Below are 45,434 nucleotides of genomic sequence, written 5' to 3'. Positions count from 1 at the left end.
ATGAATATTGAAGAAATGAATATTAATGAAATATTAGATTATACAAAATTTTTTCTTTAAATTATATATTTATATTACCATAAAATACTAAAAAAGTTAAGTATTGTAGTTATATCAATAATAATGTATTAATTAATAGAGGTGATTTATTTTATGGAGAAAAAATTTATGACCGCACTTATATGTGCATTTTCAAGAGCATATCATTCTAAAGAGAATAAAGTAAAAATTTTTGATGACACTATTGCAGAATTATTATTATCAAAGGAAGAATATAATGAGATAGGAGAAAATATGTCCAATGGAATAAAATTCTTTAATCCTAACTTTGTTGGAAATAAAAATGAAGCTTTACGATGGATTGTAGATAACCAATTAGCATCATCACCACTTGGCAGGGCAGCATATACAGAAATAATGCTTAAAAATGCTGTATGTGTCAGTAAAGTGAAGCAATATCTGATTTTTGCTGCAGGATATGACAGTTTTGCGTATCGTCAACCTGAATGGGCAAAAGAAATAGAAATTTTTGAAATTGATCATCCAGTAACTGCAAATGATAAGATGGAACGACTAAAAAAAGCAAATATAGAGATACCAGACAATGTTAATTATGTAGATGCTGATTTTACACAAGAAAAATGGAGTGAAGCAGTAAGTAAAAATAAGAAATTTGATAGTACTAAGATTAGTTTTTGCAGTTTGCTTGGACTATCTTACTATCTTTCAAAGACAGATTTTGAAAGATTGATTGGAACAATAGGAGAAATTATACCAGAAGGTAGTTCACTTGTATTTGACTATCCTGATGATGTGACTTATACTGAGAAAGTAGCTGAAAAAACCAAAAAACAAGTAATGCTTGCAAATGAAGCAAAAGAAAAAATGCTTGCAGGTTATTCTTATGATGAAATAAAAAAATTACTTTCCAGATGTGGTTTTTCAACATATGAACATTTAACTCCAGATCAAATTACTAAACAATACTTTGAAGAATATAACAAAGCAAATCCCACGCACTATATGAGCGCATTTGATAATGTTAATTATTGTTTAGCTGTAAGACATTAATATTATTTTAATATAAGAAGTTTAAACAATGAGAAAGTGTAGTTTTTTCTATCTCCCTGTTATAGAACATAAGCACCACAGTAATTTATAAAAAACAGAAAAGATTATGTTTTTACTTTCACAAACATAATCTTTTCTTATATCTTTAAATTAACATTACATTTTTTCTAATATTTTTTCAACCTCTTCAATAGTCAATCCTGTTGCTTCTGCTATTTCATCATTTTCCTCAAATCCCATGAGATCTTTGGCAAGAGAAATCATCAATCTTTTCACATTTATTTCAACGCTTTCTGGAAGATCAGACATATCAGCTAAATTTTCTGTCAGATTAAAATATTCAGCATCTTCATTTTCATCATCTTCTTTAAATAATTTAATTTTCTTAGCCTTTTCTCTGTTGTATCCATTTAAATATACCAGCTTATTATCACTTTCATCTAAATCTTCATCTGAAATAACACTTATCCCTTCCTGTTCAAGAATATAAGCTGTTATTCCTTTTCCCTTGATTTTATTACCAGAAAAACTTCCATCATAAACAAAATTACAGCCACAAGAAGGACTTCCTTCTTTAAGTATAGCTTTATTTATACCTGCTTCCTTGGCTATCCTTAAAGTTTCATATGCTCCGTCTAGGAATTGTTTAGTAACATCATTTCCTAACTTATCAATTGCTTTTCCTTCATTTTCAATAACCTCTTTTGCGCATGAATCCAATTCAACGGGATTCCTTGGTGTTGGTAATCCTCCAAGTTGTTCAGGGCATACAAGTATTGCTTTTCCTTCTTGAAACATCTTCATACATTTTTCATTTAAATTATTTTTTCCGCTATATTTACAATTTACTCCACACAAACATGCACTGATAATAAATATTTTGACCTCCTCCTTATACATTCTAATTGACAATGGCCAATGGACAATTAAGGATGAAATCTTTTCAAGATTTCTTTAATTATTAGATAATTTTATCATCCTTATGCTTTAAGTTCTACAACTGTTACTCCATCTCCACCTTCACCGTAAACCCCAAGTCTGAATGATTTAACATGTGGATGCCTCTTAAGCATTGCTGTTATTGCATTTCTTAATACACCTGTTCCTTTACCATGAACTATAGTAACTTCTCCTAGGTTAGCTCTATATGCATCATCAAGATATTTATCTGTCTTATAGCATGCTTCTTCTGAATCCAATCCCCTTAAATCAACTCTTGATTCTATGTTGCTTAAATTAAGTTTTACTTCTCTCTTTCTTTTAGCTTTTTCTACTTTAGTAACCTTTGTCTTTCGTAAGTCTTTAAGTTTTACATTTATTTTCATAATTCCTGCTTCAACTTGAACATCACCTTTATTGTCTGGCATAGAAACTATCACTACTGTCTGATTTAATGATGGCAAAAATGCTTCCATTCCAAGACTTACATTTGTTATTGGCTCTCCTTCGCTTTCCTTCATTTTGTGAAGGCCTTTTTCTTTCTGTTCAAGACTATCTTTAAGCTTTTTACGCTCTTCTTCAAGCCTTGCTCTTCCTCCACCTTCAATCCCCATTTTTTCTAAAGCTCTCATAGCTTTTAATATTTCATCAGCTTCTTCCTTTGCATCAGCTATTATTTCTTTAGCTTCTTGTCTTGCATCCATATATGCCTTATCTCTTGCCTTTTCTAACTTTTGAAGTTTATCTTCATACTTTATCTTAAGCTCTTCTGCTTCTTTTTTCAGCATTGCAGCTTCCCTTGCTTCTTTCTTGGCAACTATACTTTTTTCTTGCAGATCCCTTATAAGATTTTCAAATTGAAGATTTTCTTCAGACATATACGTTTTAGCTCTCTTTATTACACCTTCAGCAAGACCAAGCCTTTTTGAAATTTCAAAAGCATTAGATTTACCTGGAACTCCAATAAGGAGTCTATATGTAGGTCTTAAAGTTTCTATATCAAATTCAACAGATGCATTTTCAACGCCATCAGTTTTTAATGCATATGCTTTTAATTCACTGTAGTGTGTTGTTGCTATTATTCTTGCATTTCTCTTTCTCAATGTTTCTATTACTGACATTGCAAGTGCAGCACCTTCAGCAGGATCTGTTCCAGAACCAATTTCATCAAATAATACTAAAGACTGATTATCTACATATCTCATTATTTCAACTATATTCGTCATATGTGATGAAAATGTTGACAAACTCTGTTCAATACTCTGTTCATCACCTATTTCAGCAAAAACTTCAGTGAAGAATGCTAAAGATGAATTATCTCTTGCAGGTATTAAAAGTCCGCTCAGCCCCATAATATGAAGAAGCCCTACCATCTTTATGGTTACAGTTTTACCACCAGTATTAGGTCCTGTAATCATCAGTGTATCAAATTCTTCTCCAATATATACATCTGATGGAACAACTTTATCTGATTCAATCATAGGATGTCTTCCACTATAAATATGAAATGTTCCATCTTCTTTTATAATTGGTCTTACTGCATTTAATCTTTCTCCATACTTAGCTTTTGCAAATATAAAATCAAATTCAGCAAGCATTTTAAAATTACTTAGACATTGATCAGAATTATCTTTTACCTTTAATGAAAGTTCAGTTAATATTCGTTCAATCTCTGCTTTTTCTTTCAACGCAAGTTCTCTTATTTCATTGTTCAGATTTACAATACTCATTGGCTCTATAAAGAATGTAGCACCAGTTGAACTCTGATCATGTACTATTCCTGGAACAGCACTCTTATACTCAGATTTAACAGGAATAACATATCTGTCACCTCTCATAGTATATAAATCATCTTGAAGATATTTTGAATTACTTCTTACTATTGAACTTACTTTTTCCCTTACTGAAGAATTTTTTTCTTTAAGGCTTCTTCTTATGTTATGTAATGTAGCACTTGCCTTATCACTTATTTCTTCTTCAGAAACTATAGCCCTGTCAATACTGTCTTCAAGGGTCTTTACAGGAGTCAGTATATATGCTAAATCTTCAAGTTTTTCATAAGATTTTTCAAATTCTTCTCTTTTAAAGAATTCCTTCATATTCCTTGCTGCTCTAAGTGTACTTCCTATTTTAAGAAGCTGTCCTGGAGTTAAAGTTCCGCCTTTTCTTGCTCTCTCTATTCCTTCATGTATATCAAATAATCCTTCTAATGGAGGATTTCCTTTATCGAGAAGAACTTCCAAAGCTTCATTCGTCTCATCAAGTTTGTTATTTATCTCATAAACATTGTCATAAGGCATAAGTTCAGCTATCTTTTGCTTTCCTGCATTTGTACGTGCATATTTCTGTATCTTTTCTTTTATTTTATTAAATTCTAATATTCTTAAACTCTTTTCATTCATAAAAACACCTCTGCTTATACAGTTAAAAGCCATCAGTTATTAACTTATGCTACTCCACACCTCTTTTATAATGGCCTTTTGTATACATCTTATTTTCATTTTTTCTGCCAGAACTTATCTGAAGTAAAACATCTTTAACCTCTTCATAAGTTTCATCTAAAAAATCCACTCTAAAATTCTCAATATTGAAATTCTTCATTTCTTCCGATTCTTCTATAAGATTTATAGGAAGTGAATTCAATATATGACTTCTACAATTATTATCACATAAAACTCTGAATTTTTCATTCATTCTGTCTATTAAAGTAAATTCATCCTTCATACATGGCATACTACATTCTTTTTTAGAACTTTTATTTCCAAATGTACTTCCCACTGGGCAATATTCACTTACCATAAGCTCTGCCTTTCCATATATATTTACTCCAACCTGACAAGTAATATTTTTCATTACTTCCTTGATTTCTTTTCTATTAAGTTCCAAACTTAAAAATGGTATATCAATATCTTTACTGTAGAATTGTGCTCCTTCACTGTTGAATATATTAAGCTTGTAATCACCTAATATAAACATAGAATCTTTATATTTTCTTATTATGCCTGCATTAGATGTTATAATACCTTTAATAAATGGCGCTAATTCATCAATTATTTTGGTAATCAAATCAAATTCCTGTTTTATTATTTCCGGAAGTCTTAAATATACATTTTTGTTTGAGTATCTTTCTTTTAATTCTTTTACATCTCCCTTATTTAAAGATCCTTTCATTCTACTGTAAAATATATTTAATGCAATATTTTCCACATTATCATCTTCAATAAGAGCCTTAAGCTGATCTTTTGTAATACAGCTATATATATATCCAATTTTTTTATCATATTTAGCTGGAATCAAATATTCTTCTTCCATATTTCTTTTTCTTCTATAAGATTTTATGGAGTCTTTAAGAATATTTTCAAATAATTCTCTCCTCAAATTATTCAGCGAAGCAATTCTTATAAATCCTTCATCAAAAACATTAAATATTATATTTTCAAATTTATACGGTACTTCTCCTGACTTCTTTAATGACTCTTCTACTCTTTCCCTGCTTAATGGCTTATTTGAAGCTTCTTCTATAACATCTCCATAAACCTTATATTCTTTTCCATTAAATATAGTTTTTAATATTATAGGTGCATTTACTTTAAATTCAACTTCTCCCGTAAGAAGAAGTTTTCTCTTATATGGCTTTATATAATCATGAAGTTCATCAAAAAGCTTTTTATCAGACATTTTAAATAATCTAAATCCTTTTTTATATCCACCACATGGAAAAAGTTTAACTCTTTCTCCCTTATTAGCTTCCTTTACTTCTTTTCCTTTTAATATTATTTTGCTTAAAGTAAATCCATCATCATCAAATCTTATTCCATCACCTAATGCCACATGAGATTCCAATATAATCTCACCGTTATCCTGTACCTTACCTATAAAAACTCCTGTATTTTTTGCATAGTTAAAGCTCATCATATCTTTCCCTGTATTTTTATAAAGATATGCTTTTGCAAATCCCTGTCTATTAAATAGCTGTGTAAGTTCATTTTTTCCTTTGTTTAAATCAAATTTAGTATTCTTTTCAATTTTATCTATTGCTTTTCTATAATTTCGTGTAACACCAGCAACATATTCAGGCTTTTTCATTCTTCCTTCAACTTTTAATGAAGAAGTTCCACTATCTATTATTGAATCTACATCATCAATGAGACATGTGTCTTTAGGACTTAGAAGATAACCTTTCCTTTCACCAGAATTTTCACCCTTTAATGTATACTGCATTCTGCAGCTCTGTGCACATCTTCCTCTGTTTCCACTTCTTCCTCCAATCATAGAACTCATAAGACATTGGCCTGAATAGCATACACACAATGCACCATGAACAAATATTTCAGTTTCTATTCCAAGATCTTTTGATATATACTTTATTTCATCTAAAGACAATTCTCTTGATAATACAATCCTTTTAAGTCCTTTTTCTGTAAAATATAAAGCCCCTTCACCATTATGAACTGTCATCTGAGTTGAAGCATGTAATTCAAAATCAGGATATACCTTCTGAATAAGATTTATCAATCCTGTATCTTGAATTATAAGAGCATCTACACCTATCTCATATAAATATCCTGAATATTTTAATGCCTCTCTCAATTCATTTTCTTTTAAGAGGGTATTCATTGTAACATAAACTTTTACGCCATAACTGTGAGCATAATCAACAGCTTTCATCATAGTTTCATTATCAAAATTTGAAGCATATGCTCTTGCTGAAAATTTACTGCCTCCAAGATATATAGCATCAGCTCCATTGTTTATTGCCGCCACAAGGCTTTCCATACTTCCAGCCGGAGCAAGTAATTCTATATTTTTCATACTTTTTGTATCCTCCTAAAATACTTTTAAATAAAGTATTTTTATTCATCCTTGTTTATAAACTTTTAATATATGTTGCAAAACTAAAATTTATCTAACACATATTTTATCTAACACATATAAAAATATAAAAGAAATCTTGAAAAGATTTCATCATTCACTCTCAATTGCAATATATACGCATATCCTAAAATTTTAGTATTCATTAGAATTAAACACTTTTCAATAATTCTTTACAATATATCAACATATATAATATACTAATTTCAAGAAAATGCAAACACCACATAAAAAGAAGACACTAATTCAAATCTAGTATCTTCTTTATTTAAACATATTAATTTAAATATATCTTATTTTTTATTTTTAACTACCGGTCCTATTTGTTCTTTTTTAGCCTTTGCAAGTTCTATTTCTGCATCAATAACTTTTGCCTGCAACTCAAACAATCTATGTTGAAATGATTTTGATTCTTCAACTAAAGTGTTATTTTCATTTACGACCTTATTTTTTTCTGATTCTATTACTGATATTCTGTTATTCAATTCCTCTATTGAATCTTTGCTGTTTGCCAATTCAACTTCATATTTATTTACATTTTCCAGACAATTATCATAATCTTCTTTCATTTCTTCTATCTGTTTATTGGCTTCTTTTATGGTATTTTCCTTTTCTTCAATTTCTCTTTTTAGCTTTAAGAAAATCCCTTGTTTATCATCAAGTTCCTTTTCAAGTCTTCCAATTGCTCTTATTTTGCTTGAAAAATCATCATTAAGTTTTTTCAATTGAGATTCTCTTGCTTCAAGACTTGAATTTAAATTTTCAATTTCATCATCTTTAAGTTTAATTTCATTACTTTTTTCTTCTTTAAGTTTTTCCATATCAATATTTAATTGCGCATTTTCTAATTTTGAATTTTCTAAATCTTTTTCTAACATATATTTGTTTTCTTTAATATTTTCCAATTCCTTAGATAATTCATCATTAGCATCTGTTATCTCATTAAATTCTATATTCATCTTTTCTTCTTTTTCTTTTAATGTACTCAACTGCAATTCAAGATTTATTTTTATGTCATTTAATTCAGATATTTTTGATTCTTTAGCTGTTTTATCATTATTTAAATAATCTATTTTTTCTTTATATTGATTTAATTCCTTTTCAGTTTCATCAGTCATTTGATTAATCTGTTTATTTAATTCAGAAATTTCCATTTTTCCATCGTCAATTATATTTTTTAATTCTGTACATTTATCTTCATATTCTTTCAATGAATTATTTAGATTTTCTTTTAATTGTTCTAATTGTTCAATTTTACTGCTTAATGTTTTGTTTTCAGCAGAAGATGTTTCTTTAAGATCTTCATATGATTTAATCTGTAAATCAAGTTTTTGTTTACAATCTTCCAGCATTTTATTATTTTCTTCATAATGATTATTTAATTCACTTAATTCAACTTTGCATTTACTATAATCTTGTGATAATACTTCATTCTTTTTCTTCTCTTCTTCAAGATTTAATTTCAATTTTTCAATTAAATCTTCCAAACTTATCTTCTCATTATCGAATTCTTCTTTAACACTTTTTATTTCCGATTCTAATGAAATATTTTTCTCTTTTAAATTTTTGTTTTCATCATCTAGATTTATTTTAGCAACATTTATTTCTTCAAGTGCTGCAGCTATTTCCAAATTAGAATTATTTAAATTGTTTAATTCAGATTGAAGTTTTCCTTTATTTTCACTTACTTCTTTCAATTCTTTCATCAAAGCATTTATTTTATCATTTGCACTCTGTAAATCTTTATTAAGTCGATGTTCTTTATTCTTTGCTTCATCAATTTTCTTATAATTAATTTTGCCTTTTTCTCTTACCTCGCTCAATTCTTTAGTAAGTGATTCTATTTTATTTTTTCGTTTTTTTGATTCGTCTAATGTTTCTTTATTGTATTTTGATAACTTTTCATTTTCTAGTTTTAATTGCGTAATTTCTTCACTCAATTTATTATAAGTGGCTTCCTGATTTTTATATCTCTCATGAAGTTCTGCTTCCTTAGCATTAAATTCTTCTTCAACATTGTTTTTTTCTTTTACAGCATTCTCAAATTTTTCTTTATATCCTTCAATAGTATTTTTCAATATATTTTTTTCATTTTCAATAGCTTCTTTTTCTTTAATAATTTTATCAAGTTGATCATCAGACTCATATAATTCATCAGCAATATTGACTGCTGCAAGTACTGTTGCTGCATTGGTACTCAATCCAGATTTTTTGGACAGTATTTCTTTGATTCTGCTGTCAACGTAACTTGCTACACCTAAAAGATATTTTTCATCTTTTTCCCCCTTTAAATTGTAGCTCATACCATTTATGTTAACTGTTACCTTAATCATACTAATATAACACCTCGTAAAATTCTTTATTTCTTTAATTATAGGATATAATCAATAATAAAACAATTACATACCTTAAATATTAAAAAATTATCTGTCACTATAATTCCATTTATTTTTTCTATGAAATATTGTCAATATTCGATTTCTTATTACTTTTCTTTTAATATACACGAGCATTATTTATAGACTTTATACCTAATATAAATCTCAAAATTTCAAATCATCTTAAAATAAATACTTTATATTATTGATACTATATTTTTTCATTTTCATTTTACTTATTAAGATAAATATATTAATATATATATATTCAAATTTTATCATTAGTTTATCCAAATATAAATGGATATAAATTATAGGTGGTGAGTACAATAAATATCAAAAGTATTTTAAGCATACTCTTATCTAAGTTAACTGCTTTTCTTGCAAAACATATTGTTAAGGGAGGAAGTAATTTCCCAGGTAAGATTGCTTTAAAAATTGATAGATCAATATTAAAAACTGTAAGCAAAGGATACAAAGTAATCCTAATTACAGGCACAAATGGAAAAACTACAACTACAAGCATGATTTATAATATCTTAAAAGAAAGCGGATTAAATGTAATAACAAACAATACAGGTGCTAATTTGTATCCTGGTATAGTAGCTTGTTTTATTTCAAATTACTCTTTCTTTAAAAAGAAAAAAGATGCCTATGCTGTAATTGAAGTCGATGAAGCAAATGTAAAATTTATAACTGAATATCTGACTCCTGAAATAATAACAGTTACTAATCTTTTTAGAGATCAACTGGACAGATACGGTGAAGTTTACACTACTCTTGTTAAGATTCTTGAAGGTATTTCAAAAGTTCCTGAATCTACTTTAGTTTTAAATGGTGATGAATCTCTTCTTGGCAAACTTAACATAAAAAATAAGTGTATATATTATGGATTCAATACTCCACTAAAAAAAGATAATTCATTAGACTTGAACGCCGATGCTAAATTCTGCAAATTCTGTAAAGCTCCTTATTCTTATAATTTTGTTACTTACAATCATTTAGGAGATTTTTATTGTCCTGAATGTGGCTATAAACGCCCTGAACTTTCTTACTGTGTAAACAAAATTTTAGATCTAAAACCTGAAAGTTCAACTGTTCTTATAAATGATTCTGAAATATTTATAAGTCAGTCTGGAGCTTATAACATTTATAATGGATTATGTGCATATTCTGTTGCAAAAGAACTTGGAATAAGTGATAGTATAATAAAATCATCTCTTCAAAATCAAAGTTCAAGTTTTGGAAGACAAGAACAGATTAAAATTGGTGATAAAAATATTCAAATAATTTTAGTAAAAAATCCTGCTGGATACAATCAAGCCTTGGATACTTTAAGTTTAAATAAAGATGCTTTTTCTGCACTATTTATGCTTAATGACAATTATGCTGATGGTCGTGATGTATCATGGATATGGGATGTTGATTTCGAAAAAATTTCAGCCCTTAGAATTGAAGATATATTCATATCTGGTATAAGAATGTACGATATGGCTGTCAGGTTAAAAGTTGCCGGCCTTGATGTTAACAAATTTATTCTTGAAGAAGACTATGAAAAACTTACTGAAAAACTTAAACAATCTTCCTCATCTAAAATTTATATTCTTGCAACATATACAGCTATGATAAATTATAGAAAATACCTTTACTCAAAAGGTTATATTAATAAATTATGGTAAAGGAGGATTTAATATTATGGAATTAACTATATGTCATCTATACCCTGATTTATTAAATGTTTATGGGGATGTAGGTAATGTACTAATATTAAAATACAGAGCTTCACTTAGAGGAATAGACATAAATGTTGTAAACTGTTCTATTGGCGATAAATTAGATATAGAAAATACAGATATTATTTTCTTTGGCGGCGGACAAGATTTTGAACAATCAATAGTTTCTGATGATTTAAACACTTTAAAAAAGCAGCCATTAAAAGAATATGTTGAATCTAATAAAGTCTTGCTAGCTATATGTGGAGGTTATCAACTTTTAGGAAAATACTATACTGCACCAAATGGTGAAAAGATAGATGGTCTTGGTATTCTTAACATATATACTGAAGGCGGAAATACACGATTTATTGGAAATACTGAAATAATAAATGAAGATTTTAATGAAACTTATGTAGGTTTTGAAAATCATTCAGGAAGAACTTATATAAATGATCACAAACCATTAGGAAAATGTATTCATGGATATGGAAACAATGGCTCTGATGGATATGAAGGATGTATTTATAAAAATACTTTTGGATCATATTTTCATGGTTCATTTCTTTCTAAAAATCCAGAATTCGCTGATAGACTTTTATCTCTTGCTTTAAAAAATAAATATGGCAAGGAAATAACATTAAGTCCTTTAAAAGATGATTTTGAATTAAAAGCAAAACAATCAATTATAGAAAGATTGAAAAATTAGAAATAAATTTTATAAGTCATTTTTCCACATATATTATTTTCATTAATACTATATGTGGAAATTTGTTCTTTATGGCATAAATACTTATTATTATCTATTAATTATTTTTTTATTTTCAAGATAATTAAATTCCCATGATTCCATTGCTTCAATTGTTTTGAATTCATATCCCAGTTTTTTATAATCATTAATTATATCCTGCAAAGCCTCTGTTGTTGTTTTCTTATTCTCTAAATCATGCATTAAAACTACTTCTACAACATTTTTTCCACATGAGTTTTCTACATTTCCTTTTATTGTATTTGAAGCTACACATGATTTCTTTGTATCCCCACAGTCAATTGTCCAATCTATGTAATTTATATTAATACTTTTTAAATAATTTTTTATATTACTTAAAACCTCTTCATTACATACAGTATTTGTAGAACCTCCAGGCATTCTTACCATATTATATGTTCTCTTTTCTTCAAGAACATCATTTAAGCTCTTTATACATTCATTTAAATCATTAATATAATTTTCAGTTGAGCTATATATATCTTTATAATCATGATTATTACAATGAGGCAGAATACCCATACCACTATTTTTTATTCTCCTCATTGTACCTTTATTATGCATTGCATTATTTCCCACTACACAAAATGTAGCTTTAACATTGTTTTTGCATAGTATATCAAGTATTGAATCAGTATTACTAAAAGAAGGTCCATCATCAAAAGTAAGATAGACTATTTTTCTTTCATCTGCTGATGCAGATATTGTTATTTCAAAGAAATTTAAGGTCATTATAATTGCAATAAGCAATATAACCATATTTATAGTATTTTTTTTCATATCTATATATCACCCCTTTTTTTATTCCTAATATAGTTTGTTCAATATAAGTCATATTATTATAATTTCTTTGAAATTTTACATATAGCATTTATTGTTATTAATCTTTATAAATGTTATACTAAAAATGTTTTAATATATTAAAAATAGAAGCGGAGAGATTTGACTTGAAAAAAAAATTTATTCTAAAAACACTTATACTGGCTCTTTCTATTTCTATATTGAGCCCTTTTGCAGCCATTAAAGGAAATGCTGCCTCTACAGATACATTACCTGAAATAAATGCACAGGCTGCCATTACTATGGATTTAGAAACCGGTGAAATCATCTATTGTAAAGATGCAGATAGCAAAAGATATCCAGCTAGTACAACAAAACTTTTAACAGGTCTTTTATTAGCTGAAAATAAACAAAAGAGTGATGCAATTACATTTACTGAATCTGCAAAAGCTCAACCTGAATATTCATTAAATATCAACTTCATGCATAACTCTATGAAGCCTGGTGACACAATGTCAGCAGATGATGTTATGAAAGGTCTGCTTCTTTTCTCTGGAAATGACACAGCTTACATGATTGCTGATAATGTTGCAGGTGATTCTACAAAATTTGCTGAAATGATGAACAATAAAGCAAAAGAGCTTGGTGCTACACACAGTAACTTTGTAACTGCAAATGGACTACATGATGAAAACCACTATACAACAGCATATGATCTTTCCCTAATAACAAAAGCTGCTTTTCAAAATGATTGGGAAAGAGAAGTTATGGGACTTTCAGAAGCTTCTATTGAAATTAACGGTGCTAAAGTTATGTTAGAAAACAGAAACCTTGGACTTGGCAAAAACGGAAACATTGCTGGAAAAACCGGATTAACTAATGCTGCTGGCGGATGTTTAGCTGCTGTTTATGAAGTAGATGGAAGACAACTTATCGGAGTAGTTCTTAAAAGCAAACAAGTCGATAATGCAGATATGACTAAATTTAATGATATGGATAAAATCATGGACTATAGCTACAAAGCGTCCAAGACAATTTACAAAGCATCTGGTGAAGAAGTTGGAACAACAGATATCCAATATAAATCATTTGGATTCTTCGGACCATCAAAATCAATTACTGTTCCTTTAAAACTAACTCAAGATGTAACATATTATTCAAACGCAATAAATGATGCAGAATCTGAAATAACTTATGACAAAACAGATTCAAGTGCTTGGAGTCTATTATTCAATAAGAATGTAAACCTAACTTATTCTACAAGAAATTATAATGAAAATGTCAGCGGTACTATTGACATATCATTTGGTGATATTTTAAAAGATAACTTAATAATATATATAGCAACTTTGGCAAGTATAATAATAATAATAACTTTATTATTTCTTATAAAAAATATGGCTTCAAATTCAAGACGCAGAAGAAGCAGCTATTCTCGTAGAAGAAGATATTAATTATAATTTGAATGATAGAGAATTTTTCATAATTAAAATAAATATTAAAAATAAGTTAGCTTATAGTATAATATAAACTAATGTAAATAATGCAGATCAATTTAAATTATATAAATTTATAAAGTGTCTACAAGATTATAAAAAACTGATATAGGATTATTTATCCCTATATCGGTTTTTATAATATCCATATTTAAATTATAATATACTCAATATCTCTATAAATATATATATTTATTAATTTTTTTATCAGAACACTATGCAACAATCATTTTTGCTAATATTTAACTGATAGCAGCTATTATAAAAACATGATATAATCAAAATGTTGTCAGTATACTTTTAAATAAGGCATTACTGACATCAATTAAAATATTATCTTTATTAAGGAGCAAAATTAATGAACAAAATTGAAATGAAAGGCAGTGTTATATTAAATCCAGTTCCCGTCGTTTTAATAACTTCTAAAAATAAAGAAGGAAAAACAAATGTTTTTACAGTTGGATGGACTGGTACTATAAATACTAAGCCTCCTATGCTTTATATTTCAATAAGACCTGAAAGGCTTTCTTATGAATATATAAAAGACACTATGGAATTTGTAGTAAACATGCCTGGTTCTAATTTAGTCAAAGCTGTTGATTATTGTGGTGTGCGAAGCGGAAAAAAGAATGATAAAATAAAAGAAATGGGATTTACTTTAAAAGATAGTACAAACATATGCGTACCTTATATTGAAGAATGTCCTGTAAACATCGAATGTAAGGTAAAAAACATTATTCCACTTGGAACTCATGATATGTTTATCGCAGAAGTTGTAAGCTCTCATGTAAATGAAGAACTTTTTGATGAAAATGGAAAGATTCATTTTGAAAATGCTAATATGATGGCATACTGTCATGGAGAATATTTTCCTCTTCAAAAACATCCTGTAGGATCTTTTGGCTTTTCTGTAATGAAGAAAAAAACAAAAAAAAGAAGAAATCTTCAGCGTCAAATGCAGCAAAATAAATAACAATTTATACAAGGAGGAAAAAGATTGACTAATAAAACACGTGATAATTACTTCGATAATTTAAGAGGATTCTTAATAATATGTGTTATAATTGGAAATTCACTTGAATATATATCACCTTCAAGTGTTAATCCTCATTATCTTATTCTGTGTTTATACATGTTTCATATGCCTTTATTCACTTTTATTTCAGGATATTTCTGTAAAAAAAGCAAAAGGAGCACTTCTGAAAAAGTTGCAGATACTGCAAAAATATATTTGTTTGCTCAAATCTTCTACTTTATATTTAATAGATACATATTAAACAGAACAAGTGTAAAATTTCAGCTTCTTTATCCAAGCTGGACACTATGGTATCTTCTTGCACTGACAGTATGGTATATATTATCTGAACATGTTAAAAATTATAAAAAAGCTTTTATAATTTCTGTTGCAGCTTCACTTATAATAGGCTTTGACGGAAGTATAGGATCTTATGCCAGTGTTTCAAGAATATTTTTCTTTATGCCGTTTTTTATAGCAGGTATGGCATTTAACAAAAAAGATTTTATTGATAAATTTAAAAAATATTCTATTCATATAGGAATTCTGACCGCAGCCGTACTAATAATCCCCTTCATTGGAGGAGAATTTATTGATGTTGAATTTCTATTTGAGTATACAAATTATACTTACTATCATGATTCAGCATTATATCCTTTTATATTAAGAGTATTCCATTATATAGGCGGCTTCATACTGTGTGGATTCTTTTTACTTACTTTCACCAGCAGAAAAACTTTTCTATCATGGTTTGGAAAAAACTCACTGGTGCTATATATTTCACATTCAGCCATAATACAGCTTATTACTTTAAGACCTATATTAAAATATGGTTCATGGCTACAGCTGATATTATCAGAAACATCTATTATTATATTACTTTCACTGCTTGCTTTAATAATTACAAAGTGCAAAAATTATCTACACTGTTTATATAATGAGCAGATAAATAGCAATATAAATCAGACTTTCTAATATAAATAAAAAAATAAGAGTTATGGAAAGAATTGTACTCTATCCATAACTCTCTTATTTTTTTAATTATTTTTTATTCTGTTAAGCTTTTAAATCCCTTTCCTAATACTTCACTTGTATCATTCACTGTAACAAATGCATTGGGATCATTTACTTTTATAAATTGTTTCAATTTCATAAACTGTCTTCTTGTCAATACAGTAAGAATTACACAATTATTTTCACCAGTATATCCACCTTTTCCATAAAACACTGTACATCCTCTGTCTATATCTTTCATTATGTAATTTGAAACCAGTTTTTCTTCTTTTGTGAAAACCATGACCTGTTTAGAAATATTTAAACCATCCACAAATTTATCAATTAAAGTACCAGTTAAATACACACTTAAAAGCCCAAAAAGACCAAGTTCTACTCCAAATGTATACATTGCTAATAATATTACTATAGAATCAGATATTAGAAGTCCCTTTCCAAAATCTATATTCATATATTTATTCATAAGCTTTGCTGTAATACTAGTTCCTCCAGTTGTAGCATCCTGAGTAAGCATTATTACACTTCCCAATGCAAGGAGTGTACTTCCAAAAATTGATGCCAGCATAAGGTCATCTGTCAATGCTATTGGTGTATAATTTTTTTCAATTATTGATAATGCAATTGATAAACTAAATGCAGCATATACACTCTTTATTCCAAAATTTCCTCCAATAAATACAAATGCAAGAATAAATAATATTACATTACAAACAACCATTATTATTCCCGGTTCAATTCCAAGAATATTATTTATTACAAGTGCAAGACCAGATACTCCTCCAGATGCAATTTGATTTGGAAAGAAGAAAAATTCAAATGCACATATTACTATCGCTACTCCCAATGTTATAATTCCATATTCTTTCAATATTTTCTTCATAAAATCCCTCCTCATAATTTTAAGCATTTCTAATCTATTTTATATTAACATATATATTTTTTTCTTCTACTTTTCTATTTTGCTTCAAATGTAAAAAAAATATCTAATAAGTTATGAATTCTATAAAAAACATAAAATTTATTAGATATTTTTTCTTTTATATCCATGTTTAATAATCATTTTCTAATATATTATTAAAATAAAAAAGAGGTAAAAGAATACGATTTATATTCTATACCTCATTCTCATACTACTTATTCCCTGTTAATTTTTTCTGGACAGCTGCAACTATTTCATACATAATAAATGCAATTGCTGACAATATCACTATACTCATCATTACAGTATCAAGCTGAGCAACTTGCCCACCATAGACAATTAAAAATCCTAATCCATCTTTTGCTACAAGGAATTCTCCCATTATTACACCAACCCATGACAGCCCCACATTTATCTTTAAAGCTGAAATAAACACTGGTATTGAATATGGAAATATAAGATATCTCAATATCTGTAATTTTGAAGCCTTAAAAGTCTTCATCAACATTATCTTTTCATTTTCAATTTCATTAAATCCACTTAAAACACTTATTATTGTAGTTACAATAGAAATTAAAAGCGCTATTACTATTATTGCAGGCATGCCATTTCCAATCCAGAATATTATTATTGGAGCCAGTGCCACCTTAGGAAGCGCATTTAATACTACCAGATATGGATCTAATATCTTTGAAATAACAGGACACCACCATAATATTACAGCTGTTATTACTCCAAGTATTGTTCCTAGTGAAAATCCTAGAATAGTTTCATAGCATGTTACACCTATATGCTTAAATAGTGAACCATCCTCATATAAACTTATGAAAGATTTTACAACTCGGCTTGGGCTTGATGTAAGGAACGGGTCTATCCACTTTAATTCTGCTGCAATCTGCCATAAAACAATGAAAATCACAAGAATCATTATTCTTGATATTGTAATTTTTCTTTTATTATTCTGGACTTTCTTTAAATATTTTTTATGCTCATCACTTATAAGACCAGCTTTATTCAAATGTATATCATTATTTTTTCCCATTATCATCATTCAGCTCCTTCCATAACTCATTAAAATATCCACTGAATTGTCTTTCTTTTCTTCTCTGGAAAGGAGTTAATTCATCACTGTCAAAATTCATAATCATTTCTCTTTTGACTTTAGCTGGTCTCTTTGAAAGAACTATGACCTTCTGTGAAGTTGAAATTGCTTCTGCAATATCATGTGTGACCATTATTGCTGTCTTTTTTTCCTGCTTTATTATTTTATATACATCATCGCAGACAAGAAGTCTTGATTGATAATCCAATGCTGAAAAAGGTTCGTCTAAAAAAAGAATTTCTGGATTTAAGGCAAGAGTCCGTATCAAGGCAACTCTCTGTCTCATTCCTCCCGATAATTCTTTTGGATAATGATTCTTAAATTTTTCAAGACCATAAGCAGCAAGCAGTTTTTCTACTCGTTTTTTGGATTCATCATTTAAAATTTTTTTTATTTTTAATCCTAATGTAACATTATCCCACACCGTATTCCATTCAAAAAGATGATCTTTCTGAAACATATATCCTATTTTATCAAGACTGCTTTTTATGTCTTCACCTCTATATAAGACTTTTCCTTCTGACGGTTCCAAAAGCCCGCTTATTATATTTAAAAGTGTTGACTTTCCACATCCTGAAGGTCCCAAAATAGAAATAAATTCTCCTTCTTCAACTTTAAATTTAACATTATCTAAAGCCTTTGTTTCTCCTTTTATTGAATGATAGTTCATGTATATATTGCGAATTTCCAATAAGCACAAATTTATTCACCACCTTTTTATCCATCAAATAATAATCACTAATTCAAAGCTTTTTCAGCATAAGAATTATCAACTATTTTTGAAAACTCCGGTCTTTCTGTAATAAGGCTATTATCATAATCTTCAATTATATCCATAAGCCTATTTAAATTTTCTTCTTTTATCTGTGGATTGTGTGCTAATGCATCTATATTCTTATAATTCTTTACTACTGTTATAATAGTATCTCTGTCAGTACCAGGAAAATAATCAATTATGCAATCTGCTATTTCTTCATCAGAATGGCTAAAAAACCACTGTTGACCTTTATATATTGCTTTTGTGAAATTTTCTATCACCTGAGGATTTTTGTTCATATATGACTTTGTTGTAAAATAACATGTATATGGTATCAATCCAGTTTCTTCTCCTACAGATGCAAGAATATATCCTCCTCCATCATTTTCTATAACTGAAGCTGTTGGTTCAAAAAGAGCGACATAATCACCAGTACCACCTTTAAATGCTCCTGCTGTTGCTGAAAAATCAATGTTTGTAACCATATTTACATCCTTATCTGGATTTATACCATTTTTATTCATTGCATATTCTAATGCCATTGCAGGCACTCCCCCAGGTCTTCCTCCAATAACATCATGCCCCTTAATATCTTCCCATTTAAAATTATCATTTTTATTTCTTCCAACTAAAAATGAACCATCCTTCTGAGTCAATTGAGCAAATACCACTGGATAATCCTCTCTTCCTTGATTATTTATATAAATAACCTGTTCTGGACCACAAAATCCTATATCTGCTGAATTACTTAAAACAGCCTGCATTACCTTATCAGCTCCCTGACCTGTCTGTAATTCAATTTCTATATCATTTTCTTCAAAAAATCCTTGACTCATTGCAATATACATTGGTGCATAAAATACTGAACGAGTTACTTCATTTAACCTTACTTTTACCTTTTCTTCTGTTTTATTTTGCACCATACATCCTGCTAAAGAAAATACTAATGCAAAAACAAGTAAAAAAGCTGTAAATACTTTAGATTTTTTCTTCATTTTATTAAATGATCTCCTTTTAAATATCTATAATCATATATTATGATATCTTTTTTAATATTGTTCTATTTTATGTTGCACTTGTATAATATAAAGCAATTTTCTAATCAATATTAAAAAGCAGCTACGTTATAGCTGCTTTTTAATAAATAATATTTTAAACATAATCTATTTTCTAAAATTATATTATTTTATTTTTTCAATTAAATAATACTCCTTATTATTACCACAATAATCCTGGCAATATCATAACTATCGGTATTGTAATAAGAGACAACAATGTTGTAAGCCCAACTATTTTTGCTCCATACGAATAATCTGCTCCATAAACTTGCGAAAGCATTGCTACAGTCATTCCTGTTGGTGTTATTGAGGCTATGTACATTACCATTTTTATATTATATAGCGAATTTGGTACAAATTTAAGCAGTAATGCTGCAAATATTGGTACAACTATCAGCTTTAAAAAACTTATATAGTATATATGTTTATTAGTAAATAGTTCAGAAATTTTTGACTGGGCAATATATGTACCTAAAATAAGCATTGCTAATGGTGTATTTATATTTCCCAATGAATCAAATGCATTATAAACCATTGCTGGAAGCTTTACTGGTGATATAAATATAATCATTCCTATACCTACAGCTATAACAGCAGGATTAAAAATTATTTTCTTTAAAGACACCTGACTTTTATCATTGCTCACAAGATAAATTCCATATGTATAACTAAGTAAATTAAAGCAGACAATATATGCTGATAAAGAAAATATGCTGTCTACTCCAAGAATACTGCTTACAAGAGGTATTCCCATAAAACCACTGTTAGAAAATGCTGTTGCAAACTGGTCTATTCCATTTCCCTTTTTATTAAAAATCTTTGCAACCATGATGCTTAAAGCAATAATAATAAAAGATAATCCTAAAGAAATAACCAATTCAATGAATTTTTCCTTAGAAAATTCCATCTGATATCTTGTCACCATGAGCATTGGATTTACAATCCATAATAATATGTTGGTAAGCTGCAATGTCCCTTTATCATTTATTATTCCCTTTTTATATAATATAAACCCTGTCAATATGATTATATACATCATACCAATCTGGTTTACAACTACATTCAACACATTCATACTGTGTTCTCCCCTATTTTATCTTTCTTATAATATAAACATCAGTAATAAATTTTAATGTACTATCTTGCAATTAACAATGTAAAACTTTTTTCTGAATTTATATATCTTCCAATAATAAAATATAATAATTAAAGAAATGTTGCAAAGATTTCATCATTTATTGCCAATCATACATTGTTAATTGAAATATATATTAATAAAAAATATTTCTATTAATATTTTTTATCTACCATCTTCTAAATAAATTCTATTTTCCAATTAAAATATCCTGTTTCTTCATTCTTTTCATATCTAAAATAAGCCGAAAAAGTATTTCCCTTTTTACTTTTCAAATTTCTAAAACCTACTTTTCCATTCTTTAAAAGAAGCTCAACCATTTCTCTTGATACCTTTTTTCCAAATGAATTAATATATTTATCATCTTTCCATATAGTAAATTTACATCCATTCTTCCAGTTGCTGCATCCAAATCCTTTTTCACCTTCAATTACAGGATTTCCACACACTGGGCATGGTCCAAGACTTTGAACATCCTTTGGAATCTCAACTTTAAATCTTGATAATGCACCAGTATCTTTCTTTATGGAATCTACCGATTTTATTGTAAAGTCCTTTATAAGATTCATAAAATCAGCTTTAGCAAATTTACCTTTTTCAATATCTGAAAGTGTTTTTTCAAGTCTTCCTGTATACTCTAAATCCAAAAGCTCTTTAACAGGAAATATCTCAACTATATTTCTTCCAAGCTCTGTACATATAAGGCTTTTTCCCTTTGTTTTTAAATATCCTATATCTTTAAGCTTCTTTATTGTTTCAGCTCGTGTTGCTGGTGTACCTATGCTGAAACCACTTAATATAGCCTGCATCATTTCTTCTGAATCTTCTTTTCCTTCAATTCCTTTTCCACAGGTCTCCATAACTCTTAAAAGCGTTTTTTCTGTATGATGCTTAGGTGGCTTTTTAGTTACTGCACTTACTTTTGATTTTGTAATATCTAATACTTCATCAATTTCAACCTTAGGAAGTATTACATCCTTACTTTCAATTTTTTCAACCTTTTTCCAGCCTTCTACAAGCTTTACTTTTCCCTTTGAAACAAAAATTCCTTTCACTTCAGGATTCTCTGGCTTCAATGTTACTTTTGTCTCTTCAAATTGTGCTACAGGCATAAACTGCATTATAAATCTGTTTTTTATAGCATCATATACTATTTTTTCATCAGCACTTAATCCAGAAGGTTTAATATATGTTGGTGTTATAGCACTATGGCTTTCTACCTTTGAACTATCAAATACTCTTTTTGATGTTGTAAATTTAATTTCATCTTCATAAGGAAGACCTATCTTTAATGTTTCGAGAACCTTTCTAGCTCTATCCTTTAAACTCTCTTCCAAAACAACACTGGCTGTTCTAGGATATGTAGTAAGCTTTTTTTCATATAATGATTGTGCTACTTTAAGAACTTTATCTGATGTCCAGCCTTTATATTTACTTGTGATATACCCTTGAAGATTTGATAAATTAAATAAATATGGTGGATATTCTTTTTTTAGTTCAGTATGCTTATCAATTATTTTAGCACTTGAACCATCCAGTAAAGGAAGAAGTTTATCTAAATCTTCTTTTTTATCAAATTTTTCAGATTCATTTTCATAATATAGCCCTTCAAATTCTTCTTTATCAGAAGCCTTAAAGTTAGATAATAATTTATAATATGTAGTCGCCTTAAAGTTTTCTATTTCTTTATCTCTATCATATATTATTTTCAAAGTCGGTAATAAAACCCTTCCAATATTTATGGTTTTGTTTTCTTCAAATTTGTATTTCAACGTACTTACTGATGTGAGGTTTATTCCTATTATCCAGTCACTCCACTGCCTTCCTATTCCAGCATCTTGAAGAGACTGCATTTCCTTATTATCTTTTAATAAAGTCATTCCCTTCTTTACTTCATCAGGAGTCCATTCGTTTAATAACAATCTATAAATAGGTTTTTCTACTTTAAAATAATCAAATATTTCGTCTGCTATTACCTGTCCTTCTCTGTCAAAGTCTGTAGCTGATATTATTCCATCCACATCATCTCTATCTATAAGCCCTTTTATTATTCCAAGCTGTTTTTTAGCACCTTTATCTTCAATATTTCTATTTACACTGTCACATTTAACCTTATATAAAAAGTGCTCTGGTATAAAAGGGAACTTTTCAAACCTCCATCCTTTCATACCCTCATCATAATCTTTTGCATCATACAACTGCAAAAGATGTCCAAATGCCCATGTTATATAATAGCCGTTACCTTCAAAATAGCCATCCTTTCTAGTTTTTATCTTAAACGCATCTGCAATATTTTTTGCAACTGATGGTTTTTCTGCAATAATCACTTTAGCCATGCTATTTTTTTCCTCCTCTCGGTTATTATCGTGCATTATATATATTAACACTAATCAAAAAATAAAACCAGTTTGTTCAAACTGGTTTTATAAATTATCTACATTTCATTAAGCATCCATATATAAAAATTTAAAGCTCCTGCATAAATAATCCATGCTAAATATGGCATCATAAGAAGCGCTGGTAATTTTCCGCCTTTCTTATAGAATCTTTTTATTGTCAAAATCACAAAGAAACATAAAATCAATAATTCTATAAAAGCAATACCATACAATCGGAATCCAAAGAATATTATGGTCCATAAAAAATTCAAAAGAAGCTGTATGTAATACACAAACATAGCAGAACTGGAATCTATATTTTTATATTTTAATATATAGATTTTATAAGCTGCTATACCCATAAGTATATATAATATTGTCCAGACAATAGGAAATATATATGATGGTGGTGCAAAAAATGGCTTTTCAAGACTATTATATAACTCCTTTGTGTCCGGAAGCATCTTATTTATAAGAAAGCTTATTATCAATGGAACTGCTATATTTAATATAAGAGGAATTATTTTTATATCTGTGTTTTTTTTATTCATAATAAAGCACCTCATATCTATTAACTTTATATCGATACTTTATTATATGACATATAATAAAATAATATGTCTTTTAAAATATTTACATTTTGTATCAAAAATCAACTAATAGTCATTAATCAGAACATATATATATCAGAAAATTCTATATCTACTTTCTCTCCTATTGAATTTATTTCAAAATTTTCACTATATATATCATTTTCATTTACATATTCTATGTCTATGTATTTAAATCTTATAACAAATTCATTTCCTTTATTTCCAGATGTAAGGTTAATCGTTCCTCCTTGAAGTTCAACCAATGCTTTTGTAAGAAACAGACCAAGACCACTGCCTTCTTTTATTCTATTAAACGCTTTATTTAGTTTTGTAAATTTATCAAACATATATGGTATTGTTTCTTTATCAATCTTAGCCCCATCATTTTTTATCTTTATATTTACAAAACCTTCACTCAGAGTGAGATTAACTTTTATTACTCCACCCCTTTTGCCATATTTGATACTATTTGAAAGCAGATTTAAAACAATTCTTGTTATAAATTCCTTATCACATTCTACATATATTTCTTCCTCTTCTGAATCAAAAATAAATCTGTTATCAAACATCTCTATATATTTATTACATGCTGATGCTGTATTTTCTACAAGGTCAACTATATTCCAGACTTTCATTTCTGGCTTTACATATCCTTCAGATATTTTATTGGAATCTATAAAATTATTTATAGTTCTTATAAGCCTTAAACAATTTTGCATTATTACTTTTCTGTTTTTATCAACTGATGAAATTTTATTTTCCTGAAGATACATACTATTAACCTGCAATGCAGAAGATATAATATTTATAGGAGTCTTCAACTCATGAGATATATTAGCAAAGAACTCTTTTTTATGTGTATCGTCTACTAGAAATTCTTCAAATTCCTTTTTCAGTTTTTTATTTTCTGTTTCTTCTCTTAAATCTTCAAAATATAATAGTTTATTAAAACTATTAGGTTTTATAAGAAAAACTCTGCATTTTATGCTTTCATTGTTAAGATTTAAAGTTAATATATAATTGCCACCTTTTTGTATCTCTTCAATAGATGTATTAAGATATTCCTTTAAAAATATGCTTATATCCATATTTTTAAATTTACTTTCATCTATATTAAATTTTTTAAGCATGTTACTGTTTATATACTGAAGTTTATCATCTGTAAATAAACATACCTGTCCATATATAGAGTCTAAAATTTTATTATAATTATTATGCGCTTTAGTAATCATAACATTGGTATCATTCAATATTTTATTTCTTTTTAATAATATTGAATTTAATTGTTTTTTTGTATTAACAGCTTCTTCTATATTATAATTAATCATTTCAAAATACTCATCACGAATCTTATCTATAATATAATTATAAAACTTTGCAAATGCAATACATTTCATTACTAATAGCATTACTGCTACCAATTTAAAACCAAATTCTATAAATAAAAATCCAAAAAGATTACATGTTATTGAACACATATAGTAAATAGTTTTTTTTAATTCATCCATTGAGAATCTTTTTCTATATTCAAGTATCTTATTTAATGTCGATAACGACATACATAGATTTATGAGTGTACTCATTATAACATACCCATCCAGATAGTTTTCAGATATCAAAAGATTAATTGACAGATCTTTTTCATTAATTATAAGTGCTATGACAAATGCCGCCATAAATCCTATATATATCTTAATATTACTTATATGCTTATTTTCAACATTAAATATATTCTCAATTTCACAATATTCCAGTATAGCTTGAAAATTCAAAAAAAGAAATATATAATAAAATTCATTTCTTTTATTTATACATAATACAATTACACCTGTAAATACAGCTATCATAACAGACAAAAAATAAAGTCTCTTTAAATTTTTTAACTTCTTATGCATAACTTTGTTCTTTATGGCATTATTATATACAAATCCAATAATTATTCCTAAGGATATTATACTTGTAGCCATAACATAAAATTCATAAGTATCATTAACAAACCGATACAAAAACAATACATATGCTAAGATAATAAATGTAATGCTATTCTTAAAATTAATATCTTCAATTTTATTTTTAGAACCATACCATTTATATAGATATTTCTTAAACATAATTTTCTCCCTTTTTAAATTCAATAACTATGCTTGTTCCAAAGTTATTTTCTTCGTTAAGGTATATCCTTCCACCTTGAAGTTCAACAAGATTCTTAACTACAAATAAACCTAATCCAGTTCCAGATTTTGAGTCAGCAATCGCTGTATTGCTCGAAGTATACTTATTAAAAATTTTTTCTTTTATCTCTTCCTTAATTCCACTTCCAGTATCCTTTACTTCTATGCATATTTTGTCAACATATTCTTTTATATCAACTATTATTTTTCCTCCTTTTGGAGTATATTTAAGACCATTAGATATAAGATTTAATATTATCCTTCCCATAAATTCTACATCTATTTTCATCATGCATTCTTCTGTATCTGTATCAAAAATCAATTCTATTCCATTCCATGTTGCATAATCTACATATGACATTACCTGATCTTCAACTATTTCAACTATATTAACCAGTTCTAAATTTGCTGAAATATAATCAGAAGAAATCTTTGAATTATCTATGAGATTATTTGTAAATTTTATTAAAGCCAAACAACTTTGCTTACTTATTGCATTATACTTCTTTAATGCTTCAATATCTCCTTTTTCTATATATATCTGTTCAAGCTGAAGCCCTGAGTAAATGACATTTATAGGAGTTTTTAAATCATGACTTATGCTGGACAAAAATTGTGTTCTTATATGCTCATGCTGTTTTCTTTTTTCAACTTCATTCCGCATTTCTCTAATTTGAACACTTGCTGTATTATCTTCTATTAAAAGAATCTGCCGGCTGTCATAATTATAATTTACTAAAAATTTAGTTTTTAAATATTTTCTTCTATTCCCTACATATAATACAGCATCATAATCCTTATATTTATTTTCTGGCACAAATTCAATATATTTTTTTATTTTTTTATTTATTATTTTTCTTGTGCTATCTATCCCTACAAGGTCCATGAACTGCTTATTAAAAAAATTTATTCTATTATTTTCAGAATTTAATATTATCATGGGATGAGGCATAAATCTTATAAATGTCTGATTGAGTTCCTCTTCTTGCTTAAGTATTATATTAAGCTTTTCCAGCTGCTTATTTTTTAATATTATCTGCATATTAAGTTCATCAAGTTCATCATTTTCTTTTTGAAGCACCTCAATTAAATTTTTATATGGCTGTTCAATTTGATTTATAACAATAACTAAAAACAATATAAGAAAATTTGCAAGACATATATTCTCAAGAATTATTTTTAACATTCTACTTTCAGCAAATATAATATCTGCACATTCAATCAAACATATTATTATGGCATATATATGTATTCTTGTTATATTCTGATCTTTATTTTTCAGCTTATTATAAATTTTTATTTGTTCATATATACTCAAATATAATCCAAACTGTAACACAACACATATACTTTTTAAAATTAAGTATATATTTATATAAGCTCTTAATTTTATTACAATAAATAAATAAACTATAGCAAAAATTCCAAATGTAAAAATCATATTTTTATATACATGATTATTCCTATAATATTCACTTAATACATAACTAAGCAGCATCTCCATAAATATTATGGCATATACACTCATACTTATATAATTATTTCTTACATACATGGACTGATAATTTGTTATCATTGATATGCCTTCAATTCCAATAATACTTACTATAATCAAAAAAGACTTTACAGCTCTATTCACATACTTATTTTTAAATCCATCCAATTTACTGAGTATCATAAAAAGTACTGAACTTAATAAAATGTATAATATTCTCATTAAAAAAGCTGTTCCCAATTCATCATTTTTTAGAGAAAAAAAGAGCAGTATATAAATAAGTATACTTGCGCAAAAGGTTTTTAACATTTTATTTTTCATATTATTTTTCCTTTTTACATCTATATCTTAATTTATATATTACTCCATTTTGCTTTTTTTGTATACACATATAGTAAATCTATGTTACAATTAAGGAAATATTTTAAAAATTCAACTCTAATATTGTCAAATATGAATTAAAAATCGAAATCAATGTCTTAATATACCACTCTTTAATACTTTTTCCATAATTTTGTCTGTAGTCTTATTTAAAGGCTTCTTAAGAGCAGCTCCCATAACTAATGCTGCTATAAGATATATACTTAATATTTTTATATCCTTTATAAGTATTGGATATACTATACCTGCTAATATCTGTCTCATCCCATTTATTGCATATGTAAATGGTAGGTAATTATATATTCCATGAAATATCTCTGGTGTAACTTCTATTGGGAAAGTTCCACTTGTTCCAGCCATCTGAATAACCATAATTACTACAATCATTGATTTTCCAATATCATCAAGAAGACTTGCTGCTGTGTAAATTATAACTGTAAAAACTATTGATACAAAAATTGAAAATAATATCAACATAATTGGATGGACTACATACACATCAAGCCAGAATATAGCCCCACAACATGCTGCAATTGTTCCAAGTGATGTTAAGGTTAAAAATGTAAGTAATTTTCCAAAATAAATTTCATAAGATTTCAACTCTACCCCATCAACAAGATTTTCTGTCTTAAATGATAAAAGTGCACTGGAAATAAGAGCTCCTACCCATATGCATAACACAAGATAAAATGGAACACTCGATGAACCATAATTAGGCCATGAAAATAATCTATTATCTTCTATTTCAACTGGACTTGCCAGAAAATCACTTTGATCTCCCCAATTATTTGTTATCATGTCTATTATTTCATTAAATTTATCTTCTTCATCCATTTCTCGCAGTTTATCTGCTACCTCATGAACCTTATCCTTAACTTCAGGAAATTTCTCTTTAATATCTTGAAGTTTTTCATTAGAAAAATTAATTGTATCTTGCGATACACTTAAGACTTCTTCTAAATCAGGCAATATATCTCTTCCTTGTTCCAAAATATCTACAGTTATATCAAGTACAGACTTTATTGAATCAAATCCATCATTTATTCCACTTATTATTTCAGAATCATAACTATCAAGAACATCAGTAAGGAGTGTATTTACATCATCAACATTACTTTTTAAATCTTTAAGTACCTGTATATCTGGTTTTTCTCCATTTTCAAGCTTTTCTATTTCTTCATCAGCTCTTGATATTACAATATCAAGCTTTTCTTCAGCCTTATCCAATTTATCTATAAAAACATTAAGGCTTTTATTTATTGATTTTAAACTATCCTGTATATCATCTAAAAATTTCTTTTGCTTTACAATCTGATTATGAATTTTTTGAAGATTTTCATCTTCTTCTAGTAATGATTCATCAATATCTATCTCTGGAAATTCATAATCTATTAGTTTATTTAAAAAAGTTTTTATACTTTTAAGCATTCCCTTTACATCACTAACTGTAGTTTTTGTAGCTTGTGCTGTTTCAGAAATCATTATAAGTGATTTCTTGGCTGTTTCAGGAAGTATATTTTCATCAAGATTGTTTAAGGTTACAGAAGCATTATCCACCATCTGCTGGGATGATATAAGCTGATCTTTTATTCTTGGTGCTAATTCATTAACATCTTTGCTCATCTTATCTACAACATATGTGCTGTTATCTACAAAGTCATTTGTAGAATCTAAAAGTTCTGAAGCCATTGGAAGCATATCATCAGCTTTTGCAAGAAGATCTTCTGTGCTCCCAGCTCCATTTATAACATCATCTAAAATACTCTCAAGGTTTGGCATTTCTTCATCTAATTCATATATTTTATCTATAATATATCGTATTTCATCTCTTTTGCCATCAATTTCAACACCAGTCTCATTTACAATTCTAAACATTACACCTGAAACTGTCTTTACAACATTTTCATCAAGCTGGCTTTTTACACTTTTTACTCCTGCATCTGTCATTTTAGGAGCTATTGCATTTATTTTTTCATTTACTGTATATATAAGCTTTGGCCTTACAACCTTCTTTTCCATAAGAGTAACAGTACACTTTGAAAAATCTTCTGGTATAACTATTGTTGCATAATATTTTTCATGCTTAAGACCATCTGCTGCTTCATCTTCGTCTACAAAAATCCAATTCATTTTGTCATTATCCTGAAGTTTTTCAACAAGTTCTTTTCCAATATTAACTTCATTATCCTTATATACAGTTCCCTCATCATTATTTACTACTGCTATTTTTATTCCACTAGTATTAGCATATGGATCCCATGAAGCTATTATGTTAGTAAGTGAATATAATGATGGTATTAATATAATAATTATTGCTATAATCATCGCAGCCCAATTTGTACATATTCTTTTTATATCTCTTGCATAAATCTTAAATATATTTTTCATTTTTTCTATCCTTTTAATTATATGACTAACTTGCTTTCTTTTAATTTATCTACAAAACGTTTAGTAATCTTATTACTTGATTTTTTAAATATAATTCCTATTATAAGCGAAACTACCATATATACCACAAGTATGGCTATATCTTTAAACAATATACTATATACAATTCCAGTCATTATCTGCCTCATACCATTTATTGCATATGAGAATGGCAGATATGGATATAGCAATTGAAATATTTTAGGATTGACCTCTATTGGGAAATTAGCACTGCTTGCTGTAACCTGTATAACAAGAAGAATTATCCCTATAACTATTCCTCCATGCCCAAATAAACTTACAGCAGTATATATTATCGTCATAAATGCAACACTTACAAATATGCTGAAAAATACAAACATTACTGGGTGAACAGCATAAACTTTAAGTAAAAACAGAGCTCCCATACTTGCTACAATTGCTTGAAAAATACCAATAATAATGAACAATGACATCTTTCCAAAATAAACTTCATAATGTTTATATTCTTCTTCTCCATCTTCAGCATGAGCCTCGGTTCCTAAAAGTATAGATAACATATATCCTCCAATCCATAAACACAATACTGTATAGAATGGAGTTGCTGTTGATCCATAATTAGGCCATGGATAAAGTCTGTTATCTTCAATCTCAACAGGGCTTGCCAGAAAATCACTTTGAACCTGCCAGTCATTAGTTATCATATCTAATATATCATCAATATCTTCTTTATCATCAAATTCTTTAATTTTTAATGCTATCTTATGTACTTTATCCTGCATATCAGGAAAATCATTTTGAAGTTTAACTAATTCATCATGAGATTTATCTGCTACATTCATAAATGTGCTTAGAATATTATCCACATCTGGAAGAAGCGAATTTCCCTGTTTTAACAAAGTCAATGCATTATCTCCAACATTTCTTACAAGATCTATCTCATCATTTATGTCTTTCATCATATCTACACTATAATTATCAATAACATCCACAGTAAGATCATGAATTTCATTTACCAACTTAATAGTATCAGTTAAAAATTGTGCATCCAGCTTTTCACCATTATCTAAATCAATAATTTTATCATTAATTCTTGTACTCAATATTTCAAGTTTATCATCAATAGTATTCAATCTATTATTTATAGTACTTATTATTGAAGTAAATTTCTTCAAACTTTCCTGCATACTTTCAATTGCATCTATCTGTTTATTATATTGGTCTATAATATGTTGAACATTTTCATTTACTTCTTTATCTTCATCTATATCTATTCTTGGAATTTTTATATTGGCTATTTTATTTAAAGCTTTTGATATTCCTTTAAGATAATCTCTTGTTTCTTGAACAGTTTTCTGCATTGCATCTGTAGTGTCTAAAGCTGTCATCAATGTTTTCTTTGCTGCTTCCGGCATTATATTTTCATTAAGATTTCCAAGAATAACACTCAAAGAATCAAGTTTTTCTTCTGCATTTACAAGTTTTTCTTTTATATCTGGTTCCAATTCATCAAGTTCACTTTGAATATCATCAAGTTTATTCATATTATCTGATATAAAAACTTCTCCCGCTGAGGATACATCATCTGCTATAGGAATAATTTTCTGGACTTCTATCATAAGCTCTTCTGCATTTATAGTTCCATCTACAGCTCCATCTAAAATACTTCCAAGTTTAGGCATATCATCATCAAGTTCATAAATTTCATCAATAATCTTTCTTATGCTGCTTCTATTATCTTGAATATCTATTCCAATTTCATTACAGGCTCTGAATATAATTCCTGACACTGTCTTTTTAATATTCTCATCAAGCTGACTTTTTACAGTCTTTACTGCTGAATCCGTAAACTTAGGCGCAATTGGATTCTTTTTTTCATTTGCAGTATAAATAAGTTTAGGCTTTTTTACATTTTTTTCTACAAGTGTTGTAGTATCCTTTGAAAAATCTTCTGGAATTACTATGACAGCATAATATTCTTCCATTAAAAGGCCATTATCAGCAGTTTCTTTATCCACAAACTCCCAACCCATCTGATCATTATCCTTTAATTTATCTACAAGCTCATTACCTAAATTAATCTCCTTTTCCTTAAATACAGTACCTTGGTCATCATTTACAACAGCTACTCTTATTCCAGATGTACTTGAATAAGGATCCCACGATGCAAATATATTGATAAGAGAATATAATGAAGGAATTCCAATAACACCTAGGACAATCACTAATGCTGCCCAATTAGTCATTATATTTTTAAAATCTTTCTTCATTATCTTTATTATATTTTTCATTCTAAGTCCCTCTAATATTTATTAATTTTATATAGATTATATCACACAAAACTGACTATGCGTCATTTTTTATTAAAATATTTTTTGAAAATATTTACATCCAAATTAATAATATATTAAGTTAAACGAAATATATTTAATGAAATAGCCATAAATTCCCTATAAAAAAATATAAGTTACAGCCGTCTGCTGTAACTTATATTTTTCATTAATCCTATTATTTTATGTCATTTACTGAATTTATAAATTCAAATTTATCATTAATATCAGCGCTGCATTTTATATTCAATTTATTTCAATTCCAATTTCATCACCTATAGACATTATTTTTATATCTCTTCCTGAAATTTCAATTTCTTCTTCAGTAGTATTTTTAACTTTATTAAAAAGTTCATCTTCATAACCTGGTGCAATAATATTGAATATCTTCTTCAAATTTTCATCAAAAGCTGTACTGTTTTTTCTTATTAATATACTGCACGAACCGCTATCAAATACATTTACTGTTGCATATTGTGAATTTTCTTCTTTTCCATCACACCATATATATCTATATAAAGAAGAATATTTGTCACTTGAACTATAAGGATCAATAATACGCTCCTCTGAACTATATCCAAGTTTTTTAATTTCTAAATTCAAATCTTTTATATTATTCTCATTTTTATTATTATGAGGAATGCTTTCTGTCCATGAACCACTATCATTTAGATAATAATTTCCAATATAACATCCATGAGCCATAGAACCATTTTCATATAAATAATACCAATTTCCATCATCAAGTACCCAGCCAGTCTGCATTACCCCGTCATTATTAAAATAATACCAGCTGCCATGTTTGTCTTTAAACCATTTTGTTTTAAATTTTCCTGCTTCAACATACATCCATTTGCCATCCCTATTATTCCATCCATCAGAATAACTGCTAACAGCATATATATAAGTTAGTTTTAATGATATAGCAATGTTTACAATAACCGATAAAGCAATTATTTTTTTCAAACTTTTATTCATGATAAAAATCCTCTCCTATTATAAAAATATTCTTTAATTAACTAAAAACATACACATATTTAACTATTCTATTATAAGTATATCACTCATATATTTAAATCCACTAAATTAAGGTAAATTTAAGAACCTGTTTAAATCTATAAACAGGTTCTTTTCTTTAAATATTCACTTAGTATATCTTGAGTTTTTTTCCTAGACCTAAATTCATATTTTTCAAATCTAGATACAGGCATTATTCCCATTAATGAATTAGTCAAAAACATTTCGTCAAAATATTCTACTTCATCTGGATATATTATTTTTTCATTTACATCATATGTATCAATTATGTATTTTCTTATTGTCCCATTAAGCATTCCACATGATAATTCTGGAGTAAAAATCGTATTATCCTTAATAAAAAATATATTTGTAGTAGCACCTTCTGTAAGCTGACCCTGCATATTTAAAAATACAGGTTCATCATATCCCTTTTTTGAGGCCTCTCTTTTTTCTAAAATATTTTCTCCATAATTTAATGATTTTATATAAGTAAATGGTGATGTTTCATTTCTTCTTATTGAACTTATTTCAACTGAAAATCCCTTTTTATATTTATCTTGTGTATAATTATTAGACCTTTTTTGCATTATTACATTTTCTTTTGAAATTATAATTTTAAGCACACCATTTTTCATTGGATTATTTTCTATATATTCATTTATTTCATCTTCTGTAATAGATTTTTCAATCCCAAAAAATTTTCTTCCATCATTTAATCTTTTAAGATGATAATTAAGAAGTACTGCATGATTTTCAACAACAGATATTGTCTCAAAAATCCCTAAACCAAAAGAATAACCTTCATCAAATATAATATTCATATTTCCCCCTATATTTATCAATATTATTTACATATTAATTATTTCATTGCTTCCAATAATGCTTTTGCTTTTTGAAGAGTTTCTTCATATTCAAACTCAAGATCTGATTCACATGTAATCCCTCCTCCAACGCCAAGATAATATTCATTTTTCTTATGCAGAGCTGTTCTTATTATAATATTTAAATCACAATTTCCATCAAGAGATATATATCCCATTGACCCAGTATAAATACCACGTGATGACCTTTCTATCTCATCTATTATCTCCATAGCTCTTATCTTAGGTGCACCTGTTATTGATCCTCCTGGAAATGTTGCTTTTATAAGATCTGCTACATTTAAATCAGATTTCAACTTTCCTCTTATATCAGATACAAGATGAAATACAGTCGAATATTCTTCAATAGTAAATAATTCATCAACTGTTACACTTCCACTTTCACACACTTTATTAAGATCATTTCTTTCAAGATCTACAATCATTAAAAGTTCACTTTTATCCTTTTGTGAATTTTCCAGTTCATTTCTAAACTTATTATCCTCCTCTTGTGTAACACCTCTAGGTCTTGTTCCTTTTATAGGTCTTGTAGTTACTATTCCATTATTTACTTTTAAAAATCTTTCTGGAGATGCACTTATTATCTGGAATTCTCCATAATTCAAATATCCACCAAAAGGTGAAGGATTATTTTTTCTAAGATATTTAAAAACTTCATAAGGAGGCTTTTCGCTATAAATTTTAAGCTGCTGTGTCATATTTGCTATATAAATATCTCCTTCAATTATATATTGTATTATTTTATCTATTGCCTTTTTATATTCCTCTCTTTTGAAATTTGAATCAACTTTAATATTATATTCAATATCAATACTACTATTTTTTAATTTTTTTCCGTCTTCTCCAACTCTATATGATTTTAATATATGCCTTTCTAATTCCTTAACTGATTCCTGTGAATCTTTAAGCTTTCCATTTCCAATAATATATGTTGTTTTATTTTTTATATCTTCAATAATAAAATTATCATAAAAATTAAAAATGCACTCTGGAATATCCCATTTTTCTGTATGTCTTGTTGATATATTTTCATTAAATCTTCCATAATCATATGATATGTATCCTATAGCCCCTGAAATTAAAGGAAAATCCGTTTCATTTTTCTCCTTATTTATATGTAAGTACTCTCGAAGATACTTTTCGAAAGTATTTCTGCTTTCTTTTCCATTTACAAAAAGAACATCTTTCTTCACCATTAATTTTAAATAAGAATTAAGTCCTATTATAGAATAGTTTCCTTTATCATTATCTAAAGATGAGTCTAAAAATACTGCATCAGTATTCTTATAAAAAATATTAAATATTTCATCAGCTTTTATATATTTCTCCATCTTTCTTATAATTCTATTCATATTTTTTCCACCATTCCTTACTTAAAATTATGAAATTCTGTAATAATTCATGTCCATATTGAGTCATTACTGCTTCAGGATGAAACTGTACTCCATAAATTGGATACTTTTTATGTGAAACTGCCATGATTACATCATCTTCACTTTTGGCATCAACAACTAACTCTTCTGGAAGCGTTTCTTCATCTATCACTAATGAATGATATCTTGTAACCATATATGGACTTTCAATATTTTTAAAAAGTTTAGATTTGTTATGAAATATTTTTGTAACTTTACCATGCATAGGCTTTTTACTCTTTTTAACAGTTGCTCCAAATTCATACCCTATTATCTGATGTCCAAGACATACTCCCAATATTGGCATCTTTTTAGCAAATTCTTTTACTACGTCTTTGCATATTCCACAATCTTCCGGATTCTTAGGACCTGGTGATATTATTATTCCTCTCAAATTATCCATATCCTCTATTTCTTTAATTGTGATTTTATCATTTCTAATAACTATTACTTCTTCATTTAATTCATCAAGATATGCTTTCAAGTTATAGACAAAAGAATCATAATTATCAATCATTAAATACATTTCTATCTCCTTGCTATTATTTATTATTATATTAAATTAAAAAAAAGCATGCAGAACCTCTTGCATTTTTTCAAAAGGACTGCATACTTTTTAAAATTAATTGAAAACTTTCATTTTATTTTTTGGTGCAGATGACGGGACTTGAACCCGTATGTCTTGAAGACACAGGCTCCTTAGACCTGCGTGTCTGCCAATTCCACCACATCTGCATATTATCAACAAATTAATAATAATCCATTTCTATAATTATTTCAAGTGTTTTTAATATTATTTGTGAAGAAATCAGTTAATTTTACTGATTTCTTCACATTTAACATGAATTATCTATTGTAAAACACCATCATAAATAAATTCTAAATCAAAAAGTGAACATTTAAAATTCCCTTAATTAAATTAACTACCTTATTAATATCAAAAATATCTCTATTTTCTCCATATAAATATTCATACACATTATAATATGTATTAACTTTATCTACATACTTTTTTGTTTCTCCAAAAGGTATATATTCAAGACTTATTCCATTACTTGAATATTTCCTTTCGTCAAGCCATTTTTGTACATTAGTTGGTCCAGCATTATATGCAGCTATCATAAGATCTGTATCATTATTAAACATATCCCCAAGCCACCTTAAATACCAGCATCCCATCTGTATATTGTATTCTTCATTATATAAGTCATCTTTAGAAAAAGTTGAATATCCCATTTTATCCGCTGCCCATTCACCAGTTTCAACAGTTATCTGCATAAGACCTACTGCGTTTTTATGAGAATGTGCACTATCATCAAATTTACTTTCAGTCTTTATAACTGATAATACAAATAATGGATCCAAATCATATTCCTTGCTATACCTATCAACATATTCCTTATACTTGTAAGGAAAAAACTTTTCTTTAACAACATATTTTAAACCAACTATAACTGCTAATATAACTATTAGTAAACAAAAAATTTTCCTTAGGAATTTCATTACTTTCTCCCTTGCCTAACTTATTAATTTAATAAAATCTATCAAATCATATACCTGCTTTTGTGTTTCTACCAAATCTCCATTATTATCAATTATTATATCTGCAAATTCTTTTTTTTGCTCAACAGACATTTGAGCATTTATCCTGCTTACAGCATCATATTTTGTAATTTTATCTCTCTCTATAATTCTCTTTATCTGAACAGAATTATCTGCTATTACAAGTATTACATAATCCATTTCTGAATGTAGATTATTCTCTATCAAAGTTGGAGCATCAAGTATTACTACTTTTTCTTTTTTCTTTTCATATTCCTTAAATTTCTCTTCAATTTCCTCCTTTATGTATGGAATTATTATTCCTTCATATTTTATTCTCTGCTTAGGAAATCTAAATATATGGTTTCCAAATTCTTTTCTCCTGAATTCACCTCTCCAGTCAAAAAAACCAGCTCCAAACTGTGTGCGGATAATATCTAATATCTTGGGATTTTTCTCTAAAACTTCTCTTGCAATAATATCTGCATCTATAATCTTAAATTTCTCCTCAGAAAGTATTTTTGATACTGTACTCTTTCCAGTACCAATCCCCCCAGTAAGTCCTATCTTTATCATTTTTATATACCACCTTTTTTATTGATGCTCTATCTTGATACTTATTAATTAAAACAATCTTTTATTTATCACCTATCAATTTCATATTGGTTTTTATTTAGCTTCATACCATGTTTTTCCTGTATTAACATCCACATCAAGATCAACATTCAGCTTCACTGCATTTTCCATTTCTTTTACTACAACATCTTTTACTTGTTCAAATTCATTTTCTTTTACATTTAATATAAGTTCATCATGAACCTGAAGAATGAGCTGACTTTTTAGTCCATTTTCCTTAAGCTTATTATATACATTTATCATTGCAATTTTTATAATATCAGCTGCACTTCCTTGAATTGGTGCATTCATTGCAAGTCTTTCACCTAACGCTTTAACTATTTTATTTGATGAATTTATTTCTGGTATAAATCTTCTTCTATTTAATATAGTAAGAACATATCCATCAGATTCCGCATCTTTTACGACACTTTCCAAATAACTTTTTATTTTAGGATACCTTTCAAAATATACATTCATATATCCTTGTGCTTCTGACTTTGGAATTTTTAAATCCTGAGATAAACTGAATGCACTTATTCCATAGACAATTCCAAAGTTAACTGCTTTTGCTCTGCTCCTCATTAAAGGAGTAACTTCATCAACTGGAACCTTAAATACTTCTGATGCAGTTTTTGTATGAATATCACTATGATGTTTAAATGCATCAATCATGTTTTCATCATTTGCAATATGTGCTAAAACTCTCAATTCAATTTGAGAATAATCGCAAGAAAGAAGTATGTCTCCATCTTCTAATGGAATGAATACCTTTCGTATTTCCCTTCCCAGTTCATGCCTTACAGGTATGTTCTGAAGATTAGGATCTGTACTTGAAAGTCTTCCTGTTGTTGTTACAGTCTGGTTGAAATTTGAATGTATTCTTCCATCTTTGTCTATTACATTTTTCAATCCTTCTACATACGTTGAACTTATTTTGGTTATCTGTCTATAATACATTATTTTAGGTATTATTTCATGCTTATCCATAAGTTTTTCTAATACTTCTTGATTAGTTGAATATCCTGTCTTAGTCTTTTTAATAACTGGAAGATCAAGTTTTTCAAACAATATCTTTCCAAGCTGCTTTGGTGAACTTATATTAAACTCTTCATCTGCAAGTTCATATATTTCTTTTTGAGTTTTTAATATTTCACTATCAAATTTAACCTTAAGCTCATCTAACATACTTTCATTCACGTTAAACCCAATGCTTTCCATAGAAGAGAGAACAAATATTAAAGGATGTTCTACTTCATAGTAAAGTTTATCCATTTTTTCATTTTCTATATCACTTTTTAATATCTTATATAATTTAGGAATATGCACTCCTAAAATTCCTTCAATTTCATCTTCATTTTCTGAAATTTCTTCTTTCATATATTTTTCAACAAGACTACTAATGCTGTACTGGCTCTGTGATGAGTCTAAAAGATAAGCTGCTATTGCTGTATCAAAATCAAATTCCTTAATATTTATATTATTCTTATTTAAAAATGTAACAAGATTTTTCCCATCATGAATAACTTTTTTTATCTGTTCATTTTCCATTAAATTCTTTAATATTTCTAGTGATTTTTTATTATCTTCAGCAGCTATGCTTTCAAATTCTATAATATTACTTACATTCTCTTCACTTATTATAATGTGCTTTAAATTAAGCTTTGAATAAACAGCTTCATCATTTAATGTGTAGCTTATGTATATTCTATCTTTAACATCCATAGCAAATTTAGAAAATGCTTCTATAGTATTTATATTATTTATTTTTATACTGCATTCCTTAATCTCCTGCTTTCCTTCAGAATCATTTAAATTCAAATCATTCAAGCTTAGAGATTTAAATTCAAGTTTCTTAAATTCCTTATTTCCTTCTCCAATATTAATGTTTAATTTAAGACTGTCTTTAGTCAAATCTCCAAGATCAATATCTCGTTTTATAAGTGCAAGTTTTTTGCTTATAATAGCTGATTGTTCTCCAACAATTTCCGTATCACTTGTTTTTAATAAATAGGATAAAGGTGATCTTTTTATTCCTAATTTTGTCTTCCAATATTCCTTAATTTCTTTTTCTTGCTTTTTATCAATATTTCTTATATTATCATATAAATTTTCAACTGTTCCATATTCGTTTATTAAAGGTACTGCACTTGCTTCTCCTACTCCTGATACACCTTTTATATTATCAGATTTATCACCTGCAAGACTCTTTAAGTCTGCAACTTGTTCTGGCTTTATTCCATACTCTGCTTTTACAAGTTCAGGAGTAAGTTCAAATGCTTTATCAGGAACATTTGAAACAGCCTTTTTTATTTCATATTTTTTAAATAGGGCATCAGCTTTATCCTGAGTTGTAAACATAAGCCACAATTTTGTATTTTCACTCACAAGCTGAAGATAATCTGTATCTTTGGTAAGTATCCTTACAGGAATATCTTTTTCAAGTTTTGATGCAACACTTCCGCAAAAATCATCAGCTTCATATCTTTTATCCATAAACTGCATAATATTCATTTTACCCAGTATTTCCTGACATAATTTAAATTGCTCTTTAAGTGGTTCAGGTGTTTCTCCCCTTGTTCCTTTATAATCACTATCTATTTCTCTTCTGAAAGTATCTCTGCTTAAATCCCATGCAACAGCTATATGAGTAGGTTTTTGTTCTTTTAATATTTTCAAAAAGGTTCTCATAAAACCGTATATGGCATTAGTATATATCCCCATAGATGTCTGCATTATTTTTCCATAAAATGCTTCTTTTTCTTCTGTAGTTTTAGCAAACATTATTTCACGTGGTAAATTTCCATAATATTGAGTGCTTAATAAACTTGAACCATCTATAAGTAATAAAAATTCTTTATCCATTTTATACATCTTCCTTTTCTTTCACGTTAAATCAATACATTTTTTATTTATATAGATATACTGTAATATGAAACATTTGACTTTTTATTATACAATACAAAGCAAATTTAATTTCAAATTAATTAAGCAGCAAACTATATTTATTTCTAATCAAATTTATTATATATTGCAAAACTAAATTTACATCTAAAATTTATTCAATGTATTAAAGAAATCTTTCAAAAATTTCATCTTCCATTGTAAATTGTATCTTATTAATTACAACATATATTGTAACTTTTATTATAACAAATTTAATCACTTATTTATATTTTATTTTAAATTTAAATTGTATACTTCATTTAAATTTAATTTTCACGATTTAATTTATAACAGAATTATATCCTTCTTGAAAATTGAATAGGTATTAATTTGATAAACATTTGAAATAATGCAATAATACTAATAACAATAAAATTATGAGGTGACAAACATGTTTAAAGAATTATTATCAAAATATGCAAAACTTGCTGTTCTTAAAGGAATAAACATTCAAAAAGGAAAACTCCTTGTTATCAATAGTCCAATTGAATGTAATGAATTTGCAAGATTAATTGCTGAAGAAGCATATAAATCTGGTGCTTCTGATGTAATTATAAATTATAACGATGAAAAATTTAATAAAATAAGATTTTCAAACGCCTCAGTTGAAACATTAACTTTTGTTCCTGATTTTGAAAAAGATAAATATGACTACTATGTAAAAAATGGAGCTTCTTTTTTAAGCATTTCAGCTTCAGATCCTGACTTATTAAAAGATATTGATTCAAAAAAGATATCTGCTGCTCAAAAAAGCCGCCGTCAAACTTTAAAAAATTATTTCGAAGCTTGTAATTCCAATAAGAATCCATGGTGTATAGTTTCTGTTCCAACAGATGGATGGGCAAAAAAAGTATTTTCAAATTGTGATTCAAAAAAAGCTGTAGAATCTTTATGGGATGCAATATTTACAGTTATGAGAATAAAAGAAAATGATCCTGTTGAAGCATGGAGCAAACATCTTAAAAACCTTTCAGAAAAAGTTGATTACCTCAACAAAAGCAATTTCAAATATCTTCATTTTAAAAATTCACTAGGAACTGATTTAAAAGTAGAATTAGTAAAAAATCATATGTGGTGTGGTGGTGCTGATGTCACTCAAAATGGCCTAACATTTATTGCAAACATGCCTACTGAAGAAGTATATACAACACCAAAAATGGATGGAGTTAATGGAATTGTATATAGTACTAAACCTCTAAGCTATTGCGGAAATCTCATAAATAATTTTTCATTAACATTTAAGGACGGAAAAGTAATAGACTGTACTGCTGAAACTGGGCTTGATGTTCTAAAAGAAATAATTAACACTGATGAAAACTCATGCAGATTAGGTGAAGTAGCATTAGTTCCTTATGATTCACCAATTTCTAATTCCAATATTATCTTTTTTAATACATTATATGATGAAAATGCTTCATGCCATTTGGCTTTAGGTTCTTCATATCCTTCCTGCATAAAAAATGGTGAAAACATGACTAAAGAAGAACTCTTAAACTCTAAAGCAAATTCTTCATTGGTTCATGTCGATTTTATGATAGGAAATAAAGATACGAGTATAATTGGTGTAAAAGAGGATGGTTCCCAGATACCTGTATTTAAAAATGGCAATTGGACTTAATATATATTCCAATTAACAATTGACAATGAAGGATGAAGTCTTTTTAAGATTTCTTTAATTCTTATGTAGTTTTATTATTGAAACATATGTATATTAAAAAATTTAAAAATAATTGTATAAAATAAAGAAAACAATATGGATTTTTATTAAATTTAAACTGCTATAGAAAATCTAACAAAAATTCATATTGTTTTTATAATTACGCATTCTTTTTCTTTTTTGATCTTTCAACATTTTCAAAATGAACTCTTAATTCATTATTCAAAACCTCAATTATATTATTAAATGATCTCTTAAATGCTCGTCTAGCCAAAAATCTCTGCAAATATAAAGTTGCAAGCTGAACAACTTTCTGTGTTGTTTGTCTTTCTGAAAGTGTAAGTTTTGTAGTTCCATCCTTTTGCCCTACAAATGTATATGTTGATATACATTTTGAAAATTGATTGGATGTAGTTATTTCATATTTTCCGTTTTTCTCATAATCTGTTATTTCAACTGTACATCTTATTGGTTTTGGACCTCCGGTAGTTATATCCTTTTCTATTTTGCATCCCACTGGATTTTCTTCATTAAAATCACTGAAATCTCTCTTTGCGTTCTTAATAAAATGATTAAAAACATCTTCAACATCATAATTTATTGTTCCTGTCATCTTCATTAAAAAACCTCCCAATTGCATATAATTGCAAAATAAGTTTTAATCAATTCATGTAAATGTTTATTTCATATTTTTTATTATATATTATACATTATCAAAAGTCTATTATCATAGAAATTGTATATAACAAAATAGCAGCCTAAGTTACTACTTAAACTGCTATTTTTCAATATTATGGCTACCGTGGTAAGACTCGAACTCACAACATACAGAACCAGAATCTGTCGTTCTACCATTGAACTACACGGTAATATCTTTGCCTTTCGACATCATTTATTTTACACAATTATTTCATTAATTGCAAGTATTTTTTTCAATTTTTTGATATAATTTTATTATATAACTCTATACTCTATACAATCAATTCGATTATCCTAACCCAACAAAAAAGGAGGAACAAAGCATGAAATCAATGAATAGATTAGACAAAGTAAAAACATATGTTGTATCAATCTTAATGGCACAAAATGATTATGAAATAAGAAACAAAGGATTTATCCATCTCTTTGGTGTATCTTCTATCTGTAATCTTCTTGCATTAAAAAGAAATCTTGATCCAGAAATATGTGCAGTATTTGGAATTCTTCATGATATTTATAAATATAAAAATGCCTCTTCAATCGATCATGCGCATCTTGGTTCAATCGAATCCCGTAAAATACTTTCAGAAATTGATTGTTTTACTGAATCAGAAATAGATATAATATGTCATGCAATATATAATCATAGCAATAAAGCTTCTATTGACAATCCCTATGATGAACTTTTAAAAGATGCAGATGTCCTTCAACATTATTTAAATAATGTAAATAATCCTATTCAGTCCAATGAAATTGACAGAACAAATTGTCTTCTTCATGAATTCAATATAAAAAAGCCATAATTTCAGTCATTCTAAAATTATGGCTCTTATCCAAATATTAAAATTAATATACTATAAAATTTCTTCCAATGTCTTTCTTATTGCTTTGATAAATTCAAATGTATCTGCTTTTTGAATGTTGTCATGAACTGCAAGTGCAGCTAAATCTCCAGTCATTATTCCTTTTTCAATTGTTTTTAATGATGCTTCTTCTAACTTATTTGCAAAATTAATTAATGCATCATTTTTATCCATTTCTCCTCTTTTTCTCAAAGCTCCAGTCCATGCAAATATTGTTGCAACTGAATTTGTTGATGTCTTTTCACCTTTTAAATGACAGTAATATTGATCTTGAACTGTTCCATGAGCAGCTTCAAATTCATATTTTCCATCTGGTGAAACAAGTACTGATGTCATCATTGCAATTGATCCAAATGCTGCTGCTATCATATCACTCATAACATCACCATCATAGTTCTTACAAGCCCAAAGCATGCCACCTTCTGATTTAATGACATTAGCTACTGCAGCATCTATTAATGTATATTTATAAACTATTCCTGCCTTTTCAAACTTTTCTTTATATTCATTATCATATATCTCTTGGAATATATCTTTAAATGTATGATCGTATTTTTTAGATATAGTGTCTTTTGCACCAAACCACAAATCTTGCTTTAAATCTAATGCATAATTAAAGCAGCTTCTTGCAAAGCTTTCTATTGATTTATTAATGTTATGCATCCCCATAACAATACCATCTTTGTCAAAATTATGTACTAATTCTTTTTGAACTTCTCCATTTTCTGAAGTAAATACAAGTTCACATTTGCCTTTTCCTTTTATCTTCATTTCTGAAGCCTTATATATATCCCCATAAGCATGTCTAGCTATTGTTATTGGCTTCTTCCATGTTCTAACATATGGCTTAACTGGCTCAACTATTATTGGTGCTCTGAATACTGTACCATCTAAAATTGCTCTTATTGTTCCATTAGGACTCTTCCACATTTCCTTTAAGTTATATTCTTTAACTCTTGCAGCATTAGGAGTTATTGTTGCACATTTTACTCCTACACCATATTTTTTTATTGCATTTGCAGAATCTA

Annotated in this window: 32 protein-coding genes, 2 tRNA genes and 1 pseudogene; 8 read left to right on the top strand and 27 right to left on the bottom strand. The window is 27.8% G+C overall.

Translation table 11 applies throughout. From position 1 onward, the window contains the following. Window positions 1–153: 153 nt before the first annotated feature. Window positions 154–1,071: a class I SAM-dependent methyltransferase gene (locus tag Q0F58_RS04895; RefSeq protein WP_294373197.1), complete on the top strand. Its 918-nt coding sequence runs from the start codon at window positions 154–156 to the stop codon at window positions 1,069–1,071. A 156-nt stretch (window positions 1,072–1,227) separates the two neighbouring features. Here the strand turns inward: Q0F58_RS04895 and Q0F58_RS04890 are convergent, their stop codons facing one another. The 4 genes from Q0F58_RS04890 to zapA form a co-directional block, all read right to left on the bottom strand. Continuing rightward, complete coding sequence (locus tag Q0F58_RS04890) at window positions 1,228–1,950, bottom strand: DUF523 domain-containing protein (RefSeq protein WP_294373202.1); 723 nt, start codon at window positions 1,948–1,950, stop codon at window positions 1,228–1,230. Window positions 1,951–2,051: 101 nt separating this feature from the next. Next, window positions 2,052–4,412, bottom strand: a complete 2,361-nt coding sequence (locus tag Q0F58_RS04885) for an endonuclease MutS2 (protein WP_294373195.1) — start codon at window positions 4,410–4,412, stop codon at window positions 2,052–2,054. 49 nt (window positions 4,413–4,461) lie between these two features. Next, complete coding sequence (locus Q0F58_RS04880) at window positions 4,462–6,822, bottom strand: U32 family peptidase (protein WP_294373193.1); 2,361 nt, start codon at window positions 6,820–6,822, stop codon at window positions 4,462–4,464. Window positions 6,823–7,175: 353 nt separating this feature from the next. Further along, window positions 7,176–9,215, bottom strand: a complete 2,040-nt coding sequence (gene zapA / locus Q0F58_RS04875) for a cell division protein ZapA (protein ID WP_294373190.1) — start codon at window positions 9,213–9,215, stop codon at window positions 7,176–7,178. Between the two features lie 365 nt (window positions 9,216–9,580). Between zapA and Q0F58_RS04870 the strand changes: the two genes are divergently transcribed. Together Q0F58_RS04870 and Q0F58_RS04865 are read left to right on the top strand one after the other, a co-directional pair. After that, complete coding sequence (locus Q0F58_RS04870; RefSeq protein ID WP_294373200.1) at window positions 9,581–10,939, top strand: Mur ligase family protein; 1,359 nt, start codon at window positions 9,581–9,583, stop codon at window positions 10,937–10,939. A gap of 16 nt (window positions 10,940–10,955) precedes the next feature. Beyond that, the gene (locus tag Q0F58_RS04865; RefSeq protein WP_294373188.1) at window positions 10,956–11,681 is read left to right on the top strand and encodes a type 1 glutamine amidotransferase; all 726 of its coding nucleotides are present in this window, start codon (window positions 10,956–10,958) and stop codon (window positions 11,679–11,681) included. A 90-nt stretch (window positions 11,682–11,771) separates the two neighbouring features. Here the strand turns inward: Q0F58_RS04865 and Q0F58_RS04860 are convergent, their stop codons facing one another. Beyond that, complete coding sequence (locus tag Q0F58_RS04860) at window positions 11,772–12,521, bottom strand: polysaccharide deacetylase family protein (protein ID WP_294373186.1); 750 nt, start codon at window positions 12,519–12,521, stop codon at window positions 11,772–11,774. A 167-nt stretch (window positions 12,522–12,688) separates the two neighbouring features. Between Q0F58_RS04860 and Q0F58_RS04855 the strand changes: the two genes are divergently transcribed. The 3 genes from Q0F58_RS04855 to Q0F58_RS04845 all read left to right on the top strand — a co-directional run bounded on the left by Q0F58_RS04855 (window position 12,689) and on the right by Q0F58_RS04845 (window position 16,007). Continuing rightward, window positions 12,689–13,975, top strand: a complete 1,287-nt coding sequence (locus Q0F58_RS04855; RefSeq protein WP_294373185.1) for a D-alanyl-D-alanine carboxypeptidase family protein — start codon at window positions 12,689–12,691, stop codon at window positions 13,973–13,975. Between the two features lie 400 nt (window positions 13,976–14,375). Continuing rightward, window positions 14,376–14,990 carry a flavin reductase family protein gene (locus tag Q0F58_RS04850; protein ID WP_294373183.1) on the top strand — a complete coding sequence of 205 codons (615 nt, stop codon included), beginning with the start codon at window positions 14,376–14,378 and terminating at the stop codon, window positions 14,988–14,990. Between the two features lie 24 nt (window positions 14,991–15,014). Beyond that, a complete protein-coding gene (locus tag Q0F58_RS04845) occupies window positions 15,015–16,007 on the top strand; it encodes an acyltransferase family protein (protein ID WP_294373180.1) in 993 nt (330 codons plus the stop codon). Window positions 16,008–16,080: 73 nt separating this feature from the next. Here Q0F58_RS04845 and Q0F58_RS04840 read toward each other — a convergent pair whose 3' ends face one another. The 19 genes and pseudogenes from Q0F58_RS04840 to polA form a co-directional block, all read right to left on the bottom strand. Next, entirely contained in the window at window positions 16,081–16,926 is an 846-nt protein-coding gene (locus Q0F58_RS04840; protein WP_294373179.1) for a YitT family protein, read from the bottom strand. A 250-nt stretch (window positions 16,927–17,176) separates the two neighbouring features. Next, window positions 17,177–18,007, bottom strand: coding sequence for an ABC transporter permease (locus Q0F58_RS04835; protein ID WP_294373198.1), 831 nt, complete (start codon window positions 18,005–18,007; stop codon window positions 17,177–17,179). Then, window positions 17,994–18,767, bottom strand: a complete 774-nt coding sequence (locus tag Q0F58_RS04830) for an ABC transporter ATP-binding protein (RefSeq protein WP_294373178.1) — start codon at window positions 18,765–18,767, stop codon at window positions 17,994–17,996. Before Q0F58_RS04830 ends, Q0F58_RS04835 begins: the two co-directional genes overlap by 14 nt. A 38-nt stretch (window positions 18,768–18,805) precedes the next feature. Beyond that, complete coding sequence (locus Q0F58_RS04825) at window positions 18,806–19,819, bottom strand: ABC transporter substrate-binding protein (RefSeq protein ID WP_294373176.1); 1,014 nt, start codon at window positions 19,817–19,819, stop codon at window positions 18,806–18,808. 223 nt (window positions 19,820–20,042) lie between these two features. Then, entirely contained in the window at window positions 20,043–20,957 is a 915-nt protein-coding gene (locus tag Q0F58_RS04820; RefSeq protein WP_294373174.1) for an AEC family transporter, read from the bottom strand. Window positions 20,958–21,196: 239 nt separating this feature from the next. Beyond that, window positions 21,197–23,353: a type IA DNA topoisomerase gene (locus tag Q0F58_RS04815; protein ID WP_294373172.1), complete on the bottom strand. Its 2,157-nt coding sequence runs from the start codon at window positions 23,351–23,353 to the stop codon at window positions 21,197–21,199. A gap of 98 nt (window positions 23,354–23,451) precedes the next feature. After that, window positions 23,452–23,946, bottom strand: coding sequence for a TspO/MBR family protein (locus tag Q0F58_RS04810; RefSeq protein ID WP_294373170.1), 495 nt, complete (start codon window positions 23,944–23,946; stop codon window positions 23,452–23,454). A gap of 119 nt (window positions 23,947–24,065) precedes the next feature. Next, complete coding sequence (locus Q0F58_RS04805) at window positions 24,066–26,099, bottom strand: sensor histidine kinase KdpD (protein ID WP_294373169.1); 2,034 nt, start codon at window positions 26,097–26,099, stop codon at window positions 24,066–24,068. Beyond that, on the bottom strand, window positions 26,092–27,975 hold the full coding sequence (locus Q0F58_RS04800; protein WP_294373168.1) for a sensor histidine kinase KdpD: 1,884 nt from the start codon (window positions 27,973–27,975) through the stop codon (window positions 26,092–26,094). The genes Q0F58_RS04805 and Q0F58_RS04800 overlap by 8 nt, the downstream gene beginning before the upstream one ends. A 150-nt stretch (window positions 27,976–28,125) precedes the next feature. After that, window positions 28,126–30,423: a YhgE/Pip domain-containing protein gene (locus tag Q0F58_RS04795; protein WP_294373167.1), complete on the bottom strand. Its 2,298-nt coding sequence runs from the start codon at window positions 30,421–30,423 to the stop codon at window positions 28,126–28,128. Between the two features lie 17 nt (window positions 30,424–30,440). Further along, window positions 30,441–32,732, bottom strand: coding sequence for a YhgE/Pip domain-containing protein (locus tag Q0F58_RS04790; protein WP_294373165.1), 2,292 nt, complete (start codon window positions 32,730–32,732; stop codon window positions 30,441–30,443). A gap of 693 nt (window positions 32,733–33,425) precedes the next feature. After that, window positions 33,426–33,749: pseudogene (locus tag Q0F58_RS04785) on the bottom strand (cell wall-binding protein); the annotation flags it as partial. A 137-nt stretch (window positions 33,750–33,886) separates the two neighbouring features. Then, entirely contained in the window at window positions 33,887–34,612 is a 726-nt protein-coding gene (locus Q0F58_RS04780) for an aminotransferase class IV (protein WP_294373163.1), read from the bottom strand. A gap of 38 nt (window positions 34,613–34,650) precedes the next feature. Further along, the gene (gene pabB / locus Q0F58_RS04775) at window positions 34,651–36,024 is read right to left on the bottom strand and encodes an aminodeoxychorismate synthase component I (protein ID WP_294373161.1); all 1,374 of its coding nucleotides are present in this window, start codon (window positions 36,022–36,024) and stop codon (window positions 34,651–34,653) included. Beyond that, on the bottom strand, window positions 36,017–36,610 hold the full coding sequence (locus Q0F58_RS04770) for an aminodeoxychorismate/anthranilate synthase component II (RefSeq protein ID WP_294373159.1): 594 nt from the start codon (window positions 36,608–36,610) through the stop codon (window positions 36,017–36,019). Before Q0F58_RS04770 ends, pabB begins: the two co-directional genes overlap by 8 nt. Window positions 36,611–36,733: 123 nt before the next feature. Beyond that, window positions 36,734–36,819: transfer RNA gene (locus Q0F58_RS04765), tRNA-Leu, on the bottom strand. Between the two features lie 144 nt (window positions 36,820–36,963). Continuing rightward, complete coding sequence (locus Q0F58_RS04760; protein ID WP_294373157.1) at window positions 36,964–37,587, bottom strand: lytic transglycosylase domain-containing protein; 624 nt, start codon at window positions 37,585–37,587, stop codon at window positions 36,964–36,966. A gap of 15 nt (window positions 37,588–37,602) precedes the next feature. Beyond that, entirely contained in the window at window positions 37,603–38,202 is a 600-nt protein-coding gene (coaE, locus tag Q0F58_RS04755; RefSeq protein WP_294373155.1) for a dephospho-CoA kinase, read from the bottom strand. A 93-nt stretch (window positions 38,203–38,295) separates the two neighbouring features. Beyond that, window positions 38,296–41,106, bottom strand: a complete 2,811-nt coding sequence (gene polA, locus Q0F58_RS04750; RefSeq protein ID WP_294373154.1) for a DNA polymerase I — start codon at window positions 41,104–41,106, stop codon at window positions 38,296–38,298. 472 nt (window positions 41,107–41,578) lie between these two features. On the opposite strand from polA, the gene Q0F58_RS04745 reads away from it, so the two are divergent. Continuing rightward, window positions 41,579–42,805, top strand: coding sequence for an aminopeptidase (locus tag Q0F58_RS04745; protein WP_294373152.1), 1,227 nt, complete (start codon window positions 41,579–41,581; stop codon window positions 42,803–42,805). Window positions 42,806–43,004: 199 nt separating this feature from the next. Here Q0F58_RS04745 and Q0F58_RS04740 read toward each other — a convergent pair whose 3' ends face one another. Together Q0F58_RS04740 and Q0F58_RS04735 are read right to left on the bottom strand one after the other, a co-directional pair. Further along, on the bottom strand, window positions 43,005–43,463 hold the full coding sequence (locus Q0F58_RS04740) for a DUF3284 domain-containing protein (RefSeq protein WP_294373150.1): 459 nt from the start codon (window positions 43,461–43,463) through the stop codon (window positions 43,005–43,007). Between the two features lie 175 nt (window positions 43,464–43,638). Further along, a tRNA-Gln gene (locus Q0F58_RS04735) sits at window positions 43,639–43,713 on the bottom strand. Between the two features lie 153 nt (window positions 43,714–43,866). Between Q0F58_RS04735 and Q0F58_RS04730 the strand changes: the two genes are divergently transcribed. Next, a complete protein-coding gene (locus tag Q0F58_RS04730; RefSeq protein WP_294373149.1) occupies window positions 43,867–44,346 on the top strand; it encodes an HD domain-containing protein in 480 nt (159 codons plus the stop codon). A gap of 51 nt (window positions 44,347–44,397) precedes the next feature. On the opposite strand, the gene Q0F58_RS04725 is transcribed toward Q0F58_RS04730, so the two are convergent. Beyond that, window positions 44,398–45,434 (bottom strand): NADP-dependent isocitrate dehydrogenase (locus tag Q0F58_RS04725; protein WP_294373147.1); only part of this gene is annotated, 1,037 nt, incomplete at its 5' end.

This window comes from uncultured Clostridium sp., assembly GCF_934754915.1.
Lineage (GTDB): Bacteria > Bacillota > Clostridia > Clostridiales > Clostridiaceae > Clostridium.
The sequence above is the reverse complement of the archived record's forward strand: the minus strand, read 5'-3'. Positions and strand labels throughout refer to the sequence as shown.

Excerpts from the sequence above, each read along its gene's own strand:
- Q0F58_RS04835 (WP_294373198.1), bottom strand. The coding sequence starts at position 18,007 with ATGGGAAAAAATAATGATATACATTTGAATAAAGCTGGTCTTATAAGT.
- Q0F58_RS04865 (WP_294373188.1), top strand. The coding sequence starts at position 10,956 with ATGGAATTAACTATATGTCATCTATACCCTGATTTATTAAATGTTTAT.
- Q0F58_RS04860 (WP_294373186.1), bottom strand. The coding sequence starts at position 12,521 with ATGAAAAAAAATACTATAAATATGGTTATATTGCTTATTGCAATTATA.
- Q0F58_RS04770 (WP_294373159.1), bottom strand. The coding sequence starts at position 36,610 with ATGTATTTAATGATTGATAATTATGATTCTTTTGTCTATAACTTGAAA.
- Q0F58_RS04825 (WP_294373176.1), bottom strand. The coding sequence starts at position 19,819 with ATGAAGAAAAAATCTAAAGTATTTACAGCTTTTTTACTTGTTTTTGCA.
- Q0F58_RS04850 (WP_294373183.1), top strand. The coding sequence starts at position 14,376 with ATGAACAAAATTGAAATGAAAGGCAGTGTTATATTAAATCCAGTTCCC.
- Q0F58_RS04880 (WP_294373193.1), bottom strand. The coding sequence starts at position 6,822 with ATGAAAAATATAGAATTACTTGCTCCGGCTGGAAGTATGGAAAGCCTT.
- zapA (WP_294373190.1), bottom strand. The coding sequence starts at position 9,215 with ATGATTAAGGTAACAGTTAACATAAATGGTATGAGCTACAATTTAAAG.
- Q0F58_RS04805 (WP_294373169.1), bottom strand. The coding sequence starts at position 26,099 with ATGTTTAAGAAATATCTATATAAATGGTATGGTTCTAAAAATAAAATT.
- Q0F58_RS04840 (WP_294373179.1), bottom strand. The coding sequence starts at position 16,926 with ATGAAGAAAATATTGAAAGAATATGGAATTATAACATTGGGAGTAGCG.
- Q0F58_RS04740 (WP_294373150.1), bottom strand. The coding sequence starts at position 43,463 with ATGAAGATGACAGGAACAATAAATTATGATGTTGAAGATGTTTTTAAT.
- Q0F58_RS04790 (WP_294373165.1), bottom strand. The coding sequence starts at position 32,732 with ATGAAAAATATAATAAAGATAATGAAGAAAGATTTTAAAAATATAATG.
- Q0F58_RS04745 (WP_294373152.1), top strand. The coding sequence starts at position 41,579 with ATGTTTAAAGAATTATTATCAAAATATGCAAAACTTGCTGTTCTTAAA.
- Q0F58_RS04885 (WP_294373195.1), bottom strand. The coding sequence starts at position 4,412 with ATGAATGAAAAGAGTTTAAGAATATTAGAATTTAATAAAATAAAAGAA.
- pabB (WP_294373161.1), bottom strand. The coding sequence starts at position 36,024 with ATGAATAGAATTATAAGAAAGATGGAGAAATATATAAAAGCTGATGAA.
- Q0F58_RS04815 (WP_294373172.1), bottom strand. The coding sequence starts at position 23,353 with ATGGCTAAAGTGATTATTGCAGAAAAACCATCAGTTGCAAAAAATATT.
- polA (WP_294373154.1), bottom strand. The coding sequence starts at position 41,106 with ATGGATAAAGAATTTTTATTACTTATAGATGGTTCAAGTTTATTAAGC.
- Q0F58_RS04780 (WP_294373163.1), bottom strand. The coding sequence starts at position 34,612 with ATGAATATTATATTTGATGAAGGTTATTCTTTTGGTTTAGGGATTTTT.
- Q0F58_RS04795 (WP_294373167.1), bottom strand. The coding sequence starts at position 30,423 with ATGAAAAATATATTTAAGATTTATGCAAGAGATATAAAAAGAATATGT.
- Q0F58_RS04810 (WP_294373170.1), bottom strand. The coding sequence starts at position 23,946 with ATGAATAAAAAAAACACAGATATAAAAATAATTCCTCTTATATTAAAT.
- coaE (WP_294373155.1), bottom strand. The coding sequence starts at position 38,202 with ATGATAAAGATAGGACTTACTGGGGGGATTGGTACTGGAAAGAGTACA.
- Q0F58_RS04800 (WP_294373168.1), bottom strand. The coding sequence starts at position 27,975 with ATGAAAAATAAAATGTTAAAAACCTTTTGCGCAAGTATACTTATTTAT.
- Q0F58_RS04730 (WP_294373149.1), top strand. The coding sequence starts at position 43,867 with ATGAAATCAATGAATAGATTAGACAAAGTAAAAACATATGTTGTATCA.
- Q0F58_RS04760 (WP_294373157.1), bottom strand. The coding sequence starts at position 37,587 with ATGAAATTCCTAAGGAAAATTTTTTGTTTACTAATAGTTATATTAGCA.
- Q0F58_RS04895 (WP_294373197.1), top strand. The coding sequence starts at position 154 with ATGGAGAAAAAATTTATGACCGCACTTATATGTGCATTTTCAAGAGCA.
- Q0F58_RS04820 (WP_294373174.1), bottom strand. The coding sequence starts at position 20,957 with ATGAATGTGTTGAATGTAGTTGTAAACCAGATTGGTATGATGTATATA.